The organism is Mycolicibacter kumamotonensis, assembly GCF_002086285.1.
Taxonomy (GTDB): domain Bacteria; phylum Actinomycetota; class Actinomycetes; order Mycobacteriales; family Mycobacteriaceae; genus Mycobacterium; species Mycobacterium kumamotonense.
Genome location: NZ_MVHU01000005.1, coordinates 114253 through 171394 on the forward strand (window position 1 = coordinate 114253; position 57142 = coordinate 171394).

Annotated in this window: 56 protein-coding genes and 1 pseudogene (2 of these 57 running past the window's edge); 15 read left to right on the plus strand and 42 right to left on the minus strand. The window is 69.1% G+C overall.

The genetic code is table 11. From position 1 onward, the window contains the following. Positions 1-1319: the final stretch of an MMPL/RND family transporter gene (locus BST28_RS05410; RefSeq protein ID WP_019736550.1), read on the plus strand. 1531 nt of this gene lie to the left of the window's left edge; the window shows 1319 of its 2850 coding nt (coding positions 1532-2850); the start codon falls outside the window, past its left edge; the stop codon is at positions 1317-1319. Continuing rightward, positions 1316-1921, plus strand: coding sequence for a TetR/AcrR family transcriptional regulator (locus tag BST28_RS05415; protein ID WP_019736549.1), 606 nt, complete (start codon positions 1316-1318; stop codon positions 1919-1921). Before BST28_RS05410 ends, BST28_RS05415 begins: the two co-directional genes overlap by 4 nt. Before the next feature lie 4 nt (positions 1922-1925). On the opposite strand, the gene BST28_RS05420 is transcribed toward BST28_RS05415, so the two are convergent. Further along, positions 1926-2459: an HAD family hydrolase gene (locus BST28_RS05420; RefSeq protein ID WP_019736548.1), complete on the minus strand. Its 534-nt coding sequence runs from the start codon at positions 2457-2459 to the stop codon at positions 1926-1928. 100 nt (positions 2460-2559) lie between these two features. Between BST28_RS05420 and BST28_RS05425 the strand changes: the two genes are divergently transcribed. Together BST28_RS05425 and BST28_RS05430 are read left to right on the plus strand one after the other, a co-directional pair. Then, entirely contained in the window at positions 2560-3210 is a 651-nt protein-coding gene (locus tag BST28_RS05425) for a response regulator (protein WP_019736547.1), read from the plus strand. After that, on the plus strand, positions 3207-4484 hold the full coding sequence (locus tag BST28_RS05430; protein ID WP_083080258.1) for a GAF domain-containing sensor histidine kinase: 1278 nt from the start codon (positions 3207-3209) through the stop codon (positions 4482-4484). Before BST28_RS05425 ends, BST28_RS05430 begins: the two co-directional genes overlap by 4 nt. Positions 4485-4529: 45 nt before the next feature. On the opposite strand, the gene BST28_RS05435 is transcribed toward BST28_RS05430, so the two are convergent. After that, complete coding sequence (locus BST28_RS05435) at positions 4530-5036, minus strand: MarR family winged helix-turn-helix transcriptional regulator (protein ID WP_019736545.1); 507 nt, start codon at positions 5034-5036, stop codon at positions 4530-4532. 77 nt (positions 5037-5113) lie between these two features. Here BST28_RS05435 and BST28_RS05440 point away from each other — a divergent pair, with 77 nt between their 5' ends. The 4 genes from BST28_RS05440 (at position 5114) to BST28_RS05455 (ending at position 8220) form a co-directional block, all read left to right on the plus strand. Beyond that, positions 5114-6322 (plus strand): FAD-dependent oxidoreductase, encoded by a 1209-nt coding sequence (locus BST28_RS05440; protein ID WP_234808201.1) that lies wholly within the window; start codon positions 5114-5116, stop codon positions 6320-6322. A gap of 14 nt (positions 6323-6336) precedes the next feature. Continuing rightward, a complete protein-coding gene (locus BST28_RS05445) occupies positions 6337-6912 on the plus strand; it encodes a DUF4389 domain-containing protein (protein ID WP_029249102.1) in 576 nt (191 codons plus the stop codon). Continuing rightward, entirely contained in the window at positions 6899-7549 is a 651-nt protein-coding gene (locus BST28_RS05450) for a class I SAM-dependent methyltransferase (protein WP_019736542.1), read from the plus strand. The genes BST28_RS05445 and BST28_RS05450 overlap by 14 nt, the downstream gene beginning before the upstream one ends. 113 nt (positions 7550-7662) lie before the next feature. Beyond that, a complete protein-coding gene (locus tag BST28_RS05455; RefSeq protein ID WP_019736541.1) occupies positions 7663-8220 on the plus strand; it encodes a hypothetical protein in 558 nt (185 codons plus the stop codon). 22 nt (positions 8221-8242) lie between these two features. On the opposite strand, the gene BST28_RS05460 is transcribed toward BST28_RS05455, so the two are convergent. The 9 genes and pseudogenes from BST28_RS05460 to secY all read right to left on the minus strand — a co-directional run bounded on the left by BST28_RS05460 (position 8243) and on the right by secY (position 18619). Then, the gene (locus BST28_RS05460) at positions 8243-10636 is read right to left on the minus strand and encodes an ABC transporter permease (RefSeq protein ID WP_083080295.1); all 2394 of its coding nucleotides are present in this window, start codon (positions 10634-10636) and stop codon (positions 8243-8245) included. A gap of 86 nt (positions 10637-10722) precedes the next feature. After that, a complete protein-coding gene (locus BST28_RS05465) occupies positions 10723-11472 on the minus strand; it encodes an ABC transporter ATP-binding protein (protein ID WP_420093426.1) in 750 nt (249 codons plus the stop codon). Next, positions 11469-12509, minus strand: a complete 1041-nt coding sequence (locus BST28_RS05470; RefSeq protein ID WP_019736908.1) for a pyridoxal phosphate-dependent aminotransferase — start codon at positions 12507-12509, stop codon at positions 11469-11471. The genes BST28_RS05465 and BST28_RS05470 overlap by 4 nt, the downstream gene beginning before the upstream one ends. Continuing rightward, positions 12509-13522 (minus strand): 3-oxoacyl-ACP synthase III family protein, encoded by a 1014-nt coding sequence (locus BST28_RS05475; protein ID WP_043336443.1) that lies wholly within the window; start codon positions 13520-13522, stop codon positions 12509-12511. The genes BST28_RS05470 and BST28_RS05475 overlap by 1 nt, the downstream gene beginning before the upstream one ends. Continuing rightward, positions 13519-14190 carry a hypothetical protein gene (locus BST28_RS05480; RefSeq protein WP_019736906.1) on the minus strand — a complete coding sequence of 224 codons (672 nt, stop codon included), beginning with the start codon at positions 14188-14190 and terminating at the stop codon, positions 13519-13521. The genes BST28_RS05475 and BST28_RS05480 overlap by 4 nt, the downstream gene beginning before the upstream one ends. Further along, a pseudogene (locus BST28_RS05485) lies at positions 14171-15849 on the minus strand (thiamine pyrophosphate-binding protein). Before BST28_RS05485 ends, BST28_RS05480 begins: the two are co-directional and overlap by 20 nt. Positions 15850-15950: 101 nt before the next feature. Next, positions 15951-16739, minus strand: coding sequence for a type I methionyl aminopeptidase (gene map, locus BST28_RS05490; RefSeq protein ID WP_019738642.1), 789 nt, complete (start codon positions 16737-16739; stop codon positions 15951-15953). Beyond that, the gene (locus BST28_RS05495; RefSeq protein WP_019738641.1) at positions 16740-17291 is read right to left on the minus strand and encodes an adenylate kinase; all 552 of its coding nucleotides are present in this window, start codon (positions 17289-17291) and stop codon (positions 16740-16742) included. Next, positions 17288-18619 (minus strand): preprotein translocase subunit SecY, encoded by a 1332-nt coding sequence (gene secY, locus BST28_RS05500; RefSeq protein ID WP_019738640.1) that lies wholly within the window; start codon positions 18617-18619, stop codon positions 17288-17290. Before secY ends, BST28_RS05495 begins: the two co-directional genes overlap by 4 nt. A gap of 326 nt (positions 18620-18945) precedes the next feature. On the opposite strand from secY, the gene BST28_RS05505 reads away from it, so the two are divergent. Further along, entirely contained in the window at positions 18946-19902 is a 957-nt protein-coding gene (locus BST28_RS05505) for a class I SAM-dependent methyltransferase (protein WP_065287223.1), read from the plus strand. Further along, entirely contained in the window at positions 19902-20828 is a 927-nt protein-coding gene (locus tag BST28_RS05510; RefSeq protein WP_019738306.1) for a class I SAM-dependent methyltransferase, read from the plus strand. The genes BST28_RS05505 and BST28_RS05510 overlap by 1 nt, the downstream gene beginning before the upstream one ends. Before the next feature lie 5 nt (positions 20829-20833). On the opposite strand, the gene BST28_RS05515 is transcribed toward BST28_RS05510, so the two are convergent. After that, positions 20834-22279, minus strand: coding sequence for an alkaline phosphatase family protein (locus BST28_RS05515; protein WP_019738307.1), 1446 nt, complete (start codon positions 22277-22279; stop codon positions 20834-20836). Positions 22280-22498: 219 nt separating this feature from the next. Between BST28_RS05515 and BST28_RS05520 the strand changes: the two genes are divergently transcribed. Beyond that, positions 22499-23731 (plus strand): EstA family serine hydrolase, encoded by a 1233-nt coding sequence (locus tag BST28_RS05520; protein WP_019738308.1) that lies wholly within the window; start codon positions 22499-22501, stop codon positions 23729-23731. Positions 23732-23762: 31 nt separating this feature from the next. Here BST28_RS05520 and BST28_RS05525 read toward each other — a convergent pair whose 3' ends face one another. The 16 genes from BST28_RS05525 to BST28_RS05610 all read right to left on the minus strand — a co-directional run bounded on the left by BST28_RS05525 (position 23763) and on the right by BST28_RS05610 (position 42042). Then, on the minus strand, positions 23763-24068 hold the full coding sequence (locus BST28_RS05525) for a DUF732 domain-containing protein (protein WP_029249450.1): 306 nt from the start codon (positions 24066-24068) through the stop codon (positions 23763-23765). A 78-nt stretch (positions 24069-24146) separates the two neighbouring features. After that, entirely contained in the window at positions 24147-25943 is a 1797-nt protein-coding gene (gene sppA / locus BST28_RS05530) for a signal peptide peptidase SppA (RefSeq protein ID WP_065287222.1), read from the minus strand. A 72-nt stretch (positions 25944-26015) separates the two neighbouring features. Continuing rightward, complete coding sequence (locus BST28_RS25045) at positions 26016-33107, minus strand: PGRS repeat-containing protein (RefSeq protein ID WP_165758053.1); 7092 nt, start codon at positions 33105-33107, stop codon at positions 26016-26018. 273 nt (positions 33108-33380) lie between these two features. After that, positions 33381-33821: a 50S ribosomal protein L15 gene (gene rplO / locus BST28_RS05550; protein WP_019738974.1), complete on the minus strand. Its 441-nt coding sequence runs from the start codon at positions 33819-33821 to the stop codon at positions 33381-33383. Further along, positions 33818-34000, minus strand: coding sequence for a 50S ribosomal protein L30 (rpmD, locus tag BST28_RS05555; RefSeq protein WP_019738973.1), 183 nt, complete (start codon positions 33998-34000; stop codon positions 33818-33820). The genes rplO and rpmD overlap by 4 nt, the downstream gene beginning before the upstream one ends. 2 nt (positions 34001-34002) lie before the next feature. Further along, on the minus strand, positions 34003-34692 hold the full coding sequence (gene rpsE / locus BST28_RS05560) for a 30S ribosomal protein S5 (RefSeq protein ID WP_413784765.1): 690 nt from the start codon (positions 34690-34692) through the stop codon (positions 34003-34005). A 46-nt stretch (positions 34693-34738) separates the two neighbouring features. Then, positions 34739-35128: a 50S ribosomal protein L18 gene (gene rplR, locus BST28_RS05565; RefSeq protein ID WP_019737210.1), complete on the minus strand. Its 390-nt coding sequence runs from the start codon at positions 35126-35128 to the stop codon at positions 34739-34741. A gap of 2 nt (positions 35129-35130) precedes the next feature. Further along, positions 35131-35670 carry a 50S ribosomal protein L6 gene (rplF, locus tag BST28_RS05570; protein WP_019737211.1) on the minus strand — a complete coding sequence of 180 codons (540 nt, stop codon included), beginning with the start codon at positions 35668-35670 and terminating at the stop codon, positions 35131-35133. Positions 35671-35683: 13 nt separating this feature from the next. Next, positions 35684-36082: a 30S ribosomal protein S8 gene (rpsH, locus tag BST28_RS05575; protein WP_029249222.1), complete on the minus strand. Its 399-nt coding sequence runs from the start codon at positions 36080-36082 to the stop codon at positions 35684-35686. 20 nt (positions 36083-36102) lie between these two features. Further along, positions 36103-36288, minus strand: a complete 186-nt coding sequence (locus tag BST28_RS05580) for a type Z 30S ribosomal protein S14 (protein ID WP_019737213.1) — start codon at positions 36286-36288, stop codon at positions 36103-36105. A gap of 4 nt (positions 36289-36292) precedes the next feature. Then, positions 36293-36856, minus strand: coding sequence for a 50S ribosomal protein L5 (rplE, locus tag BST28_RS05585; RefSeq protein ID WP_019737214.1), 564 nt, complete (start codon positions 36854-36856; stop codon positions 36293-36295). A 2-nt stretch (positions 36857-36858) separates the two neighbouring features. Then, positions 36859-37176: a 50S ribosomal protein L24 gene (gene rplX, locus BST28_RS05590; protein WP_019737215.1), complete on the minus strand. Its 318-nt coding sequence runs from the start codon at positions 37174-37176 to the stop codon at positions 36859-36861. After that, the gene (gene rplN, locus BST28_RS05595) at positions 37177-37545 is read right to left on the minus strand and encodes a 50S ribosomal protein L14 (RefSeq protein ID WP_003883432.1); all 369 of its coding nucleotides are present in this window, start codon (positions 37543-37545) and stop codon (positions 37177-37179) included. 284 nt (positions 37546-37829) lie between these two features. Further along, on the minus strand, positions 37830-38696 hold the full coding sequence (locus BST28_RS05600; RefSeq protein WP_083080260.1) for a formylglycine-generating enzyme family protein: 867 nt from the start codon (positions 38694-38696) through the stop codon (positions 37830-37832). Between the two features lie 4 nt (positions 38697-38700). Further along, positions 38701-41055 (minus strand): arylsulfatase, encoded by a 2355-nt coding sequence (locus tag BST28_RS05605; protein ID WP_083080261.1) that lies wholly within the window; start codon positions 41053-41055, stop codon positions 38701-38703. A 72-nt stretch (positions 41056-41127) separates the two neighbouring features. After that, on the minus strand, positions 41128-42042 hold the full coding sequence (locus BST28_RS05610; RefSeq protein WP_083080263.1) for a LysR family transcriptional regulator: 915 nt from the start codon (positions 42040-42042) through the stop codon (positions 41128-41130). Between the two features lie 516 nt (positions 42043-42558). Here BST28_RS05610 and BST28_RS23995 point away from each other — a divergent pair. Further along, positions 42559-43521: a hypothetical protein gene (locus BST28_RS23995; RefSeq protein ID WP_162111896.1), complete on the plus strand. Its 963-nt coding sequence runs from the start codon at positions 42559-42561 to the stop codon at positions 43519-43521. Between the two features lie 157 nt (positions 43522-43678). After that, positions 43679-44875, plus strand: a complete 1197-nt coding sequence (gene eccE, locus BST28_RS05620) for a type VII secretion protein EccE (RefSeq protein WP_083080264.1) — start codon at positions 43679-43681, stop codon at positions 44873-44875. Positions 44876-44885: 10 nt separating this feature from the next. Here eccE and rpsQ read toward each other — a convergent pair whose 3' ends face one another. Genes rpsQ through rpsJ form a run of 11 tightly spaced genes read right to left on the minus strand, consistent with a single transcriptional unit; the run spans position 44886 to position 50362 of the window. Next, positions 44886-45203: a 30S ribosomal protein S17 gene (gene rpsQ, locus BST28_RS05625; protein WP_083080266.1), complete on the minus strand. Its 318-nt coding sequence runs from the start codon at positions 45201-45203 to the stop codon at positions 44886-44888. After that, the gene (rpmC, locus tag BST28_RS05630; RefSeq protein WP_019737222.1) at positions 45203-45445 is read right to left on the minus strand and encodes a 50S ribosomal protein L29; all 243 of its coding nucleotides are present in this window, start codon (positions 45443-45445) and stop codon (positions 45203-45205) included. The genes rpsQ and rpmC overlap by 1 nt, the downstream gene beginning before the upstream one ends. After that, positions 45445-45861 (minus strand): 50S ribosomal protein L16, encoded by a 417-nt coding sequence (gene rplP / locus BST28_RS05635; protein ID WP_019737223.1) that lies wholly within the window; start codon positions 45859-45861, stop codon positions 45445-45447. The genes rpmC and rplP overlap by 1 nt, the downstream gene beginning before the upstream one ends. Before the next feature lie 3 nt (positions 45862-45864). After that, the gene (gene rpsC / locus BST28_RS05640) at positions 45865-46710 is read right to left on the minus strand and encodes a 30S ribosomal protein S3 (RefSeq protein WP_083080268.1); all 846 of its coding nucleotides are present in this window, start codon (positions 46708-46710) and stop codon (positions 45865-45867) included. After that, complete coding sequence (gene rplV / locus BST28_RS05645; RefSeq protein ID WP_065287212.1) at positions 46710-47270, minus strand: 50S ribosomal protein L22; 561 nt, start codon at positions 47268-47270, stop codon at positions 46710-46712. Before rplV ends, rpsC begins: the two co-directional genes overlap by 1 nt. Next, entirely contained in the window at positions 47267-47548 is a 282-nt protein-coding gene (rpsS, locus tag BST28_RS05650) for a 30S ribosomal protein S19 (RefSeq protein ID WP_006245110.1), read from the minus strand. Before rpsS ends, rplV begins: the two co-directional genes overlap by 4 nt. Positions 47549-47565: 17 nt before the next feature. Continuing rightward, positions 47566-48402: a 50S ribosomal protein L2 gene (rplB, locus tag BST28_RS05655; RefSeq protein ID WP_019737226.1), complete on the minus strand. Its 837-nt coding sequence runs from the start codon at positions 48400-48402 to the stop codon at positions 47566-47568. Positions 48403-48429: 27 nt separating this feature from the next. Then, the gene (gene rplW, locus BST28_RS05660; RefSeq protein ID WP_019737227.1) at positions 48430-48732 is read right to left on the minus strand and encodes a 50S ribosomal protein L23; all 303 of its coding nucleotides are present in this window, start codon (positions 48730-48732) and stop codon (positions 48430-48432) included. Then, positions 48732-49388, minus strand: a complete 657-nt coding sequence (gene rplD, locus BST28_RS05665; RefSeq protein WP_065287211.1) for a 50S ribosomal protein L4 — start codon at positions 49386-49388, stop codon at positions 48732-48734. The genes rplW and rplD overlap by 1 nt, the downstream gene beginning before the upstream one ends. Beyond that, positions 49388-50041 (minus strand): 50S ribosomal protein L3, encoded by a 654-nt coding sequence (gene rplC / locus BST28_RS05670; protein ID WP_019738630.1) that lies wholly within the window; start codon positions 50039-50041, stop codon positions 49388-49390. The genes rplD and rplC overlap by 1 nt, the downstream gene beginning before the upstream one ends. Positions 50042-50056: 15 nt before the next feature. After that, positions 50057-50362 carry a 30S ribosomal protein S10 gene (gene rpsJ, locus BST28_RS05675; RefSeq protein ID WP_003883485.1) on the minus strand — a complete coding sequence of 102 codons (306 nt, stop codon included), beginning with the start codon at positions 50360-50362 and terminating at the stop codon, positions 50057-50059. 414 nt (positions 50363-50776) lie between these two features. Between rpsJ and BST28_RS05680 the strand changes: the two genes are divergently transcribed. Further along, entirely contained in the window at positions 50777-51250 is a 474-nt protein-coding gene (locus tag BST28_RS05680; RefSeq protein ID WP_065287210.1) for a hotdog fold domain-containing protein, read from the plus strand. Between the two features lie 21 nt (positions 51251-51271). Here the strand turns inward: BST28_RS05680 and BST28_RS05685 are convergent, their stop codons facing one another. Then, complete coding sequence (locus tag BST28_RS05685; protein WP_065287209.1) at positions 51272-52924, minus strand: carboxylesterase/lipase family protein; 1653 nt, start codon at positions 52922-52924, stop codon at positions 51272-51274. A gap of 167 nt (positions 52925-53091) precedes the next feature. Here BST28_RS05685 and BST28_RS05690 point away from each other — a divergent pair, with 167 nt between their 5' ends. Next, positions 53092-54342 carry a cytochrome P450 gene (locus tag BST28_RS05690; protein ID WP_083080269.1) on the plus strand — a complete coding sequence of 417 codons (1251 nt, stop codon included), beginning with the start codon at positions 53092-53094 and terminating at the stop codon, positions 54340-54342. On the opposite strand, the gene mftG is transcribed toward BST28_RS05690, so the two are convergent. Together mftG and mftF are read right to left on the minus strand one after the other, a co-directional pair. After that, positions 54339-55769: a mycofactocin dehydrogenase MftG gene (mftG, locus tag BST28_RS05695; RefSeq protein ID WP_083080271.1), complete on the minus strand. Its 1431-nt coding sequence runs from the start codon at positions 55767-55769 to the stop codon at positions 54339-54341. The genes BST28_RS05690 and mftG overlap by 4 nt on opposite strands. Before the next feature lie 6 nt (positions 55770-55775). Then, positions 55776-57142: the 3' portion of a mycofactocin biosynthesis glycosyltransferase MftF gene (gene mftF / locus BST28_RS05700; RefSeq protein ID WP_065287296.1), read on the minus strand. Its footprint extends 49 nt past the window's final position; only the last 1367 of its 1416 coding nucleotides appear in the window; its start codon lies off the right edge, out of view — the gene reads right to left on this strand; its stop codon occupies positions 55776-55778.

Below are 57142 nucleotides of genomic sequence, written 5' to 3' on the forward strand. Positions count from 1 at the left end.
GAGCCGATGACGGACTGGGCTCGATACTGCGGACAGTCGAGAACCTGCAAGGCCGGTTCGGCGACGCCGACTCGGCCCTCACCGCCACGGACAGCGGTATCCGCCGCGCCGGCGAGGGCGTGCAGTCGATGTGGCGCAGCGCCGAGCAGCTCACCGCTGCCCTGGAGCCGCTGCGCAGCATGGTCTCGACAAACCCGCACTGCGCGACCGATGCGCTGTGCGGCGCTGTCCAGCGTGCGCTGCAGGACTACGACCGCTCACCGCTGCCCGTCGCCTTCGACGGCCTGCGCACGGCAGCCGGCGCAACCGGCGCCGTGGCCGACGACACCGGCCGGGCAACCGAGTCGATCCGCGCAGCGGTGCGCAACCTCACCGGCGTGAAGCAGGAGCTAGTCGAGTTACGCGGCATCATCGGCCGGGCCGTCGGTACCTTCGACGCGCTGCTGCCCCAATTGGACACCGCCAACGGCTACCTGCGCGAAATCGGCGACAACTACGGAGCCAGCGAATCCGGGGCGTTCTATCTGCCGCAGCGGGTCTTCGACGATCCGCGCTTCGCGACGGCGGTGAACGCGTTGTATGCGCCGGACGGCAAGACCACCCGGTTGCTGGTTTTCGGCGACACCTCGGCGTTCGGGCGTTCGGGAATCGAACGGGCACGCGAGATCCAGCGCGTCGCCGAGCACACGTTGCGCGGCGGCCGGCTCGCCGGCGCCGTCATTCAGGTCGGGGGAATCGGCGCGACGTTCTCCGACATCGACCAGATCATTACTCGTGACTTCAAACTGTTGGTCATCGTGACCATGCTGCTGGTGTTCTCGGTCGTGCTCACGCTGTTGCGGTCGCTGGTGGCCGCACTTGTCGTGGTTACGACGGTCGCGGTGTCGTTCGGCGCGGCACTGGGCGCCTCGACATTGATCTGGCAGCACCTGCTGGGGTTACCGCTGCACTGGGTGGTGCCGCCCTTGGCATTCATCGCGCTGGTCGCGGTCGGATCGGACTACAACCTGCTATTCACCGCACGGTTCCGCGAGGAAGCGCCGGGCGGGCTGCGCACCGGGATCATTCGTGCGTTCGCCGGGACGGGAAGCGTAGTCACCGTCGCCGGCGTGGTGTTCGCCGCCACCATGTTCGCCATGCTCGGCAGCAGCCTGACCAACGTGATGCAGCTCGGCTCGACGGTCGGAATCGGCCTACTGGTAGACACATTCCTTGTGCGTGCTGTGATCGTGCCGGCCATCGCCTCCCGGTTCGGGATGTGGTTCTGGTGGCCGCTGCCGCGGCAGCAGGTGTTGGGCGTTCAGGCCGGCCGGCCGTGATCGATCACCAGGCGCACGACGCGCGGACCCGACAGAAGATCCTGCGGGCCGCCCTGGACTGGGCCTCGGAAACGGGATTGTTGCAGTTCTCGATGAACGGTGTGGCCAAACGCGCACGCATCGCCCGGACCACTTTGTACCTGCATTTTCCCGGCAAGCAGGCGTTGATCGACGCCGCGATCGACTACGAGATCACCGCCTTGATGGAGTCGGTGCGCAACGTCGTCGAGATCTACGACAGCCTCGATGACCGGGTAGTGCACGGGTTCGCCCACACCTATCGAGAGATCGCCTCGAACGCGGTCCTACAGGCTGTGCTGCAGGTCAATCCGCAGCTTCTCCTCCCGCACCTCATGGGCCGGACCACGACATTGCAGCGCGGCCGGCAATTCGCCACCACACTGGTCCGCCCGGGCGATCTGCCGCCGCACCTCGACGCCGAGCTGCTGGGCGACTACGCGGTGCGGCTGATGGAAACCCTGGTGTTGTCTCCCCCGCCGTCGTTCACCGCGCGGCCCGGCGGCCCGGAAGAGTGGGCGCGCCGGTTCCTGCTACCGGTCGTGCACAGCAAACCGCCGGACGAGCCGGCGCCCGGCAGCTGACCGGTCAGCCTGCTTCGCGGCAGCTGAACCGGGCCACCACCCGCTGCGCCTGCAGCTCCCGGCAGCCCTTGGCCGACAGCCCGTCGTAGCCGTCGGTGTCGGCGAAGATCGCCGGCAGGCCGATCGCCGCGGCGGTCCGGGCGCCGGCCTCGGATCCGGCGATCACCAGCGACTCGCCGGCGACGATGCCCAACTCCCACAGCGCCAGCCGGTAGAGCTCGGCGTCACCCGCGGGACCGGTGAGGTCCTCGGCGGAGACGATGGTCTCGGTCATGCCGTCGCCGATCAACTCGCGCACCCGGGCCTGCACCCAGTCGCGCGGCCCGGCGCCCACCACGGCGACCCAGAGACCGTTGGCGAACAGGCTCAACACCAGGTCCACCAGACCAGAGCGCGGCTCGCCGTCGGGGTCGGCAAGGGCATCGATATCGAAGATCACCGCTTGCAGCGGGTACACCTCGGCGTCGGTGTGCACCTGGTCCCACCAGAACGGGCGGCCAGGACTGGTCCATGTCGCGAGCTCAGTTGTGATCGGCATAACAGTGAGGGTGCCCGAAAACTGGCCCGGCCGTCCTCCCCCATTCGGGGGAACCGCGCGGGGAAACCGCGGCGCGCATCCGGGGCCTTATTGTCATCTCATGCCCGTGCGACTGGTCCTCGTCGACGATCACGAGATGGTGATCGAAGGCCTACGGGCCATGCTCACCGCGTTCGCCGACCGCATCGAGGTGGTCGGGCAGGCGATCAACGCCGAACAGGCGCTGGCCGTGGTCGCCGACACCGACCCCGACATCGTGCTGTGTGACGTGCGAATGCGCGGTGAGAGCGGGCTGGACCTGTGCCTGGCGCTGCGGGAACGCGACCCGGACCGCCGGGTGGTGATGCTCTCGGTCTACGACGACGAGCAGTACCTGTTCGAGGCGCTGCGGGTCGGCGCGAGTGGCTACCTGCTCAAAAGCATCAGCAGTGACGACCTGGTGCACCAGATCGAGTTGGCCCACCGCGGCGAGACGGTGATCGACCCGGGCCTGGCCGCCCGGGCGGCCGGCACCGCCGCCCGGCTGCAGCGCGACGAGTTCTGGCCGGGGGCGCGCCAAGGCCTCACCCAGCGCGAGAGCGAGATCCTGGGCTACATGGTCAGCGGGCTGTCCAACCGCGGGATCGCCACCAAGCTGGTAATCGGCGACGAGACCGTCAAATCGCACCTGCGCTCGATCTACCGCAAGCTCGGGGTCTCCGATCGCACCGGCGCGGTGGCCACCGCGCTGCGGGAAGGCATCTACCGGTGAGCTCCTCGGGCCAGAACCGGTCCCGCGCCCGCAAAGCCACCACGGTGCGGGATTTCGTCGACGCCAACCACGAGCTGGCGCTGCTGCGCGAACTCATCCAGGCCGCCTCGAGCGGGCCCGGCGTGGAACCGCTGGCCGCCGCGGCCGCCCGGATGATCACCGCGGCCACCGGCACCGACGTCTGCTTCGTGCACGTCCTCGACGACACCGACCGTTCCCTGACCCTGACCGGCGCGACCCCGCCGTTCGACACCGAGGTGGGCAAGATCCGGCTGCCGCTGGGCTCGGGGGTGTCGGGCTGGGTGGCCAGCCATCGCGAGCCCGTGGTGATCAGCGACAACAAGGAGGCCGACCCGCGCTACCTGCCGATCGAGTCGCTGCGCGGCCGTGACTTCACCTCGATGGTGTCGGTACCGATGGAGACCGATCCGGGCGGGCTGGTCGGTGTGCTCAACGTGCACACCGTGGCCCGCCGCGAGTTCACCCACGGCGATATCGAGCTGCTGCGGGTGATCGGGCAGCTCATCGCCGGCGCGATGCACCAGGCCCGGCTGCACCGCCAGCTGGTGGCCCGCGAACGCGCCCACGAGCTGTTCGTCGAGCAGGTGATCGAAGCCCAGGAGATCGAGCGGCGCCGGCTGGCCGGCGACATCCACGACGGCATCTCCCAGCGGCTGGTGACGCTGTCCTACCGGCTGGATGCGGCCGCCCGGGCGGTCGGTCACGATCCCGACGAAGCGTCGGCGCAGCTCGATGCCGCTCGTGAGCTGGCCGGGCTGACCCTGCAGGAGACCCGGATCGCGATCAGCGGGCTGCGGCCGCCGGTGCTCGACGACCTGGGCCTGGCCGGCGGGCTGGCCAGCTTGGCCCGGTCCATCCCGCAGCTCAAGATCGAGCTGGATCTGGCTGAGACCCGGCTGCCCGAGCACATCGAGCTGGCGCTGTACCGGATCGCGCAGGAGGGCCTGCAGAACGTCGTCAAGCACGCCGCTGCGACGACGGTGCGACTGGGGTTCGCGGTCACCACCGATCCGGGCATGGCCCGGTTGGAGATCATCGACGACGGGGTGGGTTTCGACACCTTCGAGCACCCGGTGGGCGGCGACGAGATGGGCGGCTACGGGGTGCTGTCGATGGCCGAACGCGCCGAGCTGGTCGGCGGCCGGCTCAACATCCGGTCGCGCCCGGGTGCGGGCACCGCTGTCACCGCCACGATCCCGGTGCCCCATCCCCAGCGAGCAGACACAGAATCGCCCGATCCCGGCGGAATTTAGGCGATTCTGCGTCTGCTCGCGGTAGAAGCGGTGGAAACCGAGCGGCTAGAAGTCCCCGGCATTACGGCGGAGGGTCTCGATGGCCGATGACAGGGTGCGGGACTCCTGCGGGGACATCCCGATGTCGGCGAACACCTCGCGGTTGAGGCTGTCGGTGGCGGCCGCGACCGTCGAGCGGCCCAGGTCGGTGATCGACACCAGGGTGGTGCGGCCGTCGGTGGGATGCGGCACCCGTTCCACCAGGCCGGCGGCCTCCAGTCGCCGGATGGCGTGCGTGACGCTGGTGACGTGCACCTGCAGCCGGTCGGAGGCCTTGGTGATCGGCAGGGCGCCCGAACGGCTGAACGCCAGCAGCCGCAGCAGCTCGAACCGGGAGAAACTCAGGTCGTAGGGCCGCAGAGTGGCCTCCACGCGGGCCAGCAGGATCTGGTGGGCGCGCATCACCGACGTCACCGCGACCATCCCGTCGGCGACCTCGCCCCAGCCGGCCCGTTCCCAGTTCGCCCGCGCCAGTGCGATCGGGTCGCGATCGTCGGAGGGGTGCGAGTCCACGCCCGTTCTTATCACTTTTCGGCCCCTCCGCGTGGGAAGTGAACTCCACCCCGTTTTACGTCGTGAATCCAGGTGTGGTGTCGAACACGGCGGCCCGTCGGTCCCTGCGGATTCTGGTGGCCGGTGCCGGTGTGAGTGGTATTGCCGCGGCCCGGGGGCTGCTGCGCGACGGGCATGACGTCACCATGTTCGAGCAGCGGCCGCAGCTTCGGGCCGGCGGTGGCGCGGTGACCATCTGGCCCAACGGCGCGACGGTGTTGCGGCAGTTGGGCGTCGCGATGGATGGCGCCGGACAGCGCCTGTCCACGGTACGGGTGGTGATGTCGACGGGTGGCCGGCTGGCGACGCTCGACGTCGCCGCGATGGCGGACCGACTCGGCGCACCCGTTCGGATGGTTCCCCGTGGCGTGTTGCTTGACAGGTTGCTGGATACCGTTCCGGCCGAACGCATCCGGTGCAGTTCCCGTGCCGTGCAGATCCTGCGGACCCGCGACGGGGTGCGGGTCGCGTTCGACGACGGAACCAGCGCCGACGGCGATCTGCTGATCGGCGCCGACGGCCTGCACTCCGTGGTCCGCGACGCCGTCGGCGCGAAGCCGGCGGAACCGACCGGCTGGTGCAGTTGGCAGGGACTGGCGAGCGCACCGAATCTCATCGAGGACCAACACGTCGCGATGGTCGCGATCGGCGAGGGCGGCAACGTGGGACTGTGGCCGGCCGGCGAATCGGCGCTGCAGTGGTGGTTCGACCTGCCCTGGTCGCACGATTTCGTCAGGCCGCCCCGGCCCCTTGAGGTGCTGCGAGCAAATTTCAGCGGTTGGTCCGACTCGATCGACCGGGTGCTGGACACGTTGACCGATGCCGATCTGGACGATTCGCCCTACCCGCATTTCCGTCATCCGATTCCGCGACCGGGCCGCGGCGCGGTGACGCTGCTCGGCGATGCCGCCCACACCATGCCCCCCACCCTGGCGCAGGGGACCAATCAGGCGCTGCTCGACGCGATGGTGCTGCGCAAGGCGCTGGCGAGCCGCGCTGATCCGATCAGCGCGCTGCGCTGGTATGAGAAGACCAGGCGGCGCAGCGTCAATGCGGTATCGCGGGTGGCGTCCGTGCCGGTGGCGCACCGCCGGTCGCTGCTGGAGCCGGCGGCGCTGATCTCCGACCGGCTGCACACCTGGGCACTGTCGGCGTTCCTGCGCTCCACGAGTCACCGCCGGATGTCCGCGGCGATCAGCCGGGACGACGCGGCGAGGATGCCCCAGCCGTCGGTGCGGCGACCATGACCGAGCCTGTCCGTGTGCGAAGCGATTTCGACGCTCCCTCGCGCTGGCTCTGGATGGTCAAGTGGTGCCTACTGGCCGTGCCGCACTACCCGATCCTGATCGGGCTGTACCTGCTGTATCCGCCGGCGACCATCGCTGCCGGTGTCGCCATCGTGTTCACCGGCCGGTATCCACGCCGCATCTTCGACTTCAATGTCGGTGTGCTGCGGTGGTCGTGGCGGGTGATGAATTACCGGTTTCCGATGAACAGCACCGACAGATACCCCCCGTTCACGCTGGCATCTCGGTCCGACTACCCCGCCGACCTGGAGATCGACTATCCGGATCGGCTGGCCCGCAGCGGGGTTCTGCTGAACTGGTGGTTGCGGGGGCTCCCGCAGATCCTGCTGTGCTGGGCGATGGAGCCGCTGCTGCAACTGCTCTGCGTCATCGCCGCCGTGACGCTGGCGGCCACCGGGTCGATCCCGCCCGGTATGCGCGATCTGCTGCTGGGCATCGTGCGATGGCGCTACCGGGTGGCGGCGTATGTCTCCTTGATGCGTGCGGAGTATCCGCCGTTCCGACTGGACCAGGGCCATGAAACACCGTAATCCGTTATTCCCGTATGTGTATCGCCTCGGCATGCCGATCTTCGACCGGTTGTTCTATCGGCGCTATCGCCGCGAGGCGATGAGCAACGCGGTCGGGAGGGTGCTGCTCATCGGTGTCGGGCCGGGCACCGATCTGATGTTCCTGCCGCCGGCGGTGACATCGGTCGCCGCGGTGGAACCCGTGCCGGCGATGCGGCGGATGGCCTCCGCGCTGGCGCGGCGCAACGGCATCGACGTCGAGATCGTCGACGGCACTGGCGAATCGATCCCGTTCCCGGACAACAGTTTCGACTCGGTACATGCCGGTCTGGTGTTGTGCTCGGTCGACGACGTGGCCGCTACCCTGCACGAGATCCGCCGGGTATTGCGCCCCGCCGGCCGATTGGTCGTGCTCGAACATGTCCGCGGCGACGGGGCGATGGGCCGGTTCCAGGATCTGATCGCCGGTCCGTGGTCGTGGCTGGCCTCGGGTTGTCGGCCCAACCGCCGGACCGTCGAGGCGATCGCCGCGGCCGGTTTCGACACCAGCGGACTGCGCCGCATCCGGCGGACTCCGGTGCCCCCGCCGTGCAGTCCCCATCTGCAGGGCGTCGCCACCATCGCACCCGGCGCCGACGGCCATCCGGACCGACGATAACCACAGTTACTCATCAAAGATTTATCCCGATTTCAGCTTTATCCAGCCTGCCGATCGTGTCACCAATATCAGCAACGCACCGTGGTCACACGGTTCGACGATAGGAGTTCCCGATGAATGGTTGGCGCATCTCGTCCGTCGGCACCGCCGCGGGCCTTCTGCTCACCGCGTGCATCAACCCACCGGACATCGCATCGGTCGCCCTTACCGGCGCGGACGGCGGTTCGGTAGTGGTGGACACGGCCCTGACGAGCCAGACCGACAATCTCGATCTGCTCGCAGGACTCACCGACCCCGCCAACCCGCAGTCGACAGGCTCACCGACGCCGGACTTCGCGTTGCTCGCGTCGGATCTTATGGGCAGCGAGCCCGATCCCGACTTCATCAGCAACATTCACGATCTGGGCCTGTTCACCATCACGACGGCCGCCGACCCGGATGATGATTTCATTGCGTTTGCCATCCAAACTCCGCTGTTCACAGATATTTTGACGTCCGGGGCCGACCCCGAGGGAGACCTGGGGCTGGGCGACGCGAGTTTCGGGATGGTCGGGGCCACGGTCAACACCTTCGAAAGCTCGGTGTTCCCGTTCCTGGACGGTACGATCGTCCTTCCCTTCACCGACCCGCTGGCCGACCTGTTCACTTTGCTTGTCCAGCTGGGGTTCTGACGCCGCTTGGCGACCGCTCGGGCTATTCGACGCCGATGGCCTCGATGATGTTCAGGCGCACCGCGCGGCGCGCCGGTAGCAGGGCGCCGAGCAGGCAGACCAGCACCGCGCCTGCGGCGCAGACGGCCGGCATCGGGCCGGGCCGGAAGGTGACGTCGAAGTTCATGATGTCCGCACTGGCCACGCTGTAAAGCCACTGATCGACCAGCCCGAACACCAGGCCGCAGACACCGCCGACGACTCCGATTCCGGCCGCCTCGGCCAGCACCATCCGAACTGTGAACCAGCGGCCCGCCCCCATCGCGCGCAGCACGCCGATTTCGCGGCGCCGCTCCAGTACCGACAGCGTCAGCGTGTTGAACAACGCGACGGCGGCGACCAGCGCCGCGATGCCCCAGACCGCGTTGGCGATGAACATGCTCTGGTGCAGCGGCGCCTGGAGCCCAGCCAGCGCCGCGGCACCGTCGTAGACGTAGTGGTGCGCGGGCACCGCCTGCCGGACAGCCTCGAGCAGCCGATGCCGATCCGTGCCGGGCGCGGCGGTGATCTGCAGGACGGTCAGGGCCGACTCGTCGAACCAGGCGCGCAGCTGCTTCAGGCCGATGCCGATGGTGCCGATGACCGTCGAGAAGTACGGGACCAGGGTCAGCACCGCCACCTCGCGCGGTCCGTTCGGCGTTTGCAGCTGTAGTCGGTCGCCGGCCCGAACGCCCAACGCGGCGCCGAGATTCTGCGTCAGCACCACGCCACGTCCGTCGAGCACCGCGGCGCGCTGCGGCGGATCGAGCGCGCGATACAGCGGATCGGCGCTTCCCCCGGAGAATCCGTCCAGCATGACGCGGGTCCCGCCGACCACCGCGAACCCGAAGGCGCCCTGGACGACCCGTGCGACACCGGGCACCGCGGCGACCGTGTCGACCAGCTCGCCCGGAAGCCGATCGGTGGGGTAGGTGTCGGGGGCATCGGCGCTGACCCACACGTCGGCGCCGGTGACCGAGACGAACAGGGCCCGCGCCGACGAGATCATGTCGGCGCTGGTGCCCATGATCACGACGGTGGTGACGACCGCGATGAGCACCGTCATCACCGTGGCCCATACCCGTCGCGGCGCGCGGGTGATGGTCGCGGCGGCCACCACCGATCCGAATACTCGCGCCGTCGCGGCGGTGGCGGCGACGATGGGCCCCCGCAGCGCGAAGCCCGTCGCGATCTCCGCGCCGAGCAAAACGACCACCGCCGCAAACGCAAAGCTGCCGTGTCGTTGCACGATCAGGATCGCCGCCGCGAACCCGGCGGCGGCAGCGACCCCGCTGGCGATCCGCAGCCATCGCGGCACCCGGTCGGCCTCGGAGACGCCGACCGGTGCCAACGCCTCGATCGGGGAAACCTTGTACACCTGCCGCGCCGCCATCGCCGAGGCACCGACACCGGCCACCACCGTCGCGATGAGCGCGACCGGAACGGCGTACCCGGGCAACCAATACTCCACCCGCGCTTCCAACCCCTGGGTGACGGCCGGCGGAAGCCGGCCGATTGCGCTGTGGCCCACGGCAATTCCGATGCCCGCTCCGATCGCGCCGCCGACCAGTCCGAGAATCGCCGCCTCCACCAGCATGTCGCCGACGATCACGCTGCGCCGGCCCCCGACCGCCCGCAGCGTCGCGATGACCGGCCGGCGCGCGGTGATCGCCATGCTCACCGTGGTGTAGGTCAGAAACGCCCCGACCACCAAAGCGACCGCGGCGCCCATCAGGGCCATGTAGTTCATCAGCTTCACACCGTCACCGGCCCGCGCGGCGCGCAGACTGGGGTCCGCGACGATCGCCCGGCCGCCGACGGCGGCGGTGACCGCCGCGCGGACCGCGCCCGGGTCCGCGCCGGGTTTCAGGGTGAGCAGGATCGAGTCGAGTCGGCCGGGGCGGCCGGTGATGTTCTGGGCCAGTGGAAGTGCGGCCAAGACGTACTGCCCGCCGTTGAGCTGCGCCAGCGATTTTCCGGTGAGCACCGAGGCGACGCGGACCTCCTCCGAGCCCAACTGGAGTCGCTCACCGGCCCGGTGGCCGACGCCGGGTCCGACCCGGACGGTGTTGGGCTCCCCGGGCGCCACCGGTACCTGTGCACCGCCGACGGCATCCTTCAGCGCGCCCTGCAACGCCGCGCTGCTGGTGTCCGCGCCGAGCAGCAGGACCCGTCCGGAGGGCGTCATCGCCGAGGTCCGGATCATCGGCGCGGCGGCTGTCACCCCGGGCACGGCGGCGACCTCGGCGGTGATGGTGTCGGGAAACCCGGCGTCGGTGGCGGCCGACACCTCCAGGGCGGCGATACCGGCGATTCCGTCGGTCAGTCGGGTGACCGATCCGGTGATCGACCCGAAGATCCCGAAGACCGCGACCAGATATAGTGCCGAGACCGCCATGACCCCGACGGTGGCGACGGTGCGCCGCCGGTGCACAACCAGCTCACGCAGGCTGAACACCCGTAGCCGGCTTGCCGCGGCGGTGATCACCGCCGCACCACCGCCCGCGGCCGCATCACCGGCCCGTCGTAACGGATCCGGCCGTCGTGCATCCTGACCACCCGGTCGGTGGCGGCCGCCGCATCCGAATTGTGGGTCACCATCACCACCAACCGGCGGCGGCCGGGCTCGTGCGCGATGTCGGCGAGCAGCGCCAAGATCGCGGCTCCGGTGGCCGAATCGAGGTTGCCGGTCGGCTCGTCGGCCAGGATCAGCGCCGGATCCATCATCAGCGCCCGCGCCACCGCGACCCGCTGCATCTGGCCGCCGGACAGCTCGGCCGGCCGGTGCCCGGTCCGGTGACCGAGCCCGACCCGTTCCAGTAGGCGCAGGGCTTCCGGTTTGGCCTTGTTCAGCCGCACGTCGGCGAGAAGCTTGGGCAGTGCGACGTTCTCCCACGCCGACAGGGTCGGCAGCAGGTTGAAGAACTGGAAGACGAAGCCCACCCGGTGATGGCGGAAAGCCGAGCGCGCAGCATCGTCGAGCCCGCCGATCTCCTCGCCGCCGAACCTGATCGATCCGGTGTCGGGGGCATCCAGCGCGCCGAGCAGATGCAGCAAGGTGCTCTTGCCGGCGCCGGAGGGCCCGATGACCGAGACGAACTGCCCGCCGCGCAACCGCAGGTTGATGCCGTTGAGGGCACGCACCGTGTGACCGCCGACCCGGTACTCGCGCACCACATCGCGGAGTTCGACGGTCAGTGCCCGCCGGCGGGCGCCGGGGTGTTCGCCGGTCATGTGCCTGCCCCTACCGCGGCCAGCACCGCCCGGCTGGACTCGCGGCTGCCGATAGTGATCCGCGCCCCGCCGTCGAGGAAATAACGCGCCTTGACGCCGGCCGTGTCCAATATCTGCTGCCACGGCCGTCCGGCGCCGGGCAGATAGACGAAGTTCGCATGCCCGTCAGTGGCGTAGACACCCATCGCCCGCAGCCGCCGGCCCAAATACGCCCGCTCGCCGGCGATGCGTAACACCCGTTGCCGCAACTGGTCTTCGGCTTCATAGGATGCCGCCACCGCGACCGCACTACAGATACCCATGGCGAACGGCAGTTGCAAAGCCCACAACCGAGCGGCGAATTCCGGTGCGCCGAAACCGTATCCGATCCGCAGACCCGCCAGTCCGTAGGCCTTGGAGAAGGTGCGTAGCACGATGACATTGGGGAATCGCCGAACCAGATCCGGCCCGCCCATGCGGTACTGGGGGGCGGCGAACTCGACATAGGCCTCGTCGAGCAGTATGACGGTGTCGACGGGCACCCGGCGCAGGAACCGCTCGACGTCGGCGATCGGCGCCAGCGTACCGGTCGGGTTATGGGGCCGGCACACCACGACGACGCGGGCGCCCACCGCGGCGTCGGCCATCGCCGAAAGGTCGTGGTGCCCGTGCGGGTCGAGCGGAATCGGGATCGATACCAGTCGCGCCATCCGGGCCATGATCGGGTATCCGTCGAACGTCGGGTCGCTCAACACGATCCGGTCCCCGGGCCGGGTACAGGTCTGCAGCACCTGCATCGCCACCCCGGTCGCTCCCGCCCCGAGCACCAGTTGTCCGGCGTCGATCCCGATGTGACCCGCGATCAGGGTGCGCAGCTTGTCGGGCAGGAACTCCGGATAGCGATTCACCGCACCCATCGCGTGATGCAGTGCCGAGCGCACAGCCGGCAACGGCGAGAACGGGTTCTCGTTGAGAGACAACGCAAGCGGATCCACAGCTGCCGGTAATGCGTCGAGCACGTCGGTGCTGACCGGACTCGCGAACGCCGTCGGCGACATCATCGGCGTCCGCCCCAGCGGACCGCGGCCGCGCCGGCGAAGTCACCGGCGTGCGCGAAGCCCGCCATCATCACCACGTCGCCCGGCGCGGCCTGACCGTCGGCTATCGCGCGCTCCAAGTTGATCGGGATCGCCGCGCCGAAGAGGTTGCCGCAGTCATCAAAGGTGTCGCGGTGTCGCTGCGGTGGCAGCTCCAGCGCCTCGCGCCAGTTGCGCAGGAAAACCCGGTTGGGCTGGTTGGTGACCAGCAGGTCGATGTCGTTGGGTTTCACCCCGATTCGGTCGCACACCGCGAACGCGACCTCGGGCACCAGACGGTTGCCCCGGGCCAGCACCTTGGTGATCTTGGCCTCGGTGAACGCGATGCACGCCTCGCCCGTCCCGGCCTGCCACCACTTGCGGGGCGGGTCGGAGATGATCGTCATCTCACCGGCGTACTCACCGTAGCTGCGACACTCGACATCGAGAATGGGCGACTCGTCGGACACCGTGACCAGGCCCACCGCTGCACCGTCGCCGGGCACCGCGGCCTGCGCCCGGCATCGCACGCCCGGCTGGTCGAAGACCTGGCCCGCCGCGTTCTGGGCGATGGCGATCAGCGCGGTGTGCCCTTCGCCCGACACCAGCAGTTGACGGGCCAACTTCAGGGCCAGCACGAACACCGCGCAGCCACCGTTGTGCAGGTCGAGCACCCATCGGGCTCGCATGCCCAGTCGGTGTGCCACGCCCGCGCCCGCACCGTAGAACGGCATATCCGGCATCTGGGTATGGGTGATCAGCACGTCGGCATCGGTGATGGCGCCCCGGCCGTGTCGTTCGATCAGGCCCGCGGTGGCGCGTTCGATCATGTCGATCGCGCTCTCGTCGGGACCGACGTGATGACGCCACCGCGGCGCCCGGAACATCACACTGTCGCGCAGCTCATCGGTGGTGGCGAACCCCGCGTAGTAATCGGTGCCGATCGGCTCGCCGGGCAGGTAGCTGGAGACGTCGGTGAGGCTGACCGGTGTCATTGCATCCACACCGGTGTCACGGGCAGCCCGTTACGGTGCCGGTATTCGGCGATCGCCTTGAGGTTCTTCAGTTCCAGGAGGTGGCCGGCGCCGAACATGTCCCAGAAATCGCCGACCCAGACCGGCCGTTGCGGCGGGGCGGTCTCCGGGTAGGGGTTCTCGTCGTAGAACGGGTGGTGGCAATTGGTCCACAGCACCACCGAGCCGGGCCTGTCGAACACCACTTGTGCGTCGAGAACCCGCATCAAGTAGATCATCCACAGGTGCTTGCCCTGGTCCCACGCGCAGTGGTAGTCGACCGTGCGGGCGCGGGCGTCGGCGATTGTGCGCGTGTAGATCTCGGTCCCCTCGCCGGCCCCCGTGCCCGTCCCGGCACCGAGCCGGTCGTGGGCCAGCCACAGCCCCGGCTCGTCGGTGGTGGTGAAACCGCGCAGGCTGTAGGTCCACTCCTCCAGGCAGCGGGTGTCGGCCAGATAGTCGAACAATTCGTCGGGCGGACAGTCGATATAGCTGTTGACCGTGCAGAACTCGCCGAACACCTCGTCATGCGGGTAGACCGACCGCATCATCTCCATGATGATCGGGGTGGCCTGTTCGCGCGGCGATGTCTCGATGCGGATCAGGCCGTCGAGTGGTTCGGTGATGTCGTCAAGCGCGGGCAGTGACATAGCCATCCTCCTTTGCGGCGGTCAAAAACGGTGCGAATGGCGGAATCTCGTCGGCGGAGCACTCGATGCTGACCACCGCCGGGCCATCGGTGGTCAGCGCGGAGGCCAATGCGTCCGGCAGCTCACCGGTCTCGGTGACCTCGGCGGCCGGCAGACCGGGAAACATCGCGCCCAATCCCGTCCCCAGCTCACTGGGCCGGAATCGGTTGTAGCTGTATAGGTCTCCGTAGAACAGCTGCTCGCGGGTCACACACATCGCGTGGGCGTTGTTGTTGAACAACACGAAGGTGACCGGCAGCCGATACTGCAGCGCGGTGTGGATCTCCATGCCGTGCATGAAGAACGCGCCGTCGCCGGCGATCACCACGGTGCGCCGGGCCCGGCCGAACGCCATCCCGATGCCGGCCCCGAAGCTGTACCCCATCCCGCCCATGCCGAGCGCGACGATGAACCTGCCGTCGCGGCGCACCGGCAGGTAGTGCAACGCGGATGCGCCGGTGTTGCCGGCGTCGACGACGATGTCCGCGCCGGCCGGCACCACGGTGTCCAGCACCCGCATCGCGTCGCGGTAGCGCACGCCGGGGCCGTGGTGGCGCGGCGGTTCGAGTTCCTCCCGCCGCAACCGATGGGGGGCCCGCGGGCCGGGCGCCCGCCCGCGAAGGCCGTGCGCCAGCGCGGTCAGCGACGCGCGCAGGTCGTCCGAGTGCACGTGCGTGCAGGGCAGGTACGGCGGGGCGGAGCCGATCGAGACCGTCCGCACGGTTGCCAGCGCGGCGTCGATCCCGCTGCGGGCGGTGACGGGTAGCCGGGTGCCCACCACCAGGCAGACCGCGCTGGTGGCCACCAAGGCGGCCACACCGGGATGCCCGGCCACCCCGGTGAGCGCGTAGTCCGACGACGAGTCTGGGCCGCCGACGTCCTTGGCGTCGGGAACGCATGCCACCTGCGCTCCGAGCAGGTCCGCCAGCGCCCATAGCTCGGTGCGGGCGTCGTCGCGGGCGACCTGCTCGCCGGCGATGATGGTGACCGGCCCATCGGCACCGCGCAGGGCGCGCAGGATCGGGTGCGGGTCGCCGGGCCCGGGCGCCGCCCTACCGTTGCCACCGTGGCCGTTCACCGGCCTCTGGTTGACCACCTGGGCCTGCTGGATGTCCTTGGGTAACAACAACACCGCCGGACCGCCGGTGTGCGCCGCCGCGATCGCGCAGCGCAACGACCCGACGATGTCGTCGGGTTTCTCTATCCGTCGGCAGAACACCGACACGGCGGAGAACAGCGTCTCGGCGTCCAGTGATCCGTTGCGGCCGCTGATGTCCTGAAAGCTGCCCCGGCCATCCATCGGCGCCGGGGGCTGGCCCACCAATGCCAACACCGGCACCCGGCTGGCCAACGATTCCGCCAGCCCCGGAACAAGGTTCAGCGCCCCCCGCCCGATGTTGCCGCGACCACACCCAGCCCCGCTCCGCTGCGGCTGTATCCGTCGGCCATGGTGGCCGCCGAGAATTCGTGTTTGGCCACGACCGCGGTGATCCCGGGATGGCGGTACGCGGCATCGTAGAGATCCTCGATGTTCGCGCCGTCGACGCCGAAGATATGGCCGACGCCGATATCCCCGAGACATTCGAGGATGTGATCGACCACCCGGTACTGCCTGGACATCCGCCCGCCTAACCCACGACGATGATGTCTGGTTTAACGATGCGGGTGTGGCTTCGGTTCACCCGTGGCCGGGCGTCGCTGCCGGCGGGGCGCGGCCTGGGTTAGACCGCCGTCAGGATGCGGGGGCCGTCGTCGGTCACCGCGACGGTGTGTTCCCAGTGTGCGGCGCGCGATCCGTCGGCGGTGACGACCGTCCACTCGTCGTCGAGGATGACGGTCTGGTCGGTGCCCAGGGTCAGCATCGGCTCGATCGCCAGCACCGATCCGGCCACCAGCAGCGGCCCGCGGCCCGGCGATCCCTCGTTGGGCAGGAAGGGGTCCATGTGCATCTGGCGGCCGATACCGTGCCCGCCGTAGCCGGCGACGATGCCGAACGAGCGGCGGAACTCCGCCGACGCGGCGCGGGCCCCGGTTTCGATGGCGTGCGAGACGTCGCTGAGCCGGTTGCCGGGGACCATCGCCGCGATCCCGGCTACCATCGCCTGCCGGGTCGCGGCCGACAGGTTCTCGTCGGCCGATGTCAACGTGCCGATACCGAAGGTGACCGCGGCGTCGCCGTGCCAGCCGTCCAGGATCGCGCCACAGTCGATGGACACCAGATCACCGTCGGCCAGCACCTCCGCCGACGACGGGATGCCGTGCACCACACGGTCGTTGACCGAACTGCAGATCGACGCGGGGAAGCCGTGGTAGCCCAGGAACGACGGCGTCGCACCCGCCTCCCGGATCACCGACTCGGCGACCTCGTCCAATTGCAGGGTCGAGACTCCGGCGACGGCGGCCGCACGCACCGCGGCCAGGGCCTCGGCGACGACGGCACCTGCCGCGGCCATCGCGTCGAGCTCGCCCGGGGTGCGATGCGGCACCCGCCGCTTCGCCCACCCGATCACTTAGCGCCCCAGGGCCTGCAACAGGCGACCGAAGACCTCGTCGACGGTGCCCAGCGCATCCACCACATGCAGTTCGTGCTCGTGCTGGTAGTAGTCCAGCAGCGGCGCGGTCTCCTCGCGGTAGACGATCATCCGGTTGTGGATGACCTCGGCCGTGTCGTCGGCGCGGCCCCGCTCCCGGAGCCGGGCGAGCAACTCGTCCTCGCTGACGCGCAGCTCCAGCACCGCGTCCAGCTTGGTGTTGCGCGCCTCCAGCATGTCGTGCAGGGCCTGGGCCTGCTCCACCGACCGGGGGTAGCCGTCGAGGATGAAGCCCTTGGCGGCATCCTCGGCGTCGATGCGGTCGGCGACCAGGGCGTTGGTCAGCTCGGAGGGCACCAGATCCCCTGCGTCGAGGTATCCCTTGGCCTTGCGGCCCAGCTCGGTGCCCTGCGCGATGTTGCTCCGAAACAGGTCGCCGGTCGAGATCTGCGGGACGCCCAGCTCCTGGGCCAGCTTGACGGCCTGGGTGCCCTTGCCCGCCCCGGGCGGTCCCAGCAGGATGACTCTCACTTGAGGAACCCTTCGTAGTTGCGCTGCATGAGCTGGCTCTCGATCTGCTTGACCGTGTCCAGACCGACGCCGATCATGATCAGCACCGCGGTACCCCCGAACGGCAGGTTCTGGACGGTGCCGGAGTTGCCCATCTGCAGGAACAGGTTGGGCAGCACCGAGATCACACCGAGGTAGATCGAGCCCGGCAGGGTGATTCGGTTGAGTACGAACCGCAGGTAGTCCGCGGTCGGACGGCCCGGCCGGATGCCCGGGATGAAGCCACCGAACTTCTTCATCTCGTCGGCGCGTTCGTCGGGGTTGAACGTGATCGACACGTAGAAGTAGGTGAAGAAGATGATCAGGCCGAAGTACACGCCGATGTAGACCAGGTTGGACGGGTCGGACAGGTAGGTGCTGACCGCCTTGTCCCACCAGCTGTTGCCGGGGCCTCCGCTGCCGCTGCGGACCAGCTGGGTGACCAGCTGGGGAATGTAGATCAGCGACGAGGCGAAGATGACCGGGATGACGCCGGCCTGGTTGACCTTGAGCGGCAGGTAGGTCGAGGTGCCGCCGTACATGCGCCGGCCGACCATCCGCTTGGCGTACTGCACCGGGATACGGCGCTGGCCCTGCTCGACGAAGACCACGCCGATGACGATGACCAGAGCCGCCAGGCAGACCATGGTGAACACCAGGCCGCCACGGGAGTCCAGGATGGTCTTGCCCTCGATCGGGATGCGGGCGGCGATACCGACGAAGATCAGCAGCGACATGCCGTTGCCGATACCGCGCTCGGTGATCAGCTCGCCGAGCCACATCACCAGCACCGCGCCGGCCGTCATCACCAGCACGATGACGACCAGGGTGAAGATGCTGTGGTCGGCGATGATGTCGTGGCGCAGGCTGCAGGACTGCAGCAGCCCGCCGTTGGCGGCCAGCGCCACGATGCTGGTGGCCTGCAGGACGGCCAGCGCCACCGTCAGGTAGCGGGTGTACTGCGTCATCTTGTTCTGGCCGGACTGACCTTCTTTACGCAGTTCCTCGAAGCGCGGGATCACCACGGTCAACAGCTGCACGATGATGCTCGCGGTGATGTAGGGCATCACGCCGATGGCGAACACCGTCAACTGCAGCAGCGCACCACCGGAGAACAGGTTGATCAGTGAATAGACCTGCGCCGCGTCGCCGCCGCTGACCTCCTTGATGCACTGCTGCACGTTCTGGTAGTCGACACCGGGCGACGGGATGGCCGCTCCGAGCCGGTAGACGACGATGATGCCCAGGGCGAACAGGATCTTTCGCCTCAGGTCGACCGTCCGCAGTGACGAGATGAAAGCCGAGAACACTCTTCTCCTCCTGCGCAGCCGAGGTCCGGTCGCGGCGTGCCAATGGGCTGGTGTGTTACAGCCCGGTTAGTCCTGGGGTAGTCCTGCGCTTTCGCGTCGACGCGCCGACCGGTCATGAAGCGGCCATGCGCGTCTTCAGGCGCGTCAGCAGTCTACGAGACTAACAGCTGAGCACGGCGGGCCGGGCAGCCGCGGGGACGCGCTGTCAGCCGACCATCAGCCGCCGGGCGTACAGTCGACGACAGCTCGTTAACCTAGCTAATTAATTTCCGGCGCTGCGTCGCCGGTAACCATAGGCCGCCGGCGGCGATAGGAGAGTTCGAAAGATGGCTCGTACAGACAACGACACCTGGGACCTGGCCTCCAGTGTGGGCGCCACCGCGACCATGGTGGCGGTGGGCCGCGCGGTGGCGAGCCGCGGAAACGGCACCGACCGTCCGCTGATCAGCGACCCCTTCGCCGAGCCGCTGGTGCGCGCGGTCGGAGTGGATCTGTTCAGCAAACTGGCCAGCGGCGAAATCAGCCCGGCCGACTTCGGCGACGGCGAGGGCCAGGACGGGGCGATGACGCTCTCGCGGATGTCCGACAACATGGCCGTGCGCACCCGGTTCTTCGACGAGTTCTTCCTCGCCGCGTGCGCCGACGACACCGCGGCCATCCGGCAGGCCGTCATCCTGGCCTCCGGGCTCGACGCTCGCGCCTACCGGCTCGACTGGCCCGCCGGCACCACCGTCTTCGAGATCGACCAACCCGACGTGATCGAGTTCAAGACCCGGGTGTTGGCCGCCCACGGCGCCCAGCCCACCGCAGATCGCCGGCCGGTCGCCGTCGACCTGCGTGACGACTGGCCGGCGGCGCTGCAGGCCGCGGGCTTCGACCCCTGCGCGCCGACCGCCTGGAGCGCCGAGGGGCTGCTCGCCTACCTCCCGGCCGAGGCACAGGACCGACTACTGGACACCGTCACCGCACTGTCCGCGCCGGGCAGCAGGTTCGCCGTCGAATGCACACCGCCGCTCGACCCCGGAGACGAGGACACCGCACGCCAGCGGATGCGGCAAGCCGCCGAGCAGATGCGCAGCCACGGCTTCGATCTCGACCTCACCGAGCTGGTCTACTTCGGTGATCGCAATGACGCGCCCACCTACCTCGGCGAGCGCGGATGGCGGCTCGACAGTCGCAACATCAACGAGCTGTTCGCCGAACACGGGCTGCCGCAGCTCGAGGAGACCGACGGTTACGGCGGGCTGACCTATGTCAGCGCGATCCTGGAAGGAGAACGCTGATGGCGCGCAGCGGCGGCGCACGATCTCCTGGGGACAGCTGGGATCTGGCGTCCAGCGTGGGTACGACCGCCACCATGGTCGCCGTCGGCCGCGCGCTGGCCAGCCGGCAGCCCGACGCGCTGATCGACGACCCGTTCGCCGCCCCGCTGGTGCGGGCGGTCGGGATCGACTTCTTCAACCGGCTGCTCGATGGTGAGCTGGAGCCGGCGGTCGCCGAGGACGCCAACGCCACCGCCCGGCCGATGACCGAGGTGATGGCGGTGCGCACCCGGTTTTTCGACGACTTCTTCCTGCAGGCCGCGGCCGCGGGCATCCGGCAGGCGGTCATCCTGGCCGCCGGGCTGGACGCGCGCGCCTACCGGCTGGCCTGGCCGGACGGCACCGTCGTCTACGAGATCGACCAGCCGGAGGTGATCGAGTTCAAGACCCGCACGCTGACCGATCTGGGCGCCGAGCCCACGGCGGATCGCCGGACGGTGGCCATCGACCTGCGCGACGATTGGCCGGCAGCGCTGCGCCGCAGCGGATTCGACGAAACGAAACCGACCGCGTGGAGCGCCGAAGGGCTGCTCGTCTATCTGCCGCCGGAGGCGCAGGATCGACTGTTCGACGACATCACCGCGTTGAGTGCGCCGGGCAGTCGGCTGGCCACCGAATATCACCCCGACGGCGCGGCCGTGCTCACCGATTCGAACCAGTCGATGGGCCGGCGCTTCGCCGACCAGGGCCTGGACCTTGATCTGGCCGGCCTGGTCTACGCCGGCGAGCGGCGCCACGCCGGCGACTACCTGACCGAACAGGGCTGGCAGGTCAGCGGTCGCACCCGGACCGAAGTCTTCGCGGCCTACGGGCGCAGCTTCCCCGAGGATGCCGAGATCGTGGCGCGGCTGCGCAATTCGGTTGCGATCGAGGCCATTCGCACCTAGTGGCGTCAGGACAGCAGTTCGCTGCCGTCCAGCCACGACAGGTCGAAGCCACCCAAGAGCCCGTCCGGCGCGAAGATGTTGTGGTCCGCGGCGAGCAGTCCCGGCAGCTCGGAGAACTCCGCCGAACCCGACAGCGGCGGGTCGGTCGGTGCGATGACTCCGGATCCGGTCAGCAGCGCAACACCCTTGGCCATCAGTTGGGTCGTGTCCACCACCAGACCGCCGACGAAGTCGTTGACCTGTTGGGCGAATTCGGCCAGTCCACTGATCAAGAAGATGTCTTGGTCGACGATCGTCTGCAGGAACTTGTCGATGTCGTTGACCACGCCGTTGAGCAGGTACGGGATGGTGCCGACGACCGTACGGATCGCCAGGGTGATGTCGTTGCCGATGTTCGGGTAGCCGTACATCGCGATCGCGGACAGCAATGCCTGTTTGAGATCGTCGGGGGCCACGGTGCTGTTCACGATGTCCGGGTCCAGGAACATCGGGCTGCCGTCGAAATCCGACCGCATCGGGGCTCCGAGGAGCGCCAGGATCGTCGGTGTGATGTCGGCGATCGAGTAGTTCAGATTCTGGCTGCCGTCGGTGGCGGAGTCGCCGCCCTGGTCGAAGATGACGAACTGCGTCGTCTCGTTGGGCGACTGGAAGCCGTGACCGACGCCCAGTGACTGCTGGTGGCCGTGGTCGGTGGTGATGATGATCGACCAGGTATCGCCGGTTTCCGCCCTGGCCTCGTCGACAGCCGCCAGGATCTGCTGGATGTTGGCTCCGACATTCATGACGGCCTGGGCGTATTCCTCGGACCCGCCGCCGAAGGAGTGTCCGGCCTCGTCGACCTGCACCTGGTAGGAGAACAGGAAGCTCGAGATGTCGAGCGGATTGTCCTTGGTAGCCAGGATCTGGGCGATGGTCTGTGCGGTGACCTCCGCGTCGGTGTCGGCCCAGCTGTCCTGGAAGGGGACGAAGAGGTTGTTGTCGGCCGGGAAGGCGCCCGCGGCGCCGATGCCGTTGATGTAGTCCCAGTCGGCGATCACCGAGGTGTTGATGTTCGGGTCGTGGGCTTCGAGCAGGTTGAACACCGTCGGCCACTGGTCGTACGGCTGGGGGTAGAACACGTTGTTGAACACACCGTGCTTGTCGTCCCACACGCCGGTGAGGATCGTCGACCACGACGGGCCGGAGATCGTGGTGTGGTTGACCTCGGTGGCGGCTCCGGTGATGCCTTGGTCCATCGCCGTCTTGAACCCGCTGTCGTCGCCGTAGGCGTACTGCAGGATCTTGTCGAGGTTGGTGCCGTCGGTGCCGATCAGCAGCACGTGCTCCGCGGCCAGCAGCCATTCCATCGCGGACGGCCCCACATGGCCGATAGGCGCCCCAATCGCTGCGCCCGTGCCGGCCACCATGCCGACGACGGCCGAACCACACAGAAACTGCTTGATGGATGTCACGATGATGGGCTCCCTCGTCGAAGTTCGGCCAGGCAATTGGCCGCGACACTAACAGATACCCAGCGAAACCTCAGCTTCTTCGACTGATAAACTCATTTTTCTCTCTCGTCGTTGGCCAGAATCGGGGCCATCAGTGCGCGAATGGCGCTGTTCTCCCCGGTCGGCAGCGAAATCACGGTTCGTCGAGTGCCGACCACCGATCGCGGGTTAGCCTCAGGGATGGTCCTCAAAGTTAAGGTTCCGCCGGACCTGGTCCACGGCGACGTCGACGAGGGCTACGGCAAGGTAGCCGACGCGTTCCGCGCCAATTTCGCCAACGGCCGTGAAGTCGGCGCCGCGGTCTCGGTGTACCGCGACGGCATCAAGGTGGTCGACCTGTGGGGCGGTTACCGCGACGGCGCCACCATGGCGCCCTGGCAGCAGGACACGATGGTCAATGTCTTCTCCACCACTAAAGGTGTGGCGGCCCTGGCCGTGGCATTGGCGGTGTCGCGCGGACTGTTCGGCTACGACGACGAGGTGGCGGCCCACTGGCCGGAATTCGCCCAGGCCGGCAAGGGCGCCATCACGGTCCGCCAATTGCTCGGCCATCAGGCCGGTTTGTGTGTGCTCAAGCCGGCTCCCACCCTGGCCGACGTCGCCGATCCGGAACGATTGGCGTCGATACTCGCCGAGCAGCGGCCGATTTGGGCGCCCGGCACCCGGCACGGCTATCACGCGATCACGCTGGGCTGGTATGAATCCGAGCTGATCCGTCGCACCGACCCGGCCGGCCGTACCCTGGGCCGGTTTCTCGCCGAGGAGATCGCCGGGCCGCTCGGACTGGACTTCTACATCGGTCTGCCGAGTTCACTGTCGCGCGACCGGGTGGCGCTGTTACATCACTGGAGGCGGGCCGAGTCGCTGCTGCACCTCAAGGTGATGCCGATGCGCATGGTTGCCGCGTCGTTCAATCCGGTCGGTCTGCTGGCCCGCGCGGGGTGCCTGCCCAGCGACGTCGCTCCGTGGGACGGTGACTACAACCGCGACGAGGTGCGGGCGATCGAGATCCCCTCGGCCAACGGGATCGGCACCGCCTCGGCGATCGCACGGCTCTACGGCGCCGCGGCTACCGCAGACCCCGCGCTGCCCCTGGGTTCTAGCGTGCGCGATGAGCTCACCGCGACGCCGGCGCCACCGGCCCTCGGGGAACGCGACAAGGTGCTGGGGGTCAAGGCCCGCTTCTCGCTGGGGCTGTCCAAACCGGCGTTCGGGGCCATCTTCGGCTCATCGGATAAGGCGTTCGGCACACCGGGTTTCGGCGGATCACTCGGGTTCGCCGACCCCGATACCGGTATCGGCTTCTCCTACGTGATGAACCGCTTGGGTTTTCACCTCTACAGTGATCCGCGCGAACTGGCGCTGCGTCAGGCACTGTTCTGCGATGTGCTGGGCGCGAGGCCGCAGACGTGAAGGCGACCGCGCCAACACCTGTGCTGGTGGATTACAGGTGTTCGGGGCAGTAGTGCGCGGTGGAGATCGCGGCGAACTCCCCCGCTTTCTGGATGGTGAAGCCGGGGTTGGTGGCCTGCACCGCGACGACGGTGTCCATCGGGGACAGTCCCGCGTCCATCAGTTGGCATACGGCGCGGCCGGCGGAGACGGCGGCCTGGTCATTTCCGGTGTGGCTCAGCCCGGCGCCGGTCAGGGTGGCCAGGAACTGCCCGTCAACGCCCGTGGGTGCGGCGAGGGCGGGGGCAGCGAGGCCGATCATCGCGCTCAGACCCGCCAACAGCAGTAACCGTTTCATGCTCATCAGCATGGGCGGCACGCGTTACGCGGGCGTTACTAAGCTTTTTCTGTCGCGCAAGCGTTTGTTGAATCTGTGTTACATCCAGCGGGATTCCCCGAGCCAGAGCACCTGTGCCCCGCTGATCGATCGCCCCGCCTGTTCGGCGATCCCGGTCAGCGAGCGGACCAGCAGGGCCCCGACCGCATCGGAGAACGCCGCCGCCGGCTGCGACGACTGGCGGGGCCGGATGAATTCCCACAGCGACGAGCCGGGATAGGACACGGTGCGGACCTGCGCGTCGGGGTCGAGCCCGGCCAGTACCTTGGCGCGCCGCACTGCGGTGCGCAGGCCGCCCAGCTCGTCGACCAGGCCGCGTTCGGCGGCGTCGGCGCCGGTCCAGACCCGTCCGCGCGCCACCGCGTCGACCGCCTCGGTGGACAGGTTGCGGCCTTGGGCGACCCGCACCACGAAGTCGTTGTAGAACAGGTCGGCTTCGGTCTCGACTTGCCCCTGCTGTTCGGCGGTGAACGGGGCGTTGATCGACCAGGCGTCGGCGTTGGCGCCGGTGCGCACGGTGTCGGTGCCGACTCCGAGGCGGTCCTTGAGCCCGCGGGCGACCAGCTTGCCGGTCACCACCCCGATGGATCCGGTGATGGTGCCGGGGTTGGCGACGATGGCGTCGGTGCCCGCGGAGATGTAGTAGCCGCCGGAGGCGGCGACCGCGCCCATCGACGCCACCACCGGTTTGCCGGCCTCGCGGGCCTGCTGCACCGCCCGCCAGATGGTCTCCGACCCGGTGACCGACCCGCCCGGGCTGTCCACCCGCAGCACGATGGCGGCGACATCGTCGTCGGAGGCGGCCTCGCGTAGGGCCGCGGCGATCGTGTCGCCGCCGACACTGCGGTTGCCGAACGGTGACAGCTGGGGGCCACCGGACCCGCTGACGATGGGCCCGGCCACGGTCACGACCGCGACGGCCGGTTTGTTCTTGCGGCCCGGGAGGGACGGCAGGGGCGTAGTCGACACCGGACGCCCGGCGGTCGCGTGCGCGTATCGCGTCAGGTACAGCCTCGGCGGGGCGTCGGGGCCATCGGGATCAGCTGCCGAATCCCCTGGGCCGCCAGCGAGTTCAGCGATCCGGCCGTAGGCCTCGTCACGGAAGCCGATCCGGTCGACCAAGCCCGCCTGCACGGCGTCGTCACGCAGCAACGGCGCCCGGTCGGCCAGCTCGTCGACGACGGCGGCGTCCAGATTCCGGGATTCGGCGACGGCCTGGCGCACCTGCGCGTGCAGGCTCTCCACCAGAGCGGTGTCGGCCTCCCGGTGTGCGTCGGTGTAGGAATCCTGGGTGAACAGATTGGCCGCCGACTTGTATTCGCCGCGAGCAATGAATTGCGCTTCGATTCCGGCCTTGTCCAGCGCGGTGCGTAAGAACGTCGCATTGGTGGCGAAGCCGATGAGGCCCACCGTCCCGGACGGTTGCATCCAGATTTCGCCGAACGCCGACGCCAGGTAGTAGGACAGCGTGCCCGGGTAGGTCTCGGCCCAGGCAAGCGACGGCTTGACCGCGGTGAAGTCGGCGATGGCGGCGCGAAGCTCTTGGACCGGGCCGGCAGCCGCCGAAGAAAGCTGCACCCGCGCAATGAGTCCGGCGACCCTGGGGTCTTCGGCCGCGCGGTGGATCGCAGCTACCACGTCGCGCAGCACCGGGGGCTGGCTCCCCGAACGGATCAGCGCCAGCGGATCGAACCCACCGGTTTCGTGTGGCAACGACTGCAGGTCTAGTTCGAGCACCACACCGTCGGGCACGCCGTGATGGCGAGCGGTGTCGATACGACGGGCTACGCCGCGCAGATCGTCCAGGCCGGGTACCCCGGGCAGCAGGGAGAACATGGATTTGAGCCTACCGGCGTCGCGGTCACCGACCGCGGTGTTGGCTGCGGGCGTTCATCGGGTGATGTTCTGCTACAGCAGACCCCCGGGCGCCCCGGCGCCACCGGCGCCACCCGTTTGACCGCTCGGCCCTTCACCCGGCTCACCAGCGGCACCATTGCTGTTGGTTCCGCCGTCGCCGCCAGTGCCGCCGATCGCGCCACCGTTGCCGCCGTCGCCGCCGTCCCCGCCGGCGCCACCGATGAGGTTGAGCACGCCGGGACCCGCGGTACCACCCAGTCCGCCGTCACCGCCGATCGTGCCGGGTGCGGTGCCGGAGCCGCCGGTACCGCCGTCACCACCGTCCCCGCCGGCCAACACGTTCGCCAGGCCCGCGCCACCGTCGCCGCCCTGACCGCCGGTGCCACCGGTGCTTCCCGCGATGTTCCCGGCGGCACCCCCGGTGCCACCGTCGCCGCCGTCGCCAGCCCCGAGGGCACCGACCACCGCGCTGCCCCCGGTACCGCCCTGCCCGCCGGCACCGCCGTTGCTGCCGGCAGCGTCGCCGGCCGCCCCACCGGTGCCACCGGTGCCCCCGGTTCCGCCGAGTGCGCCGACGACAGCGGTCGCACCTTGTCCGCCCTGGCCACCGGCACCACCGATGCTGTCGGTTTGATCGGCCGCGGCACCACCGGCGCCGCCCTGGCCGCCGGCACCGCCGACAACACCTGCGACCAGCCCGCCGCCACCGGTACCGCCCTGCCCGCCGACGCCGCCGATGCTGCCGCTCTGGTCTGCCGCGGCACCACCGGTTCCGCCGTTGCCGCCGACGCCGCCGAGAGCGTTGGCAACGGCGCCGACCGAACCCTGACCGCCCTGGCCGCCGGTACCGCCGACGCCCGCGGCACCTTGGTCGGCGCCGCTGCCGCCGCCCACGCCGGCGACGCCGCCGGTTCCACCGGTTCCGGCGGTACCGGTCGATCCGATCCCGACCAGGGCCGAGCCGGCATTGCCGCCCGTGCCGCCGACCCCGCCGTCGCCACCTGCTCCATTGGCACCGGCAGCTCCGCCATCGGCGGTACCGGCGAGGCCGCCGACGCCGCCGGTGCCGCCGGTGCCGCCGGAAGCGCCGTCGCCCGGGGTGAGAAGGCCCAAGACGGCCAATGTCGCGTTGCCGCCGTTGCCGCCGGTGCCGCCGTCCCCGCCGACACCACCGGTTCCGCCGTTGCCGGCGTTGTAGCCGCTACCGCCGGTACCGCCGGTTCCACCGCTCCCGGCCGCACCACCAGCTTTGCCATCGGTGGCGGGGGTAAGTACGAAGCTGTCCTGACCGTTTGCTCCGGCGAACCCGGTACCGCCCTTGCCGCCGGTTCCGCCGTCCCCGCCGTCGCCCTGCTGAGCGTGGGTGGCGCCGTCGGTTTCCAGGCCGCCCTGGCCGCCATTGCCGCCGGTTCCGCCCTTGCCGCCGGTACCAGCGGCCAGGGTCGTGGTGCCAGCCGTGCCTTGCGCACCGTTGCCGCCGACGCCACCGTCGCCACCGACGCCCGCGTGACCGTCTGCGCCGGTGCTGCCGGCGTTACCGGCGTTCGCCGGGTTGTTTCCGGCCCCGTCGAGGCCGCCGGCGCCGGCGGTGCCGGACGCGCCGCCGTGGCCGGCGTTGCCGCCGGTGCCACCCGTCCCGCCATTGCCGCCGTCGGCACCATTCGCCGTGGGCGTGGTGTACCCGGTGCCGCCGGTTCCGCCCGCACCGCCGTCGCCGCCTTGGCCGCCGTCGCCGGCGTCACCGCCCTTCCCGCCGGCACCGACGTTGCCGTTGGTGCTGCCGGTACCCGCGGCGCCGCCCTGGCCACCGCTGCCGCCGTTGCCGCCGACCCCGCCGTCGATGCCATCGCCACCGGTACCGCCGGTGCCGCCGGTGGGGCTGCCCGGCGTTCCCGTCGTCCCGGTGTTGCCGGTGTTGCCGTTGCCGCCGGTGGTGCCGGTCGCTCCGTCGCCACCGGCACCGCCCTCGCCGCCGTTGCCGCCCTGGCCCTGCTCACCGGTGGCGCCGTCTGTTCCGGAGTCGGCCCGGTCGACACCGGCCCCGTTCAGGCCGCCGAGGCCTGCAGTGCCACCTTCGCCGCCCTGCCCGCCGGTTCCCCCGGCGCCGCCGGTGCCGCCGTTGCCGCCGGACAGCCCGGTGGTGCCGGGTTGGTCGTAGCCGGCGCCGCCGGTGCCGCCGTTGCCGCCGGTTCCGCCCTGGCCGCCGATGCCACCGTTGCCGCCGATACCGCCGGCGCCCACCGCGCCGTCCGTGGAACCCGTGCCTGCCGCGCCGCCCTGGCCGCCGGCCCCGCCGTTGCCGCCCGCTTGACCCTGTCCGCCGGTGTGCCCGGTTTCGCCGGTGCCACCGGCGGGCGTCTCGCTGGTTCCTGCCGTGCCCACGCCACCGTCAGCACCGGTCTCCCCGATCCCGCCGGCCGCGCCGTTGCCACCGTTGCCGCCCACGCCGCCGTTGCCACCGGCGCCTTGCTCACCAACCGCGCCATCGGCACCCGAGTTCGCCTGGCCATTGCGGCCACTGCCACCGGCACCACCGTGGCCGGCCGCACCCCCAGCACCCCCGGCACCACCGGAACCACCTACCGCACCATCACCGCCCGACGTGCCTGGCGCCGCACCCAGATCGGTCGCAGCGTCATACCCATCACCACCACGACCGCCAGCACCACCGGTGCCACCGGTGCCGCCATTGCCACCGGCACCGCCTACCCCACCAAGACCCTGGCTGCCATCGGTCGAACCATGACCGGCGGCACCACCATTGCCACCAGCACCACCATCACTGCCGGCACCACCAGCCTGACCCGTGCCCCCAGCACCCCCAGCAGTCGCCACCGACGTCGCCGTCCCATCGACACCGTCCTCACCGTCGGTGCCGACTCCACCGGCAACCCCATCAAACCCGCGACCACCCACACCACCATCGCCACCATCACCGCCAGCACCCTGAACACCATCAAAACCACTCGCCGTCCCAGCAGCAGTCAAACCACCCGTGCCCCCAGCACCCCCATCACCACCAGCACCACCATCCTGACCAACACCACCAGCCACCCCAGCCTGCGTCGAATCCTCACCATCAGCACCCGTGGCACCATCCCCACCCCGACCACCAGCACCACCAGAACCAGCGACACCATCAACACCACTGGCCGCCTGCACGCCACCAGCCCCGACACCACCGGCACCACCGGCGGCGGCATTACCCCCATTGCCACCCGTGCCACCGGTGCCACCGGCCTCACCGGCGTTCACCCCATCAACACCCCGAGCACCCGTCGACCCGTCACCACCGGAACCACCATTGCCACCAACACCACCGGCACCCAGATCGCCGGCGACACCATCAGCACCCGAACTCGCCTGACCATTGAGGCCACTACCCCCGGCACCACCGTGGCCGGCCGCACCCCCAGCACCCCCGGCACCACCAGAACCACCAACCGCACCATCACCACCAGAAGTACCCGCCACCGCACTCACATCAGCCGCAGCGTCATACCCATCACCACCATCACCACCACGACCACCAGTGCCACCGGTACCACCATTGCCCCCAGCACCACCTACACCACCAACACCCTGGGTGCCATCAGTGGAACCATGACCGGCCGCACCACCATTGCCCCCAGCACCACCATCACTGCCGGCACCACCAGCCTGACCCGTGCCCCCAGCACCCCCAGCAGTCGCCACCGACGTCGCCGTCCCATCGACGCCGCCCTCACCGTCGGTGCCGACTCCACCGGCAACCCCATCAAACCCGCGACCACCCACACCACCATCGCCACCATCACCGCCAGCACCCTGAACACCATCAAAACCACTCGCCGTCCCAGCAGCAGTCAAACCACCCGTGCCCCCAGCACCCCCATCACCACCAGCACCACCATCCTGACCAACACCACCAGCCACCCCAGCCTGCGTCGAATCCTCACCATCAGCACCCGTGGCACCATCCCCACCCCGACCACCAGCACCACCAGAACCAGCGACACCATCAACACCGTCACCGGCGCCTCCGGTGCCGCCCTTCCCGGCATTGCCGCCGTTCCCGCCGGCTCCGCCGGTCTGGCCATCAGCACCCGCGGTCATACCGGCCTCACCGGTCGCACCGGCGGCGCCATTGCCACCGGAACCGCCTACGCCGCCGGTGCCCAACAGGCTGCCGTCCCCGCCAAGGCCGCCGTTGCCGCCGGCGGTGCCCGGCGCCGCGTTCGGATCACTGGCGGCGTCGTAGCCGTCGCCCCCGTCACCGCCGTTGCCCTGTTGACCGGACGGGCCGTTGCCGGCCGTGCCGTCCGAACCGGGTGTCGAGCCGGATCCACCGCTACCGGCTGCGCCGGCGTGACCGACCGCACCGCCATCGCCGCCGTTGCCGGCATCGGGATGCGTGGCGATCCCGTCGGCGCCACGGCCGCCGTCGGCGGCCACCCCGGCGTCGCCGCCGTTGCCGCCGCTGCCACCGGCGCCCTGGCTGCCGGCGGTTGCGCCGTTGATGCCCGCGCCGCCGGCACCGCCGTCGCCGCCCTGACCGCCGGCGGCGCCGCTTCCGCCCGCGCCACCGTTCCCGCCGTTGCCGGTGCCCGCGTTGTCGAACGTGCCGACCGCACCCTGCACACCGTCACCGCCGTTGCCGCCGTTGCCGCCGTTGGCTCCGGCACCGCCCTGGCCGCCGTGATGACCGGCGCCCGAGCCGGTACCGCCGTTGCCGCCGGTGCCACCCGACTGGCCGGCGACGCCGTCGCCGCCGGCCTCGCCCGGCTGGGTACCCGAGCCGCCGTTGGCGCCGCTGAACCCTGCGGTGCCGTCGCCGCCATCGCCGCCGTTGCCGCTGCCGATGGCGTCACCGCCATTGCCGCCACTGCCGCCGTTGGCGCCTCCGTCGCCGCCGTCGGCGCCGTCGCCCTGCACGGCGCCGCCATCCCCGCCGTCACCGCCGTCACCGCCGGTGCCGGTGCCCTGCCCGGCGCCGCCGTTTCCGCCGGCCCCACCGTTACCGACCTGGGTGCCACCGTCACCGCCGGCGCCGCCGTTTCCGCCGTCGGCATCGTCACCACCGCCTCCGCCGTGGCCGCCGGCCCCGCCGTTGCCGATGGTTCCGCCGCTGCCACCGGCTCCGCCGGCGCCGCCGGACACCCCGGGTGTTGTCGAGGTGAAGCCGTCGCCGCCGTTACCGCCGTGGGTTTCGGTGGGTGCCGGACCGGATCCGTCGGCCCCGCCGCTGCCCGCGACTCCGGTGCCCGTGGATCCGCCGGTGCCGGCTGCGCCGCCGGCACCGCCCGCTCCGGCGGTGCCGGCATCGCCGGCGTTACCGCCGGCGCCGCCATCCACATGGTTCGCGTCGCCGTCGGCGCCATCACCGCCGGCACCACCGGCTGCGGCGTTGCCTCCGGCGCCGCCGTCGCCGCCGTTGCCATTGCTGCCGGCCGCCCCGGCCGGCGAGGTCGCCGCGCCTCCGTTACCCCCGGCACCACCGGCGCCGCCGGTCCCCCCGTTTCCTCCGGCTTGTCCGTCGGTGCCCGCGTCGCCGGCGTTGGCGCCGTCGGTTCCGGCCAGTCCGGCGACCCCATCACCGCCCCGCCCGCCATCGCCGGCATTACCGCCGTCCCCTCCGGTGGCACCGCTACCGCCCGCGCCACCGCTGCCACCGGCACCGCCGCTGCCGCCGGACGTGCCCGGCGCCGCACCGGCGGCGAGCGCGTCATATCCGGCTCCGCCATTGCCGCCGATACCTCCGGCGCCACCGGTGCCGTCGGCTGCGCGGGTGGTGCCGTCGGCTTCCAATCCGCCCTGACCGCCGTTGCCGCCGGCGCCGCCGTTGCCCCCGGCGGTTCCGTTCGGGTTGGTGGCGGTGCCGTCGATGCCGTCGATGCCGTCGCCGCCGTTGCCCCCGTTGCCGCCGGCCCCGGCGTGGCCGTCGGCGCCGTCGGCGGCAACCACCCCGTCGCCGCCCACACCACCGGCGCCACCGCGCCCGGCATTCCCGCCGTTGCCGCCGCTGATTCCGGCGGCGCCATTCGCGTCGACAGCCGTCCCGTCGGTCCCGGCCGCGCCGTCGGCGCCATCACCGCCGTCCTTGCCGTCTCCGCCGACACCGCCGGCCCCGGCCGTGCCGTTCGTACCCGCGGCACCGGATCCACCGAACAACCACGCGCCCGCCCCGCCAGCGCCGGCCTGTCCACCGGCGCCGCCGTTGCCACCGGCGCCGCCGTTACTTCCGTTGCCGCCATTGCCGTCTCCGCCGCCGGCGAAGGAGCCCTCGGCGCCGTCGAAGCCGCTGCCGCCCGCGCCGCCCCCGCCACCGGCACCGCCGGCGCCGCCGTTACCGCCGATGCCGAGCCACGTCGAACCGGCCCCGCCGTCGCCGCCTTTACCGCCCGCCGTGCCCGTACCGCCGTCGCCACCAGCCACCCCGGCGGCCGAGGAGTCCGCACCGTCGGCGCCGTTCAGACCCGCGCCACCCTTGCCGCCGTTGCCCCCGTTGCCCCACGCACCCATGCCGAAGAAGTCTTGGGCCTGACCCGAGGACCCGCCGTTGCCACCGTCCCCAGCCACCAGCGTCGCCGTCGCAGCGCCACCGGCTCCGCCATCGCCGCCGTGGCCCCACATCTCGCCACCGTGACCGCCGTTACCACCATCGGCACCCAGACCGCCGGCGCCACCATCACCACCGTTGCCGATACCGCCGGCGTGGCCGCCGTTACCGCCGGCTACACCCTCGATGTCCGAGGTCCAGCCGTTACCGCCGTCGCCGAACCAGAGCCCACCGGCCTGGCCGTTCACGCTGCTCTCGGTGCCGTCGGCGCCGTTGCAGATCATCCCGCAGAAGTTCTCGGTGAACGGCGCGAAGATCTGGTTGATCACGCCATTGACCTGCGACCCGAAGTCAGAGTTGATCCAGTCCTGCAAAAGTGCATGCAGCGGCATGTAGAAGTAGGTGTCCCACAGCTGGGCGATCTCCATCCCCGTCGCATCAGCCGAATCGGGCACATCCCAGGCCGAGCCGATCCACTCGGACGTCAGTGCTTGAGAGTCGGGTTCCAGACCGAACCAGCCCAGAAAATCGTCGAACTCGAAGTCCGCACGGGCCTCCGGCGCGGCCGCCAGTGGAGTCATCCCGAATGCCAGGAACGCCGCCACGGCGCTGCCCGCTCCCACGGCACGGCGAGAGGCGCCGGCGCGCCCCCCGGTAGAACCTGAACGCAGCCGACGCCTCATATGCCCAACGCCTTCCCAGCAGACCGACCCCGGACGAGTGAGTCCCGTCACTCACATTACGTTATATAAGGCTGTGAGATGCATAGCAAGCACTCAATTTACGCCTGCGTCAAATCCCCGTGCCCCGGACAAAAAATCGCACCCCATCTGGTGAGATGGGGTGCGATCGGGGTAGCGCCTTTTCCTGAAAAAACCTTACAGTTCGGTAACCGTGCCCCCGGCTGCGGTGATCTTCTCGCGGGCGCTGCCGCTGAACTTGTGCGCGGAGATGTCGGCCTTGACGGTCAGCTTGCCGTCGCCGAGCACCTTGACCAGCGTGTTCTTGCGGACCGCGCCCTTGGCGACCAGCTCCTCGAGCCCGATGGTGCCGCCGTCCGGGAACAGCCGGTTGATGTCGCCGACGTTGACGACCTCGTACTCGGTGCGGAACCGGTTGCGGAAGCCCTTCAGCTTGGGCAGCCGCATGTGGAGGGGCATCTGCCCACCCTCGAATGCGACCGGCACGTTCTTGCGGGCCTTGGTGCCCTTGGTGCCGCGGCCCGCGGTCTTGCCCTTGGAGCCCTCACCGCGACCGACGCGGGTGCGCTTGGTCTTCGACCCGGGCGCGGGGCGCAGGTCGTGCAGCTTGATGGTCATTCGGCTTCCTCCACTTGCACGAGGTGGTGGACAACCCGGATCAGCCCACGGGTCTGGGGGTTGTCCTCACGCACCACCGACTGGCGGATCTTGCGCAGACCCAGGGTGCGCAGGCTCTCGCGCTGCTTCCAGCGCGCACCGATGGTGCCGCGGACCTGGGTGATCTTCAGATTTGCCATGGCTATGCCGTGCCTTCCCGCGCGGCGCTGGCGGCGAGCGCCTCGCTTTCGCGGCGCGCCTTGAGCATCGAGGCCGGCGCCACGTCTTCGATCGGCAGACCACGCCGGGCCGCCACCTCTTCGGGACGCTGCAGCATCTTCAACGCGGCCACCGTGGCGTGCACCACGTTGATCGCATTGTCGCTGCCCAGCGACTTGGACAAGATGTCGTGCACCCCGGCGCATTCCAGCACGGCACGCACCGCGCCGCCGGCGATCACACCGGTACCCGGGCTGGCCGGACGCAGGAACACCACACCGGCGGCGGCCTCACCCTGGACCGGGTGGGTGATGGTGCCACCGATCAGCGGCACCCGGAAGAAGCTCTTGCGGGCTTCCTCGACACCCTTGGCGATCGCGGCCGGCACTTCCTTGGCCTTGCCGTAGCCGACCCCGACCATGCCCTTGCCGTCACCGACGATCACCAGCGCGGTGAAGCTGAACCGGCGGCCGCCCTTGACCACCTTGGACACCCGGTTGATCGCGACGACGCGCTCCAGGTAGTTGCTCTTGTCGCCGTCCCGGCTGTCACGGCCGCCGCGACCGCCGTCGCGGCCACCGCGCCGGTTGTCACGGCTGTCGCGCCCGTCGGTCCGGGGGGCGTTGCCCGTGTCGGGACCTGTCGAGGAGGCCCCCGTCGGCTGCTCCGCCATCATGCGGTCCTTCCAGTCATGTTCATAAAGTCAGTCATCTGGCGCATCAGAACTTCAATCCGCCTTCGCGCGCCGCGTCGGCCAGCGCCGCGATACGTCCACCGTAGGTGTAGCCGCCGCGGTCGAAGACCACGGTCTGCACGCCGGCGGCCTTGGCGCGCTCGGCGATCAGCTGTCCGACCCGCACACTGTGCGCCTTCTTGTCGCCCTGGACACCGCGCACGTCGGCCTCGATCGAGGACGCCGCGGCCAGCGTGTGGCCGGCCAGGTCGTCGACCAGCTGCACGTGGATGTGCCGCGAGGAGCGGTGCACCACCAGGCGCGGACGCTCGGCGGTGCCGGCGATCTTCTTGCGCAGTCGCGCGTGCCGACGCACCCGGTGGTTGCGCCGGGCCTCGGAGACGTTCTGCCCCACGGGCTTGTGTGATTGCGCCATGGCTACTTACCTGTCTTTCCGACCTTGCGGCGAACCTGCTCACCCTCGTAGCGCACGCCCTTGCCCTTGTAGGGGTCGGGACGGCGCAGGCGGCGGATGTTCGCCGAGATCTGACCGACCTTCTGCTTGTCGATGCCCGAGATCGAGAACTTGGTGGGCGTCTCCACCGCGAAGGTGATGCCCTCCGGGGCCTTGATCAGCACCGGGTGGCTGTAGCCCAGGGCGAATTCGAGGTCGGAGCCCTTGAGCGCCACGCGGTAACCGACGCCGAAGATCTCCATCTTGCGCACGTAGCCCTCGGAGACGCCGGTGACCAGGTTCGCCACCAGGGTGCGGCTCAGCCCGTGCAACGAACGGTTGCGGCGCTCGTCGTCGGGACGGGTGACCACCAGGGCCCCGTCGTCGTTGCGGGCCACCCGGATGGGCTCGGCCACCGTGAGTTCCAGGGTGCCCTTGGGCCCCTTGACCGACACCTGCTGGCCGTCGATCGTCACATCGACCCCGGACGGGACCGGGATCGGCTGCTTACCAATACGCGACATGTCTGCTACTCCCTCACCACACGTACGCGAGGACTTCGCCGCCCACGCCCTGCCTGGCCGCCTGACGGTCGGTGAGCAGACCTGACGACGTGGAGATGATCGCCACGCCCAGGCCGCCGAGCACCCGCGGCAGGTTGGTCGACTTCGCGTAGACCCGCAGGCCGGGCTTGGACACCCGGCGCAGACCGGCGAGGCTGCGCTCCCGGTTCGGGCCGTACTTGAGGTTGACCACCAGCGCCTTGCCCACCCGGGCGTCCTCGACGTGATAGTCGTTGATGTAACCCTCGCGCTTGAGGATCTCGGCGATGTTGGCCTTGATCTTCGAGTGCGGCAGGGTCACCTCGTCGTGATACGCCGAGTTGGCGTTGCGCAGACGGGTCAAGAAGTCCGCGATCGGGTCCGTCATAGTCATTTAGCGCTGCTCCTCCGCCGTCACCAGCTGCTCTTCTGCACACCGGGCAGTTCGCCGGCGTGCGCCATCTCGCGAAGGCAGATTCGGCACAGGCCGAACTTGCGGAGTACCGCGCGCGGACGGCCGCACTTGTTGCAGCGGGTGTAGGCGCGCACCGCGAACTTGGGCTTGCGGGCCGCCTTGTTAACCAACGCTTTCTTCGCCATCAGGTCACTTCTCCTTGAACGGAAAGCCGAGCGCCCGCAGCAGGGCTCGCCCTTCGTCGTCGTTCGTCGCCGAGGTGACGACGGTGATGTTCATGCCGCGCGGGCGGTCGATCGAGTCCACGTCGATCTCGTGGAACATCGACTGCTCGGCCAGCCCGAAGGTGTAGTTGCCGGCGCCGTCGAACTGCTTGGGCGACAGGCCGCGGAAGTCGCGGATACGCGGCAGCGCGATCGAGGTGAGCCGGTCCAGGAACTCCCACATCCGGTCACCGCGCAGGGTGACCCGGGCGCCGATCGGCATGCCCTCACGCAGCTTGAACTGGGCGATCGATAGGCGGGCCTTGCGGATCTCCGGCCGCTGACCGGTGATCAACGCCAGGTCGTTGACCGCGTTGTTGATCAGCTTGGCGTCGCGGGCAGCTTCGCCGACGCCCATGTTCACCACGACCTTCACCACGCCCGGGATCTGCATCACGTTGGCGTAGTTGAACTGCTGTTGGAGCGAATCGCGAATTTCCTCGCGGTATTTCACCTTCAGCCGGGGCTGAATCTTTTCTGCAGTCGTCATCTCTAGATGTCCTTGCCGTTGCGCTTGGAGACGCGAACCTTCTTGCCGGACTCGGCGTCCACCCGGTAGCCGATGCGGGTGGGCTTACCGTCGGAGTCGACGACCATCACGTTGGAGACGTGGATCGGGGCTTCCTGGGTGACGATGCCGCCCGAGGACGCACCGGCCTGGTTGGCCGAGTTCGCGACGTGCTTCTTGATCCGGTTGACGCCCTGGACCAGCACCCGGTTGCGGGTGGGGTAGGCCTTGAGGACCTTGCCCTTGGCGCCCTTGTCCTTGCCGGCGATGACCAGCACGGTGTCGCCTTTGTGGACCTTCATTTACAGCACCTCCGGGGCCAGCGAGACGATCTTCATGAACCGCTTCTCACGCAGCTCGCGACCGACCGGCCCGAAGATGCGGGTCCCGCGCGGGTCGTTGTCGGCCTTGATGATCACCGCGGCGTTCTCGTCGAACTTGATGTAGCTGCCGTCGGCGCGGCGACGCTCCTTGACGGTGCGAACCACCACGGCCTTGACGACGTCACCCCGCTTGACGTTGCCGCCCGGGATGGCGTCCTTCACGGTCGCCACGATGACATCACCGATGCCGGCGTAGCGCCGCGACGAGCCGCCGAGCACCCGGATGCACAAGATCTCCTTGGCACCCGTGTTGTCGGCGACCTTCAACCGCGATTCCTGCTGAATCACCAGATCTCCTCAATTTTCGGGTCGACGCGCGGCATGGCAGGGCTAGCCGGCCAGCCGGAATCCTCCCGGGCGTGCGTGGTCTTACAGTTCTTCGGAGCCAAAGAGCACGCGGGGCCAACTTGCGCTGGCCGAGGTCTGCTCTCGGCAACCCCTGAAGTCTAGGTCACGGGGCCTAAAGCACCAAATCGCCCCGTTGCCTTCCGCGAGCGTGCGTAGTTGTACGCGACACGCCGTTGCCAGGCGTGCAGACACGCACCCTCGCCCCCCTGGGGCGTCCCACGGGCCTACCCCGTCACGCCCACCACGCAGCGGAACCCGATGTGGCTGGTGGCGGTGTCCTGCGACTGCGGGGAGCGGGCCGCGGCCCGATAGCGGTGGCAGTACTCCGGCGCGCACAGATGCGATCCGCCCTTGAGGGTCTGGTTGATACCCGGATCAGCGGGCCCCACCGGCGTGCAGCAGGCATTCGGCGGCGCATCGAGCCGGTGATGGCCGCAAAACTCGGTGGTCGTCCACTCCCACACATTGCCGATCATGTCCAGCAGACCCCAGCCGTTCGGCGGGAACGTCCCCACCGGCGACGTGCCGGACCAACCCAGGGCGCCGTCGTTGCGATAGGGAAAGGCGCCCTGCCAGGTATTGGCCATCAGGACGCCGCCCGGCTTCTCCTCCTCACCCCAGGTGTAGGTGGTGCGCACGCCGGCCCGGGCGGCATATTCCCACTCGGCTTCGGTCGGGAGCCGCCGACCGGCCCAGCGGGCATAGGCGGCCGCGTCGGGATAAGCGACCTGCACCACCGGGTGATCCGGCTTGTCGGCGACGGTGCTGCGCGGGCCCAGTGGATGCCGCCAGCTCGCGCCGGGCTCCCACCGCCACCACTGCCGCCAGTCACGCAGATCGACAGGCCCAGCGGTCGGGGTGAAGACCAAGGCGCCCGGTTCGGCCGCGAAAACCGGATCCGGGTCCCGCTCGGCAACGGTGACATACCCCGTGGCGGCGACGAATTCGGCGAACTGAGCGTTGGTCACCGGATGCCGCTCGATGGCGAACGCCGCCACCTCCACGGTGTGGATCGGCGCCTCCTCGGGATAGAAACTCGTCGAGCCCATCCGGAACGCCCCGCCCGGGATCTTCACCAATTCGGTCAGCATCGCCTCAGTCCCGCGAAAATGCCGCCGCCAGGCTCCTTTTCACGTCGAGGTATGGTTCACCGCTGACATCGACGGCGACGTCCGTGATGGTTCCGCCGGTGAAGCGAAACGGCGCGCGATACGCCGACGACACCGCCTGGCCGGTGTTGCGACCGACGCTCACCCCACCCCCGGCCAACGCGAACGCACCCGGCTGGGTGATCATCTCCGGCAGCGTGGCGACCATTGTGTCGTCGATGTAGAGCGAGGCCTCCCCGACCGGCGTGTGACTGCCCTCGACGGTGCCGCGGCGTTCGAACCGCACCCCGAATACGTGGTACCCCAACGGGATCGGATCGGGCGCAGATAGCCACTGTTCACGCTCGCCAAGGAAGTTGTAGACGTAGTGCAGCCGTCCGTCCTGGACGAACAGCGCATGACCGCCGTGGCGGGCGCCCTGCTTGAACAGCACCCCCTCGGCGTCGGCTGAGTCCACCGTCACCCGCGCCAGCACCGTGAACGACCGACCCCGTAGCTCCACGCACGCCCCCAGCGGCACCTCGGCGGTGTTCGGGTAATAGGTGTAGCCGGTCCGGTCGCCGGACAGGTAGGGCCGCTGCCGAGAGGTCATCTCGAAGATGTTGAGGTCGGCCAGCGGCAGCCCGTTGTACTTCTCGGCCTCGGCGAACCACAGCGCTTGGAGTTCTTCGAGTTTTTCCGGGTGCTCGGCGGCCAGGTCGCGGCATTGACTGCGGTCTTGTTCGATGTGGTAGAGCTCCCAGCGGTCGTCGTCGAAGTGACCCCAGCCCGAGGGGGTCGCCGCGTGCACGGTGTTGGCGAACCATCCGCGGTGCCAGATCCCGCGGGTCCCGAGCATGGTGTAGAACTGGGTGTGCTTTCCGGTGTCCGCGTCCGGATCTACTAGCGCCGCTTTGAAACTGATTCCCTCCAGCGGCTTCTGCTCGACGCCGCGCACCGTCTCGGGAAAGGTGACGCCGAGCAGGTCGTAGACGGTCGGCGTCACGTCGCACACGTTGATATAGGTGTCACGCACCTCGCCGCGAGCGGCAATCCCCTTGGGCCAGCTGAGGATCGCAGGGTCGGCGATACCGCCCTCATGGGAGGCGTAACGCTTGTAGAGCTTGTAGGGCGTGTTGAACGCCATCGCCCACCCGATCGGGTAATGGTTGTAGGTGTCCGGACCGCCAAGCTGGTCGAAGAGTTTCATCGCCTCCTCGACGGTGTCGATGTAGCCGTTGAAGAACTTGTTCTCGTTGGGCGAGCCGTTGGGTCCGCCCTCGCCGCTGGCCCCGTTGTCGGAGATCACCACGATGATGGTGTTGTCGAGTTGCCCGGATTCCTCGAGATAGTCCAGGATTCGGCCGATCTGGGCGTCGGTGTAGCTCTGGAATCCGGCGAACACCTCGGCCATCCGGGCGAACAACCGCTTCTCGGTGTCGTCGAGGCTGTCCCACGGGCGCACCGTGTCCAGTGCGGGCCAGGGCTGGCCGTCGGGGCCGGTGACATCGGCGTAGGGGTTGACCTCCGAAAGCTCGGTGTCCGGTGGAACCAGTCCGAGCTTCTTCTGGTTGGCCAGGACGATCTCCCGGTACTGCTCGTAGCCCGCATCGAATCGGCCGGCATAGCGATCGGCCCACTCGGCGAAGACATGGTGCGGGGCGTGACCGGCGCCCGGGCAGACGTAGCCGAACCAGGGCTTGCCAGGCGCGACCGTCTGCGCGTCACGGATGAACTCGATTGTCTTGTCGGCAATGTCCTTGGACAGGTGGTAGCCGTCCTCGGGTGTTGCCGGTGGCGCCACCGGATGGTTGTCGTAGACCAGGTCCGGATACCACTGGTTGGTCTCCCCGCCCAAAAAACCGTAGAACCGGTCGAACCCCCGCTGGGTCGGCCAGTGCCGCCGGGTGGCGGCCATGTTGCACTCTTCCAAGGGGGTCAGGTGCCACTTGCCGACACAGAAGGTGTTCCAGCCGCGCTCGGCGAGAACCTCGCTGAGCAGCGCGGTTTCGAATGGGATGCGGCCGCTGCAATTGGGGAAGCCGTCGGTGAATTCTTCGATGGTGGCCATGCCGACGCTGGTGGCGTTACGGCCGGTCAGCAGGGCTGCCCGCGTCGGGGAACACAGTGCCGTGGTGTGGAATTGGGACAGCCGAATACCGCGTTGGGCGATCCTGTTCATCGCCGGCATCTCGACCAGGCCGCCGAAGCAGTCCCAGGTGGCGATACCGGTGTCGTCCCACACCAGATAGAGCACGTTGGGGGCGCCGTCGGGTGCCGTCGGGGCGGCGAACGGCCCCCAGTCCGGTTCGGAATCCCGGATATCGAGATTGATCTTGCCTGTGAAACTGCTCGAACTCACTATCGCCTTCTCCGCTGTCAGCCCCCGGATCGGGTGCGAGACTACCGGCTCGGGCGACGAGGCCGGGGGTTTTCAGACCGCGGACTGTTGCCAGCGGCCGGGTGCCCGGTTCGCTGCGGTGCCGGCCGACAGCAGTTCACCGAGGAATGCCGCTGCCGCCGGTGAGGGCGCACGCTCGCTGGGGGTGATCAGTGCCAGCTCACGGGGGATCCCCGGATCGGTCGCCACGGCGACGATGTGCTCGGAGGTGGCCACCAGCGCCGGCGGCAGGAAGGCGATGCCCAAACCGGCGGCAACCAGATCGACCAGATCTCCCGGCGTGTTGGTCTCTGCGCAGATGGTCCGCTCGAATCCGAGGCCGGCACAGATGCTGTCGATGTGCAGGCGGGTCCGAAGATCCGCCCGGCGCTCGATGAACTCCCGCCGCTGCAGATCGGTCAGGGCGACGATGTCCTGGCGGGCGAGGGGGTCATCACGGCGCACCGCCAAGACGAGGAACTCAGTGCCCAGCGACAGTTCCTTCACCCGGTTCGGGTCATAGGGGCGGCTGACAAAGGCAAGGTCCAGTCCCCCGTCGGCCGTCGCGTTCACCAGCGCGTCGATGGCGTCTTGGCGCAACGTGATCTCGATGCGCGGGAAGCTTCGGTGATAGCGGGCCAGCAGGGCGGGCAGGTCGATGGTCCCCAGCCCCTGGATCATCCCCACCGCAAGTTTTCCGGACAGCAATCCGCGAACGGCGTCGACGGCAGCGCGTGCACGTTCTGCGGCGGCCAGGGCGTTTTGTGCGTCTGGCAGCAACGCCTGTCCGGCGGCGGTGAGTTCGACGCGACGATTGTTGCGAACCAGCAGGGCGGTGCCGAGATCCTGTTCCAGCCCGCTGATGGACGCGGACAACGTCGACTGCACCACGTGGACTTTCGCCGCCGCCCGGGTGAAATGCAACTCTTCGGCCACGGCAACAAAATGCTTCAGCTGGCGAAGTTCCATAGCGATCAGTGTGCAGGTCGACTCGGATCGGCCAAACCGAAAGTTCCATTCCGACAAGATGATTACTTTGATTCGGCTGAGACCGAACTGGGGGAAACACTGACCGTAGCCATAAGGTAACTGCCCCAAGGACTTACATCGTCGCCATTACGTGCGTCGATCGATGACAGCGATTCTCTACATTGAAATTAACTGTTGAAGTATCTGCCGACAGGGGTGGTGGCGGCGGCGTCGACCCGTTAGCGTCTGACGAGGGCGCTGAGGGGGATGGATCACTGTCCCGGGTGTCCGGACATACGTTGTCGCCCAATGCTATTGACGCAATATGTCGGAATCGCGATGTGCGCGGTGCCCGGGGCGGCGGGCGAATTGACGATGTTCACCTCTGCCCCGGGCGAGTTCAAAGGTGAGCTCACGGCCGGGAACATCGAAGAACGGAAGGAACGCACCGAAATGAATCGTCGGATCATATTATCGGTCAGCGGTGTTACCGCGGGTCTACTCACGACCACATTCGTGCCCACCGGAGTCGCTTTGGCCGACAATGGTGCCGGCACGGTGGGCGACGTCGGCAGCACCTCCTTGGCGAGCGGGCTGGCAAGCAATCCGGGGGCAACCGCGCTACTCGGCAGCACCGGCGCCCTCGGCCCGGACGTGAACGCGCCCAGCCCCACGTTGCTCGGTGACACCGGTGCGATCACGCCCAGCACCGGCGCGACACCCGAGGCCGGCACGACAGGATCGTCGCCGGGGGACACGGGCGGGATCACGCCGACCGTCGGCACCCCGGACACCACGCCCGGCGACACCACGCCTACCGGTAGCGAGGGCTTCACCATCGGCCAGGACACCTTCACACCGGTCCAGGCCGACGGTTCGGAGGGCTTCACGCCACTGACGCCGCTGTTCAGCGCACCGCCGCTCTTCCAAGTCGGCGAGGGCGAGCAGTCTTTCGACGTCAGCAGCGGCACCGGGTCCGGCGCCACCGACCTCGGCAATGTCACTGCCAGCGAGAATGTCACCAACCTGTTCGGCGGAATCCATAACACGGAGTTCACCATCACCGACGTGGACCCGGCCAGCGGTGCGACCGCCGCCGACCTGCCGGCCGTGGGAACGGTTTATGACGTCGCGAACTTCGGCAACGGTTTCGAGAACATCTACACCGATATTCCGGGGACGGACGGCGCCGCGAATACCATCACAGACACCCTGGTCACACCGTTCGGGGATTTCAACGTCCCGACCGATTTCGACGCGGCCGCGTTGCTTGACCCGGGTGACGCGTTCAGCGGGCTGTCCGCCCTGGGCGCCGACTCCGCCGGGGGTGCGGCCGACGCCGCCGGGGGTGCCGCCGACGCCGCCGCCGGAACCGCCGCAGATGCCGCGGGAGGAGCCACGGATGCTGCGGGAGGTGCCGCCGACTCCACCGCGGACCTCGCGGGCAGCATCGATCCGTTCAGCTTCCTCGGCTTTTGAGGACTTTTAGACACCTGCCCGTCATCGACGGCCGGTCCGACATCCCAGGTCTCCAGAACAGGGGGCCTGGGATGTTTGGCGTGCAACTGAACCGGGAAACCCGGTCACCGCACGAATCATGGAAATTTGTCGGGGGGACCATGAAGCAGGCGCAACGATGAAGGCACAGCATACTTTTGGGCTGAATCTGTCCTGGCTGCGGGTGACCACGGTATTTCTCATCGACATCGCGATCCTGGCGATCGCCGGCCATTGGCCCGATGAGCTCGGGACAGCGGCCCGCGCCTGGTGGCCGGGCGTCGGCCTCGCGGCGGTGGTGACGCTGGCCGCCTTGATCACCCACCGCCGGGTTCCGCTGACGGCGATAGTGCTGGCGCGGATACTGGATCGATTCGCCAATCCGGCGTCGTTCCTCAGTGAAGGCTGCACGTCTGGATTCGATCATCGCCGACGCTACAGCCACGATGTCGTCGGCCTCCGCGAGCACCGAGGCCAGTTGGTGACGGTGATCGCCGTGGGGCCACTGCCACCGCAGACCTCGGGCCGCCACGGGCGCGGCCACCGACCGCCGGCGGCGTTGCCGGCCGGACTCGCCGCCGCCGCGCTGCGGCAGTTCGATGTGCGGCTCGACGGTATCGACATCGTCTCGGTGCGAACGCGCCACGCCGGCGACGACGGCGACACCTCCCCCGCCGATGACGGGCCGACACCGGCAGCGCCCGTCGTCGCCGACTCGCGAGACACCTGGCTGATTCTGCGGATGGACCCGATGCGTAACGCCGACGCGGTGGCCGTTCGCGACTCGGTGGCGGCAACACTTGCGGTGGCCACCGAGCGGCTCGCCCACGATCTGCAGGAGCGGCACATCATGGCTCGCGTACTACCGGCCGAGGAGTTCGCCGACGTCGATGCCGCGGTGCTGGCCGGGCTGTCTCCCACCCGGATCCGCCGGAGGCGGCGCCGGTTGAAGCAGAAGCAACGCAAGGGATCCAAACAGCTCGCGGCCACGTTCTGGATGTCGCCGCGCGACATCACCACGGAGAATCTGGAACGGCTCTGGCAACCCGAAGCCGACACCACCGCTGTCACCGTCCGGCTGATCGCACGCAATCACCACACCGAGGTTTCGGTGCTGGTGCGCTACCACAGCTCCGACCGACTACGCCGAAACATGTCGGCCGGATTGAACCGCCTCAACGGCCGGCAGCTGACCGCGCTGCGTACCAGCCTGCCGACGCCCAGGAACCGGACGCTAGCGGTTCCGGCGCGGCCCGTCGACGAGCAGGAGTCGCTGCAGGTGCCACTCGGCACCACCGCGGAGCAACCCCTGGCGCGGGTCAGGGTGCCGGCGTAACCAGATCGGCCTACTTGGCCTTTTCCAGGATCTCCACCAGGCGCCAGCGCTTCGTCGCCGACAGCGGGCGGGTCTCCATCAGCGACACCCGGTCGCCGATGCCCGCCGCGTTGTTCTCGTCGTGCGCCTTGACCTTCTTGGTGGTCCGGATGATCTTGCCGTAGAGCGGGTGCTTCACCCGGTCCTCGAGCTCGACGACGATGGTCTTCTCCATCTTGTCGCTGACCACGTAACCGATCTGGGTCTTACGGCGGCCCCGCGGCTTCTCCGTGCGCGGAGTGTGCTTGGGGCCCTTCTCCGTGGCCTTAGCCTTTGCAGCCTGTGCCATTACGATGCCTCGCCTTCAGAACCATCGGGACCGGCCGCCAGGCCCAGTTCCCGTTCGCGCAACACGGTGTAGATGCGCGCGATCTGGTGGCGCACCGTGCGGAGCCGACGATTGTTGCTGAGCTGCCCGGTCGCCATCTGGAAACGCAGGTTGAACAGCTCCTCCTTGGACTCGCGCAGCCGCTCGACGAGCTCGTCGGCGTTCAGCTCGCGCAGTTCGCCAGCGGAAACTCCCACTGCCATCAGAACTGCTCCTCTCGGGTGACGATGCGCGCCTTGATCGGCAGCTTGTGGATCGCCCGGGTCAGTGCGGCGCGGGCGATGGCCTCGTTGGGGTAGCTCAGCTCGAACAGCACCCGGCCCGGCTTGACGTTGGCGACCCACCACTCCGGGGAACCCTTACCCGAACCCATGCGGGTCTCGGCGGGCTTCTTGGTCAGCGGGCGGTCCGGGAAGATGTTGATCCACACCTTGCCGCCACGCTTGATGTGCCGGTTGATGGCGATACGCGCCGACTCGATCTGCCGGTTGGTGACGTAGGCGTGTTCCAGTGCCTGGATGCCGTAGTCACCGAACGTCACCGCGGTGCCGCCGCTGGCGATGCCGCGCTGCTTCGGGTGATGCTGCTTGCGGTGCTTGACCTTACGGGGAATCAACATGATTCAGCTCTCCGTGCTCTGCGTTGCTTGCTCCGCGGTCACTGCGCTTTCCTGGACGGTTTCCGCAGCAGCGGTGTTCTCGGTGCTCTCGGCGGCCCGCCCGGCGTCGGTGCTGGTCGCGGTGGTACCCGAGGCGCCGCTACGGCGCGGGCGGGTGCCCGACGGCCGCTCCCGGCGGGGACGGTCGGCCGACGGTGCGGCAGCGGCGAGCTCACGCTTGCCACCGACGATGTCGCCCTTGTAGATCCAGACCTTCACACCGATCCGGCCGAAGGTGGTCTTGGCCTCGTACAGCCCGTAGTCGATGTCGGCGCGCAGCGTGTGCAGCGGCACCCGGCCCTCACGGTAGAACTCCGAGCGGCTCATCTCGGCGCCGCCGAGACGGCCCGAGCACTGCACCCGGATGCCCTTGACGTTGGGCTGGCGCATCGCCGACTGGATCGCCTTGCGCATCGCCCGGCGGAACGCCACGCGGTTGCTCAGCTGCTCGGCGACGCCCTGGGCCACCAGTTGCGCCTGCGACTCGGGATTCTTGACCTCGAGGATGTTCAGCTGCACCTGCTTGCCGGTGAGCTTCTCCAGGTCGGCACGGATCCGGTCGGCCTCGGTGCCGCGACGGCCGATGACGATGCCCGGCCGGGCGGTGTGGATGTCTACCCGAACCCGGTCGCGGGTGCGCTCGATCTCGACGTCGGCGATGCCGGCGCGCTCCAGGCCGGTCGACAGCAGCCGGCGGATCGCCACGTCTTCCTTGACGTAGTCCGCGTACTGCTTGTCGGCGTACCACCGCGACTTCCAGTCGGTGGTGATCCCGAGTCGGAAGCCGTGCGGGTTGATCTTCTGGCCCATTACTCCGAGCCCTCCTTCGCGTCGGACGTCTCAGGCGCCTTCTTGGTTGCCGCCTTCTTGGCGGGCGCCTTCTTCGCCGCCGCTTTCTCGGTTGCCTTGGCCGCCGGGGCCTTGGTGGCCGGCGCCTTCGTGGCGGCGGCCTTGCTGGCCTGCGCACGACGCGCCCGGGCGGCACCGGCGGACTGCGCCGAGCCTCCGCGGGCCACCGGCCGGCTCTCCACCACCACGGTGATGTGGCTGGTGCGCCGGCGGATCCGGTAGGCACGCCCCTGCGCGCGCGGCTTGATCCGCTTGGCGGTCGGGCCCTCGTCGGCGTAGACCGTGGCCACCACCAGGGTGGACGGGTCCAGGCCGTTGTTGTTCTCGGCGTTGGCCGCCGCGCTGGCGATGACCTTGGCCACCGGCAGGCTGGCCTGCTGCGGCGCCCAGCGCAGGATGTCCAGCGCTTCGGCCACGGACTTGCCGCGCACCAGGTCGATCACCCGGCGCGCCTTGCTGGCCGACACCCGCACGAAGCGGGCCTTGGCGACAGCGGACGGATATTCAGTCGTTACGCTCACCGGCGCTTAGCCTTCCGGTCGTCCTTGATGTGTCCCTTGAAGGTGCGCGTCGGAGCGAATTCGCCGAGCTTGTGCCCGACCATCGACTCGGTGACGAATACCGGGACGTGCTTGCGGCCGTCGTGCACGGCGAACGTGTGCCCGATGAAGTCCGGGATGATCGTCGACCGACGCGACCAGGTCTTGATGACCTGCTTGGTGTTCTTCTCGTTCTGAACGTCGACCTTCTTGAGCAGGTGGTCGTCGACGAACGGACCCTTCTTGAGGCTGCGTGGCATCGCTTTCCCTCCGCTTCCTAGCGCTTCTTGCCGGTGCGCCGGCGTCGGACGATGAGCTTGTCGCTGGGCTTGTTCGGCCGGCGGGTGCGACCCTCCGGCTTACCCCACGGGCTGACCGGGTGCCGGCCACCCGAGGTCTTGCCCTCACCACCACCGTGCGGGTGGTCCACCGGGTTCATCACCACACCACGGACGGACGGGCGCTTGCCCTTCCACCGCATCCGGCCGGCCTTGCCCCAGTTGATGTTGGCCTGTTCGGCGTTGCCGACCTCGCCGACGGTGGCGCGGCAGCGCACGTCGACGCGGCGGATCTCACCCGACGGCATCCGCAGCGAGGCGTAGGCGCCTTCCTTGCCCAGCAGCTGAATGCTGGACCCGGCCGAGCGGGCCAGCTTGGCGCCACCGCCCGGGCGCAGCTCGACGGCGTGCACCAGGGTGCCGGCCGGGATGTTGCGCAGCGGCAGGTTGTTGCCCGGCTTGATGTCGGCGTTGGCACCCGACTCCACCACGTCGCCCTGCGAGAGGCCCTGCGGGGCGATGATGTAGCGCTTCTCGCCGTCCAAGTAGTGCAGCAGTGCGATGCGGGCGGTGCGGTTCGGGTCGTACTCGATGTGGGCGACCTTGGCGTTGACGCCGTCCTTGTCGTGGCGACGGAAGTCGATCACCCGGTAGGCGCGCTTGTGGCCACCGCCCTTGTGCCGGGTGGTGATCCGGCCGTGGGCGTTACGCCCACCGCGGCCGTGCAGCGGCCGAACCAGCGACTTCTCCGGGTGAGAGCGGGTGAGCTCGGCGAAATCGGAGACGCTGGCACCGCGACGACCGGGTGTCGTCGGCTTGTACTTGCGGATTCCCATGTCAGTTAGGTCTCTCTCTCACTCCGGTCAGGCCGGTGCGGCGAACAGGTCGATCGGCTTGCTGCCGGGCGCCAGGGTCACGATGGCGCGCTTGGTGTCCTTGCGCTTGCCGAAGCCGGCCCGGGACCGCTTGCGCTTACCCGGCCGGTTCGCGGTGTTCACCGATGCGACCTTGACGGCGAAGATCTTCTCGATCGCGATCTTGATCTGCGTCTTGTTCGAGTCGGGGTGCACCACGAACGTGTACACGTTGTCCTCGATCAGTCCGTAGGACTTCTCGGAGATGACCGGCGCGAGGATGATGTCGCGGGGGTCGGTGACGGTCGCCATCAGGCCGAAACCTCCTCGGTTTTGGCGGTGTGCGCCTCGATGTAGGCGTTCAGGGCCTCGACGCTGAACACCACGTCGTCGGCACGCAGCACATCGTGGGTGTTGAGCTGGTCCGGCGAGAGGATGTGCACACCGGGGAGGTTGCGCACGCTCTTGGCACCGGTCTCATCGGTCCGGCCGATGACCACCAGCACCTGCTTGCGGTCGGTGATCGAGCCCAGGAACGCCTTGGCGCTCTTGGTCGAAGGGGTCTGCCCGCTCACCAGCTCGGTGATCGCGTGGATCCGGCCGTTGCGCGCCCGGTCCGACAGCGCGCCGCGCAGCGCGGCGGCGATCATCTTCTTGGGGGTGCGCTGGCTGTAGTCCCGCGGCTTCGGGCCGTGCACCACGCCACCACCGGTGAACTGCGGCGCCCGGGTCGAACCCTGACGGGCGCGGCCGGTCCCCTTCTGCCGGTACGGCTTACGGCCACCGCCGCTGACCTCGCCGCGGGTCTTGGTCGAGTGCGTGCCCTGCCGGGCCGCGGCCAACTGAGCGATGACCACCTGGTGCATCAGCGCGATGTTGGCGGGGGCGTCGAACAGCTCGGCGGGCAGCTCGACCGAGCCGCTCTTCTTGCCGTCCGGTGTCTTGACGTCAATCTTGATGCCGGCCATTACTTCTCACCCTTTTTGATCGCGCTGCGGACCAGAACCAGCCCGCCGTTGCGTCCCGGAATGGCGCCCTTGATCAACAGCACGCCGTTCTCGGCGTCCACCTTGTGCACCACCAGGTTCTGAGTGGTGACGCGGTCGTTGCCCATCCGGCCCGACATCCGGGTGCCCTTGAACACCCGGCCGGGGGTCGAGCAGCCGCCGATCGAACCCGGTCGGCGGTGCACCGCCTGGGCGCCGTGACCGGCGCCCTGGCCGCGGAAACCGTGCCGCTTCATGGTGCCGGCGTAGCCCTTGCCCTTGGAGGTTCCGGTCACGTCGACGTAGGCGCCGTCGGCGAAGATTTCGGCGGTCAGCTCCTGGCCGACCTCGTACTCGGCGGCGGCGGATTCATCGTCCAGCCGCAGCTCGGTCAGGTGCCGGCGCGGGTTGACCCCGGCCGCCGCGTACTGACCGGCCAGGGGCTTGTTGACCTTGCGGGGGCTGATCTCGCCGTAAGCGAGCTGCACGGCGGAATAGCCGTCGCGTTCGGGGGTGCGGATACGGGTCACCACGTTGGGCCCGGCCTTGACGACCGTGACCGGCACGACCTTGTTGTTCTCGTCGAACACCTGCGTCATGCCCAGTTTGGTACCCAAAAGACCTTTACGTGCCATGGTTTCTCGTGGCTCCTACTGGATGTTGACGTCGACGCTGGCCGGCAGATCGATGCGCATCAGGGCGTCAACGGTCTTCGGCGTGGGATCGAGGATGTCGATCAGCCTCTTGTGGGTGCGCATCTCGAAGTGCTCCCGCGAGTCCTTGTACTTGTGCGGGGACCGGATGACGCAATACACGTTCTTCTCGGTCGGCAGCGGCACCGGGCCCACCACGGACGCACCGGTGCGGGTGACGGTCTCGACGATTTTGCGCGCCGAGGCGTCAATAGCCTCATGGTCGTAGGCCTTGAGCCTGATGCGGATCTTTTGTCCCGCCACGCTTCTGCTACCTCACTCCTGCAAGGGGGTCCGGTCTCCGGCCCCGCTGGTCTACTCCGTGCCCCCGCGCACTTTCGCCCTTTCGGCCCGCCGGGCCGGCATGGACATTGCGCTAGGTGCTGCCGCCGCTGTTTACCTGTCCTGGTCCACCGGTCCCCGCGGTCGGGCGTGTCGCCCGCACACGGCCTCGTTCACGGTGAAAAAACTCCGTGCTGCGAGAGTGGGACCGGACGCGCCCGGGTGGGCGCTGGTCGTATGCCCGGCCAGGGGCAACCCCGGCGCAGGCGAACCTGAACAGTATGCCCCAGATCGGGTCAGCGGCCAAATCCCCGGCCGTATCACCGCCGGCGCCCCGACCCGGCCGCCGACGAGCCGTCCGACCGGCGATCTTACTTGTCAGTAAGATCGTTCGGCATGACCGGATCTACCAGTACATATCGGGCCTGGCGGCGTCTCGCGGGCATCCCCGGCGGAACCCGGCTGTTCTCGGCCGCGGCCATGGCGCGGGTCCCCTACTTCACGTCGGTGCTGCCGCACGTGGTCCGGATGGAGCCTGGGCTGGCCGAGGTGCTGGTGCCCAAGTGGCCGTTCGTCTACAACCACCTACACACGGTGCATGCGATCGCCTCCTGCAACGCCGCCGAAGTCGCGATGGGGATGTTGATGGAGGCCACCGTGCCGTCCAGCCACCGCTGGATCCCCAAGGCGATGAACGTGGCCTACCTGGCCAAGGCGACGACGTCGCTGCGGGCCACCGCCCGGCTGGAACCGCCGGACTTCGCCGCGATCACCGACGGCGCCGAGGTCGTCGTGCCGGTCAGCGTCACCGATCGCAGCGGCGCCGAGGTCGTGCATGCCGATATCACCACCTGGGTGACGCCGGCGTGATCGCCGGCAGATCGGTGTGGGTCAGCCGCGCACGGTCGCCCAGAACTCGCACTGGTGCTCGGCGGCGTAATCGGTGATCAACCGGCTGCCATCGGGCCGCAGTGACATCCACCGGCGTTCGGCGCCGGTGGCGATCTCGGGCCAGTCGGGCTGGCCGACACCGATCGGTGCGCCGGTGACCACGAAACCGGTCCAGTACTCGATCATCTGGTCGGAGAGCCGTCGCTGCGCGGGATCGAGCGGTGGAGCGCCGCCGATGTCGAACAGGTAGCGCATCTCCAGCGAATGGGTGGCGCCGATCGGAAACGGCACGGTGTCGTAGAGCTCCGGCGCCGGGGCGTGTGGGTCGGCGAACTCATAGCCGTACACCGGCGCGCCGGCCGCCAGCCCGCGGGCCATCCGGTCGGTCAAGCAGGCGAAGATGTCGTCGGTCGCCGCGGCCGCGTACGCCAGTGAAGTACTGCCGCCGAACCGGGCCGGCGGATAGTGATCGGCGACCGCGGCGCCTTCACCGGAGCCGAAGGTGTCCTCCAGCTCGTCGAGGTACTCCGCGGCGGCGATCTCTCGGCCCACCCGCAGATAGCGCAGCGCGACGAACATGGTGAACTCGTCGCGGTTGACGCCCAGCAGCACCGGCACCCGGGCCGCCTGGCCGCCTCGGCCGTCGCGGAACACCCGCACCGGGTCCTCGGGCAGCAGCGGGGTTCCCACCGCCGGGCCGCTGAGCTGGTCGGTGCCGAACCGGGCGTACCACAGCGGTTTGGCCAGCCGGTCGGCCGGCAGTGCGCGCAGGCAGGCCGCGACCTCCGGATCCTCGGGGGCGGCCTCCTTGCCGGGGTCCGCACAGCCCAAGGCTTGGGTGTACTCGCGGCTGATCCGCCGGGCCTCGGGGGCCTCGACCTGCGCCTGGCACGGGCCGCTCTGGATGATCGCGGCCCGGAACAGCCCGGCCGACTCCGGTGCGGCTAGGTGATCGCAGACCGACATGCCGCCGGCCGATTCCCCGGCGATGGTCACCTTGGCCGGGTCGCCGCCGAACGAGCCGATGTTGTCGCGAACCCAGCGCAGCGCCGCCTGCTGATCGGCCAGCCCGTAGTTGCCGACCTCGCCCAGTGCGGGGTCGGCCAAAAATCCCAGCGCTCCCAGCCGGTAGTTGATGGTGACGACGACGATGCGGCCCCGCACCGACAGCCGCTGCGCGTCGTAGATGTCCCCGGCGCCCCGCATGAAACTGCCGCCATGGATCCAGACCATGACCGGCAGCGGCTCGGCGGCCGAACCGGTCGGCGTCCACACGTTGAGCGACAGGCAGTCCTCGCTGGTCGGGTCCACCTCGGCGGTGTCCGGCTGAATGCACCACGGGCCCCGTTTCACGGCGTCGCGCACGCCCTGCCACGCTGGCATCGGTGCCGGTGGCTGCCAACGCAGCGGCCCGACCGGCGCCGCCGCGTACGGGATCCCCTGGAACAGGCGGTGATCCGGTCCCACCGTCCCGCGCAGCAGCCCGGCTGCCGTGCGCACCACGTCGGCGTTGAGCGCTACCGCTCGGGGCCCGATGCCCGGTTGCGGCGAGGCGCCGTCGGAGCGCGCGCAGCCGCCGGCCAGCGCCGCGAGCAGCGCCAGCGCTGCGGCGCCGGCCCGCAGGCCGCGGCGGCGATGAGATCCGGTCGACATGACCGATGAGCCTAATCCGACGGTGAGCAAGGCTCGACGAAGGAGAGGCGAAGCCGGACCGCCGGATGAAACCCGACGGATCGCCGCAAAGCGCCACCATGACGGCGGATATCGCCGACACTGGACCGAAACTGACACGTGTCAAGAAATTGTGTTGAGGAGCCGCCGTGAGTGCACCGATAATCGACCAGGCCGCCCAGGTGTTCGCGGACCCGACCGCCTACGCCGACGAGCCGCGGCTGCACGCGGCGCTGACCCACCTACGGGCTAACGCGCCGGTGTCGCTGGTGGACAAGCCGCCCTACCGGCCGTTCTGGGCGATCACTCGGCACGCCGACATCATGGACATCGAGCGCGACAACGTGCTGTGGATCAACGAGCCGCGGCCGGTGCTGGCCACCGCCGAGGCCGACGACCTGGGGAGCTCCCTGCTGGAGTCCGGAATGGGACTGCGCACCCTCATCCACATGGACGACCCGCTTCACCACAAGATGCGCAGCATCGTCTCCGACTGGTTTCGCCCCAAAGCGATGCGGGCGATGAAGGCACGCATCGACGAACTCGCCAAACGCTACGTCGACGAGATGGTGCGGATCGGCCCCGAGTGCGACTTCGTCCAGGATATTGCGCTGAATTACCCGCTGTACGTGATCATGTCGCTGTTGGGCCTGCCGGAGTCGGATTTCCCGCGGATGCTGCGGTTGACCCAGGAACTGTTCGGCGGCGACGACGACGAATACCGGCGCGGCATCACCCCCGAGGAACAGCTGCCGGTGCTGCTGGACTTCTTCTCCTACTTCAACGCGCTGACCGCAGACCGGCGCGCCCACCCCACCGAGGATCTCGGGTCGACCATCGCCAACGCCCGCATCGACGGAGAGCCGCTGTCGGACCTCGACACCGCCTCCTACTACGTCATCATCGCCACCGCCGGCCACGACACCACCAGCGCGGCGATCGGTGGCGGGCTGCGGGCACTCATCGAACACCCCGAACAGCGGGAGCGACTGCGCGCCGACCCTGCTCTGATGCCCACCGCGGTCGAGGAGATCATCCGGTGGGTGACTCCCGTCAAGGAGTTCATGCGCACCGCCACCGCCGACACCGAGGTGCGCGGGGTGCCGATCGCCGAAGGCGAATCGGTCTACCTGTCCTACGTCTCGGCCAACCACGACGAGGAGGTGTTCGACAACCCGTTCGCCTTCGACGTCGGCCGAGACCCGAACAAGCACCTGTCGTTCGGCTACGGCGTGCACTTCTGCGTGGCGTCCGCCCTGGCCCGCATGGAGATCGACAGTTTCTTCCGTGAACTCATCCCCCGGCTGGACTCCATCGAGATGACCGGTGAGCCGCAGCTGATTTCGACCACGTTCGTCGGCGGCGTCAAACACCTGCCGGTGCGCTACCGGCTGCGTTAGTCGCCACGAACGAACCCGGCCGCCCGATGAGCAAGCATCGCGATCGTCGCGTGGGGTCCCCGGCTGGGAATCCGGGGTAGCACCGAGCCGTCGATCACCCACAGACCCTCGATGCCCCGCACTCGGCACCGTTCGTCGACGACCGCGGCTTCGTCTGTGTCCGAGCCCATCGGCGCGCTGCCGCACAAGTGCTGCGACGTCGACCAGCGCGGTGCGGCGTCGGCTCTCAATCCCAGCATCTCGGCGACCAGCGCGACCCCCCCGCGCAGTGCCGTCAGGTCGTCGGGCTCGGTGTCATAGCGGTGCTCGACGCGCGGCGCGACCCTCGGATCGCCCGAGACCAGCGTCAACCGGCCGCGGGCCAGCGGCGTCATCAGCGCCACCCCGATCTCGGGCGGCCCGACCGACCCGCCGCCGTCGACCATCGCGGCGAAACCGGCGGAATAGGGCCGGATTTCGAGGCCGCCGTCGCACAGCACGGCCTCGAGGACAGCGCGGTCCGGCGTTCCCGGCCAGTCGGCCGTGACCAGCCACTCCGGGTGGTCGGCACAGCGCCTTCCGACCGGAAGCTCCGCCAGCACCGCGATACCCGACTGCCGCAACATCGTCTCCGGGCCGATCCCGGACAGCATCAGCAGGTGTGCCGATTCGATCGCCCCGGCGCACAACACGATTCGGTCTGCTGTCAGCCGAATCGGCCCGGACGGCCCGACGGCGTGCACCGCTCGGGCCCGGTCGTGCTCGATCTCGACCCGGACGGCTTCGGTCTCGGTGAGCACCGTCAGATTCGGCCGCTCAAGCGCGGGCAGCAGGTACGCCGCGCCCGGCCCGGTGCGCACGCCATCGACGATGTTGAGCGGCACCGGACCCGCACCGGGCAGCGACGTCATCGTCGCGTCGTTCAGGTCCGGAATCCAATCGAACCCGCACCGCTGTACGGAGTCGATGAAATATTTTGTTCCATCGCACATTTCACGGGTGCGCTGAACCGGTATGGGCCCGTTGTCACCGTGCTGATCACCGGTGAAGTCCAGGTCGGTCTCGATGGCCCGAAAACCGGCCAGCACGTCAGGCCACGACCAGCCCGCCGGCCAGCCGTGGAAGTCGGCCGGCAGCCCCCGGCAGAAGTAGCCGCCGTTGACCGCACCGGAACCGCCGATCGTCGCGCCGCGCACGATCGTCGCCGGACGGTCGGTCTGACCGATCAACACCGCCTCATAGCGCCGCACCAGTCGGCTTCCGGGGCCGATCGGCAGGCGTCTGCCGTTCGCCGCCTGCATCGCCAGGATCGGATCGCCAAGCCCGGTCCCAACCTCCAACACCGTAACGGTACAGGCCGGATCTGCCGACAGCCGTTCTGCCACAATTGCTCCCGCGCTGCCCGCCCCCACCACCAGGGCATCGCTGTGCACCATCGAAGCCGTCAAAGCGACCTAACTGCGGATCTGCGGTTTGAGTGCGGCGAGGTTGCGCTCCCGCAGCACGCCGCCCCACAGGCCGGCCCCGTACGCCAGGTCGTCGACCCGTTTGAGCAGCAGGTAGGCCGGCAGTCCCAGGGGCCGCGAGTCGTCGCCATCGCTGCGCGCGTGCCGCAGCCAGTCGACCACTCCGTCGCTGACCGCCGCCAACAGCACCACCCGGCGGCAGCGCTGCGACACGCACGCGGCCAACAGCGCGATGGGCCAGTAGTGCCGGCACAGCGCCGAGGCGATCTGCAGTCCAGCCGACGCCAGACCACGCAGGGTCACCGCCAGCACGTCGGCGGGCGCGGTGTCCGGGCCCCGCATGGACCTGGCGACCCGATGGCCGGTCAGCGCGGTGATCGCCAACGACACCAGGTAGCCCAGCGCCGAGCCGAGCGTCATCAGCGCCCAGCCCGCCAGCGCCCAACCGGAGATCACCATCGGCGCGGTCTTGTCCGGGTGGCGTGCCGACAGCGGTGCGGCTGACCCGCCGTAAAAGGCTTTGCGCGCAACCCAATCCCGCAGCGCAATCCGATGATCGTGCGCAACCAGCGCGATCGGCTCATAGCGCAACCGGTTACCGGCGTCGACCAGTCGCCAGCACAGATCGACATCCTCACCGGAACGCAACGCCTCGTCGAAGCCGCCCAGTTCACGCAGGGCCGAACAGCGGCAGATGATGGCCGCGCTCGGGACGTAGGCGACCTTGCCGTAGGGAACCACGGGCGCTTCGCAGCCACCGAGGTCCAGCGAGGAACGGATCGCCTCGTACCGCGCGACCAGGTGGTCGTGGGCGACCATTCCGACGATGCGGGGCGCCACCAGCGCGACGGTGGGATCGCAGAAGTGGCCCAGCAGCGCTTCGAGCCAGCCACGGCGCGGCACCACGTCGGAGTCCAGGAACGCGACGAAGTCCGTCTTACAGGCGGCCAGCCCGGTGTTGCGTGCGGCCGCCGGACCCCGGCTCTCCGGATGGCGCAGCACCTCGACCTCACAGCAGCGCGCCTCGGTCAGATCCTCCGCGACGACCGGCACCTGCGACCCGTCGTCCACCACGACAACCCGCAGGCCGCGCAGCGAGGCGATCAGCCGATTGAGCCCGACAACGTTGTCCCGCACCGGGATAACCACAGTCACGTCACGATGCGACGGTCCGCCTACCGGCCGGGGGTGGGCAACCGTGGCATCCAACAGGGTGCGGGCCAGTTGTGCACTGACGGCGTCGCGTACTTCCAGGCGGCCGTCGGACAGCATCCCCTGCGCCGCAGGTGCCAACCGCAGCAACCGGGTGGGTGAACCGCCCAACAGCGTCGACCCGCTGCCCAGCACCCGCACCT

Coding starts and splice junctions, on each gene's coding strand:
- BST28_RS05420 (WP_019736548.1), bottom strand. CDS start 2,459: ATGCCGATCACAACTGAGCTCGCGACATGGACCAGTCCTGGCCGCCCG.
- BST28_RS05425 (WP_019736547.1), top strand. CDS start 2,560: ATGCCCGTGCGACTGGTCCTCGTCGACGATCACGAGATGGTGATCGAA.
- BST28_RS05450 (WP_019736542.1), top strand. CDS start 6,899: ATGAAACACCGTAATCCGTTATTCCCGTATGTGTATCGCCTCGGCATG.
- BST28_RS05455 (WP_019736541.1), top strand. CDS start 7,663: ATGAATGGTTGGCGCATCTCGTCCGTCGGCACCGCCGCGGGCCTTCTG.
- BST28_RS05460 (WP_083080295.1), bottom strand. CDS start 10,636: ATGGCGGTCTCGGCACTATATCTGGTCGCGGTCTTCGGGATCTTCGGG.
- BST28_RS05465 (WP_420093426.1), bottom strand. CDS start 11,472: ATGACCGGCGAACACCCCGGCGCCCGCCGGCGGGCACTGACCGTCGAA.
- BST28_RS05470 (WP_019736908.1), bottom strand. CDS start 12,509: ATGTCGCCGACGGCGTTCGCGAGTCCGGTCAGCACCGACGTGCTCGAC.
- BST28_RS05475 (WP_043336443.1), bottom strand. CDS start 13,522: ATGACACCGGTCAGCCTCACCGACGTCTCCAGCTACCTGCCCGGCGAG.
- BST28_RS05480 (WP_019736906.1), bottom strand. CDS start 14,190: ATGTCACTGCCCGCGCTTGACGACATCACCGAACCACTCGACGGCCTG.
- BST28_RS05505 (WP_065287223.1), top strand. CDS start 18,946: ATGGCTCGTACAGACAACGACACCTGGGACCTGGCCTCCAGTGTGGGC.
- BST28_RS05510 (WP_019738306.1), top strand. CDS start 19,902: ATGGCGCGCAGCGGCGGCGCACGATCTCCTGGGGACAGCTGGGATCTG.
- BST28_RS05520 (WP_019738308.1), top strand. CDS start 22,499: ATGGTCCTCAAAGTTAAGGTTCCGCCGGACCTGGTCCACGGCGACGTC.
- BST28_RS05525 (WP_029249450.1), bottom strand. CDS start 24,068: ATGAAACGGTTACTGCTGTTGGCGGGTCTGAGCGCGATGATCGGCCTC.
- sppA (WP_065287222.1), bottom strand. CDS start 25,943: ATGTTCTCCCTGCTGCCCGGGGTACCCGGCCTGGACGATCTGCGCGGC.
- rplO (WP_019738974.1), bottom strand. CDS start 33,821: ATGACCATCAAGCTGCACGACCTGCGCCCCGCGCCCGGGTCGAAGACC.
- rpmD (WP_019738973.1), bottom strand. CDS start 34,000: ATGGCAAATCTGAAGATCACCCAGGTCCGCGGCACCATCGGTGCGCGC.
- rpsE (WP_413784765.1), bottom strand. CDS start 34,692: ATGGCGGAGCAGCCGACGGGGGCCTCCTCGACAGGTCCCGACACGGGC.
- rplR (WP_019737210.1), bottom strand. CDS start 35,128: ATGGCGCAATCACACAAGCCCGTGGGGCAGAACGTCTCCGAGGCCCGG.
- rplF (WP_019737211.1), bottom strand. CDS start 35,670: ATGTCGCGTATTGGTAAGCAGCCGATCCCGGTCCCGTCCGGGGTCGAT.
- rpsH (WP_029249222.1), bottom strand. CDS start 36,082: ATGACTATGACGGACCCGATCGCGGACTTCTTGACCCGTCTGCGCAAC.
- BST28_RS05580 (WP_019737213.1), bottom strand. CDS start 36,288: ATGGCGAAGAAAGCGTTGGTTAACAAGGCGGCCCGCAAGCCCAAGTTC.
- rplE (WP_019737214.1), bottom strand. CDS start 36,856: ATGACGACTGCAGAAAAGATTCAGCCCCGGCTGAAGGTGAAATACCGC.
- rplX (WP_019737215.1), bottom strand. CDS start 37,176: ATGAAGGTCCACAAAGGCGACACCGTGCTGGTCATCGCCGGCAAGGAC.
- BST28_RS05600 (WP_083080260.1), bottom strand. CDS start 38,696: ATGCTGACCGAATTGGTGAAGATCCCGGGCGGGGCGTTCCGGATGGGC.
- BST28_RS05610 (WP_083080263.1), bottom strand. CDS start 42,042: ATGGAACTTCGCCAGCTGAAGCATTTTGTTGCCGTGGCCGAAGAGTTG.
- eccE (WP_083080264.1), top strand. CDS start 43,679: ATGAAGGCACAGCATACTTTTGGGCTGAATCTGTCCTGGCTGCGGGTG.
- rpsQ (WP_083080266.1), bottom strand. CDS start 45,203: ATGGCACAGGCTGCAAAGGCTAAGGCCACGGAGAAGGGCCCCAAGCAC.
- rpmC (WP_019737222.1), bottom strand. CDS start 45,445: ATGGCAGTGGGAGTTTCCGCTGGCGAACTGCGCGAGCTGAACGCCGAC.
- rplP (WP_019737223.1), bottom strand. CDS start 45,861: ATGTTGATTCCCCGTAAGGTCAAGCACCGCAAGCAGCATCACCCGAAG.
- rpsC (WP_083080268.1), bottom strand. CDS start 46,710: ATGGGCCAGAAGATCAACCCGCACGGCTTCCGACTCGGGATCACCACC.
- rpsS (WP_006245110.1), bottom strand. CDS start 47,548: ATGCCACGCAGCCTCAAGAAGGGTCCGTTCGTCGACGACCACCTGCTC.
- rplB (WP_019737226.1), bottom strand. CDS start 48,402: ATGGGAATCCGCAAGTACAAGCCGACGACACCCGGTCGTCGCGGTGCC.
- rplW (WP_019737227.1), bottom strand. CDS start 48,732: ATGGCGACCGTCACCGACCCCCGCGACATCATCCTCGCGCCGGTCATC.
- rplD (WP_065287211.1), bottom strand. CDS start 49,388: ATGGCCGGCATCAAGATTGACGTCAAGACACCGGACGGCAAGAAGAGC.
- rplC (WP_019738630.1), bottom strand. CDS start 50,041: ATGGCACGTAAAGGTCTTTTGGGTACCAAACTGGGCATGACGCAGGTG.
- BST28_RS05680 (WP_065287210.1), top strand. CDS start 50,777: ATGACCGGATCTACCAGTACATATCGGGCCTGGCGGCGTCTCGCGGGC.
- BST28_RS05685 (WP_065287209.1), bottom strand. CDS start 52,924: ATGTCGACCGGATCTCATCGCCGCCGCGGCCTGCGGGCCGGCGCCGCA.